This window comes from Cytobacillus sp. T106 (assembly GCF_040492155.1).
Classification (GTDB): Bacteria; Bacillota; Bacilli; order Bacillales; family Cytobacillaceae; genus Bacillus_AB; species Bacillus_AB infantis.
The window spans coordinates 230,687-288,357 of the sequence record NZ_JBEUMK010000003.1 but is presented as its reverse complement, the minus strand read 5'-3'; the positions used below and the strand labels follow the sequence as shown (position 1 = coordinate 288,357).

Genomic DNA, 57,671 nt, shown 5'->3' with positions numbered 1-57,671 from the left:
AGGGATAGATACAGTCATCGGATTTTTAGAACAAACGGTCTTTCCAAAAATAAATTCGGGTGCTTTTTCTCATGTGATGGATTTCAAGAGCCAGCTTCAGGAGCTCGTCCAGCGTGATGGAGCGGGTGCAATTGAGTATAAGATCCTTCAGGAAAAAGGCCCTGCACACAGCAGGGAGTTTGTCTCACGTGTTTCCTTGTCAGGGAATGAGCTCGGGACCGGGACAGGCAGATCGAAAAAAGAAGCAGAACAGCACGCGGCACAGATGGCGCTGGAGATTTTAAAATCCCATTTGCAGAATGACTCAACATCCCAAGAAAATCAACCGAGAAGCTAGGAGGGATATATCAGTGTTTCTGAAACGGCTAGATATTGCAGGCTTTAAATCCTTCGCCGAGAAGTCCTCTGTCGATTTTGTCCCTGGCGTGACAGCTGTTGTCGGCCCGAATGGGAGCGGCAAAAGCAATATTACAGACTCCATCCGCTGGGTGCTTGGCGAGCAGTCCGCGAAGTCCCTGAGGGGATCGAAAATGGAGGATATCATCTTTGCCGGGAGCGACAGCAGGAAATCGCTGAATTTTGCAGAGGTGACCCTGACCCTTGATAACGAAGACCAGTTCCTCCCGCTTGATTATAATGAAGTGAGTGTTACGAGGAGAGTCTACCGCTCAGGGGACAGTGAATTTTATATAAACAGCCAATCATGCCGCCTGAAGGATATCATCGATTTGTTCATGGATTCAGGCCTTGGGCGGGAGGCATTCTCCATTATAAGCCAGGGGAAGGTAGAAGAAATCTTAAACAGCAAGGCTGAGGACCGGAGGAGCATTTTTGAAGAAGCGGCCGGAGTCCTGAAATATAAAACAAGGAAGAAAAAGGCTGAGGCCAAGCTTCTTGAAACCCAGGAAAACCTGAACCGGGTGAATGATATCGTCTATGAGCTCGAAAGCCAGGTTGAGCCGCTGAAGATCCAGTCTTCCATCGCCAAGGACTACCTGCAGCAAAAAGAAGAGCTGGAAAAAATCGAAGTTGCCCTTACAGCCTTTGAGATTGAGGACCTTCACGGAAAATGGGAGGCTCTTTCCGCCGTGCTTGAAAAGCTGAAAAAGGAAGAAGAAGCTTTGGGCGGTGCGATCGGGGAAAAGGAAGCTGAAATCGAAGTGGCAAGGGCAGGCATTGCAGACCTTGATGAGTCCATCAATGATCTGCAGGGTGTGCTGCTTCATGCCAGCGAGGAGCTGGAAAAGCTCGAGGGCAGGAAAGAAGTCCTCAAAGAACGGAAGAAAAATGCTTCCCATAATAAAGAACAGCTGAAGAGAAATATAGAAGAGCTGGGGGAAAAGGAAGCTTCTCTTGAAGAAAGAAAAGCAATGCAGCAGGAGATTGCTGATGTTCTTCAGAGAGAGGCAGCTGAGCTTCAGAAAAAGCTGAGAGAAAAACAGGCTGAGCTGAAGCTTTATAGTGAAAATACAGAAGAAAAAATCGACTCTCTCAAAAGTGATTATATTGAATTGCTGAACAGGCAGGCTGCTTTTAAAAATGAATTTCAATATATCGGCCAGCAGCTGGCCCAGCAGGGAGCAAGATCAACCCGGCTTGAGTCAGACAATGAAAAGTTTCTTTCGGAACGAAAGCAGATAGAAGACCAAAAGAAAGAAATCATTGGCAGGCTTGAACAGATACAGGGCGAGCTTGAGGAACAGGTCCGCCTTTTCAAGAATGAGCAGGCAAAGACCGAATCTTTGAAAACGAACTATCAGAAGCAGGAAACGACTCTTTACCAGGCCTATCAGTATCTTCAGCAGGCCAAGTCCCGCAAAGATATGCTGGAAGAGCTGGAGGAGGACTATTCCGGCTTCTTCCAGGGAGTCAAAGAAGTGCTGAAGGCAAGGGGCGGCGCACTTAAGGGCATTGAAGGCGCAATCGCTGAGCTGATTGCGGTGCCGAAGCAGTATGAGACTGCGATTGAAACCGCTCTTGGCGGTGCGATGCAGCATGTTGTGGTAGCGAACGAAGAGAATGGCCGCAGCGCCATCCAGTTCCTGAAAAAGCATTCATACGGCCGGGCGACCTTCCTGCCGCTGAATGTCATTAAAGGAAAGTCGCTGTCACAGGGCCAGCTGCAATCGCTAAAGCTGCATCCATCTTTTATCGGTGCTGCCGCTGACCTGGTATCTTTTGATTCAAAGTATGAAGAGGTCGTTAAAAACCTTCTCGGCAATGTCATAGTTTCAAAGGATCTAAAGGGAGCCAATGAAATGGCAAAGATCCTTAATTACAGAAGCCGGTTTGTCACAATGGAAGGCGATGTTGTAAACCCGGGCGGCAGCATGACAGGCGGCGCCGTCAAGCAAAAATCCTCTTCTTTGCTCAGCCGGAAGACAGAGCTTGAAGAGCTGAAAGAACGTTTGGCCGAAATGGATTCCAAGACGCAGCTGCTGGAAGAGCAGGTGAGAAGGGTCAAGGGAGACATAAACAAGCAGGAAGAACTGATTGAAAACCTGCGCAGATCCGGTGAAGAACTGAGGCTGAAGGAAAACTCCCTGAAGGGCGATCTCCGGGAAGTGGAGATGGCTGAGAAGAACATAAATGAACGCCTTTCCTTGTATGATATGGATAAGTCGCAATCTGCCGAAGAGTCCCAGAAGCTTTCAGCCAGGAAATCTGCACTTGAGCTTGAGCTTGAGAAGATGCAAAAAAGCATCACTGGCCTGGAGGAAGAAATCGAGGTGCTCACACAGCAGAAAAACACTAGGATGACCTCCAAGGAAACGCTCATGGACATGATCGGCGAGCTTAAGATTACGCTGGCATCCAAGAACGAACAGCTGAACTTCGCTAAAGATACTTTCTCGTCCATTGAGGGAGAGCTGGCGGAAACATCAGAGAAGCTTCAGACCTTCAAGGAAGATTTGTCGCTGCTGTCATCAGAGCTGACCAGCAGCTCTTCAGGAGAAGAAGTGCTCGAGGAAGCCGCAAGGAAGAAGCTGAAAGATAAGCAGGAAGCCATCGACTTGATTTCTTCCAGGAAAGAGGAGCGCCTTAAACTCCAGGAAACACTTGAAGACCTGGAGCTTTCAGCCAAGGAGCTCCGCCGCCTTCATAAGGGCATGACTGAGAGCATGAAGGATGAGGAAGTGCGATTGAACAGGCTGGATGTTGAACTGGATAACCGCCTGGCCCATCTCAGGGAGGAATATCTGCTTACCTTTGAAGCAGCCAGGGAGGAGTATCCGCTCCACATTCCTGCTGAGGAAGCACGCAAAAAGGTTAAGCTCATCAAATTGTCCATTGAGGAGCTAGGGACAGTGAACCTGGGTTCCATTGAGGAATATGAGCGCGTATCAGAGCGCTATGAGTTCCTGCTGGCACAGAAGAATGATCTGCAGGAAGCGAAGGACACTCTCTTCCAGGTAATTGATGAAATGGATGAAGAAATGAAAAAAAGATTCAGGCAGACATTTGAAGGAATCAGATTCCATTTTGAATCTGTCTTCCAGGCGCTGTTTGGCGGAGGCAGGGCAGATCTAAAGCTGACACAGCCTGACGATCTGCTTAATACAGGCGTTGACATCGTTGCCCAGCCGCCAGGCAAGAAGCTGCAGAATCTGGGGCTCTTATCAGGCGGGGAGAGGGCGCTCACGGCAATCGCGCTGCTATTCTCAATCCTGAAGGTGCGCCCCGTACCGTTCTGCATCCTGGATGAAGTGGAGGCTGCGCTCGATGAAGCCAACGTCCAGCGCTTTAGCCAATATCTGAAGAGATACAGTGAGGAAACACAGTTTATCGTCATCACCCACCGCAAAGGGACGATGGAAGAAGCAGACGTCCTGTACGGTGTAACGATGCAGGAATCAGGTGTTTCAAAGCTTGTCTCAGTCAGACTTGAAGAAACCCGGGAGCTTGTTCCGCAATAGACAGGCAAAATATGCCGGAAAAGGGGTGTACGCTCTTTTTCCGGCGATACATACAGATGAATGAGAAGGAAGTGAACAGATGAGTTTCTTTAAAAAACTGAAAGATAAAATTACGAAGCAAACCGATACAGTGACAGAAAAATTCAAGGATGGCCTGACAAAAACGAGGGATAATTTTTCCGGCAAGGTCAATGATCTTGTAGCGAGGTACAGGAAGGTTGATGAGGACTTCTTCGAAGAGCTTGAGGAAATTCTCATTCAGGCTGACGTGGGCTTTGACACGGTCATGGAGCTTGTAGAAGAGCTGAGAATGGAAGTGAAGCGCAAAAACATCCAGGACCCGCAAGGCGTGCAAAGCATCATTTCCGAGAAACTGGTTGAAATATATGAGGGAAGCGGGGAAGCATCTTCCGCTTTGAATATCCAGGAAGGCGACCTGACAGTCATCCTGTTCGTAGGTGTGAATGGGGTCGGCAAGACAACCTCAATCGGCAAGCTGGCGCATAAGTTCAAGTCTGAAGGAAAAAAGGTGCTCATGGCCGCAGGGGATACTTTCCGTGCGGGGGCCATCGAGCAGCTTGAAGTCTGGGGAGACCGGGTCGGCGTCGAAGTCATCAAGCAGGCAGAAGGATCTGATCCGGCAGCTGTTATGTTTGATGCCGTCAGGGCTGCGAAATCAAGGAATGCAGATATCCTTCTTTGTGACACCGCAGGACGCCTGCAGAACAAGGTCAACCTGATGAAGGAGCTTGAAAAAGTCAAGCGGGTGATCGAAAGGGAAATCCCCGGCGCCCCGCATGAAGTATTGCTCGCCCTTGATGCAACAACAGGGCAGAATGCCATGATCCAGGCAAAAACCTTCAAGGAAGCAACAGATGTGAGCGGAATCGTCCTGACAAAGCTTGATGGCACCGCAAAAGGCGGAATCGTCCTGGCCATCCGCAAGGAACTCGACATTCCCGTCAAATTCGTCGGCCTCGGAGAAAAAATGGACGACCTGCAGGAATTCGACGCAGAACGCTATGTCTACGGCCTATTCGCTGACATGGTCGAGAATGCGGAAGAGTAAATGATAAAAGATCAGCAGCTGCAAATGCAGCTGCTTTTCAGTTTGGAGAAAAAGGTAGCATTAAAAGTTTTTTTTGCTGCCCTTTGCCTTTTATTCAGTAAGAACCAACTTGCTGCAAAATTAATTTGAAACCCGTTGATTGGAGTGGAAGGCACGTAGACTCCTGCGGGATTGCAGCGGCAGAGCTGAGACCCCGCAGGAGGTACGACGAGGAGGCTCAGCGCCGCCCCGCGGAAAGCGAAGTGCCTGGAGCGGAAATCAACATACTTCATTTGCGAGCAAAACTCTTTTTAAAATGTTCTGGCAGTCTGCAAAAACGCAGCCTGTTTTTTGTGCTTAAAAATGGTTTTTTTTCTCAATCCCTGTAGGGGAATCCTGATTTATTTCGTCTATTATACATGAGCCGGAAAGGCAAGGCCTGCAATAGATTTATATTTTCTAAGAATTGCAAACTTTTGCCGGCTCCTGTTCGTCTATTGTAGTGGAATAATAATCTGGGGGGAGTTTTTTTGCGTAAACATACAAAAGCAATCATTGCTGTGATTGCTGCATTGCTGCTGTTTCTTATCTTAAACCAGCCTGCTTATGCAGCACCGGCAGACATCAGCATTTCAGTAGAAGCAGGTCTGGACGGAAAAGTTAAAAGGGGAAAAGGCTTTCCCTTGACTATCAAAGCTGAAAATACAGGAGAGGCGTTCAGCGGGGATCTGCTGATTGATTTTCACCCTTCCTATAATTCCGGCGGAGCCATGAGCATCAAGGCAAATCTGCCGGAAAATTCTTCGAAAACCTTTCACATAACAATACCGGGCAATTCGGAGGACCACCCATCATCATATCAGAACCTCCCTGCCATCCACCTTTATAAAGGGAGCTGGAAGGACGGGAATAAAGTCAAGTTCTCCGGCGACACGAAGCTGAAGGCGAAATACATAGAAGGCGGAGAATTGACAATGGGCATTCTGAGCGAGGACTATGACCGGCTCAAGGAGCTGAGGATCCTTCCCTCTGCAGCAGTAGAGACACTTGAGCTGAAAAAAGAACAGCTGCCTGAAGAAGGGCTCGGGCTTGAAATGCTCGACTATCTCCTGCTCGACGAATTTGCTGTTTCCGACCTGACAGAGGCCCAGCAAAATGCCATTAAGGATTGGGTTGGGAATGGTGGAATACTGATTGCCGGTGCAGCTCCTGATGCAGGCCAATCCCTGGGTGTCCTCTATACACTTCTGCCGATGAAGCCGGATATAGAAGGGAAGTCTTCTGCCTCCTTTCTTGCGGATAAAGGAGAAAATGAGCCTCCTTTCAAGGAGCTGCCTATGTTTTACGGCCCTGTCGAAAATCAGGCGGAAATCCTCTCGCTTAGCGGGAATGTCCCTGCAGCAGTGAAAGCTGACTATGGAAGCGGCACAATCCTGCAGACTGCCTTTTCACTCGGCGATGAGCCGCTGTCTTCCTGGACTGGCTACAGCAGGTGGTTTGGCGGGATTCTGCAGTCAGTCCCTGCACCATCTGCCGCAGGAAGCCAGTATGGACCGGATATTTATGATCCGCTGACCTATGAATTTGCTGAAGCGAATGAATATTTCCCTGCTTCCAGCTTTTCAATCGGTCAGCTCTTGCTGCTGCTCATCGGCTATATAATCGTCATTGTCCCGATCCTTTATTTTATTTTGAAGAAGCGGGACAAACGCGAACATGCCTGGTGGATCATCCCTTCTTTGGCTGTGCTGATGTCAGTGGCCATTTTTGGCATCGGGGCAAAAGACAGGCTTGGACAGCCTCAGGTCAATCAAATGGGCGTATATAAAGCAGTGAACAGCCAGCTTATCGGTATTCAGGCGGCAACCCTGCTTTCTAATACAAGCGGTGAATATGCATTTTCTGTTCCCCGCGGGGAATTCAATGCGATTCCCAGCACTTTGAACAGACCGGGGACAGATCATTCCGGCGGCGGTGTCATTGAACAGAGCCGCAAGGAAACGAGGATTGTTTTTAATGCAGTAGAGTATTGGTCATCCAGGACCATATTCGGCAAATCGCAAAAAGAAAAGGAAGGCGGCCTGGAGGCTGATCTGACGCTTAAGGACAAACGGCTGTCGGGCACTGTGACAAATAGCTTCCCATATGATTTTGAAGAGCTGTATATATGGACCGGCTCGAATAAGATCAATGTCGGCAGCCTGAAAAAAGGTGAAACACTGAAAGTCGACGAAAAAGTGAAGAATGACTTTCTCACCGCCCCGTATATGTCGGGCGCCGGCTATGGCTATCCGGGGCCGAACCAGGATCTGGATCTGATGAAGAAAGAAAGGCTTGAATATGCTGCATCTGCCTTCCTTTTCTCAGGGAGCGGGACTGCTGAAGGCCCGATGCTGGCCGGACTTACGAAGGACAGTGTCATTGAGGCGGATCTTCTGTCCAAAAAAGAAAAAGTTTCGGGCCTGAATCTCATCTTTGAACCATTTGAAGCGAAGGTTGATTTTACAGGCGAGTTCTCCCTGTCCAATGAGGTGCTTGATACCGAGCTTGAGGCGGTGCAGGGCATGGTTTACGAAAAGAACGTCAATGGCAGCAAAGATCAAATGATGGCTGATGATGGGGAATATCAGTTCATTGCATCTCTGCCTGCACAAGTGAAAGGAAAATCCCTGGCATTCAGTGAGCTGTCCGTATCGACAAAGGCCAAATTTGCTGAATATGCAGTCCTGAACCATGAATCTGGCGAAATGGAGCCGTTCGAATCAAAGCTCACTATCCAGGAAGATATCGGCCGCTATATTGGCAAAGATGGAAAAGTGGTTGTCCGCATTATCAAGACATCGAAGGACCCTCAAATCACGATGCCGAAAATAACGATTAAAGGGGAGGCATCCTAATGATAGAGATTATTGATTTAACAAAGAGATATGGTAAATTTACAGCCCTGAACAGCTTGAACCTCCAAATAGAAAAAGGTTCGGTCTTCGGGTTTGTCGGCCAGAACGGCGCAGGCAAATCGACCACCTTCTCTATTCTGGCGACACTGTTGGCGCCTACATCTGGAACCGCCTATGTAAATGGCTATAATGTCGCTGACGAGCCGAAGATGGTTCGCCGGCAAATCGGCTATATGCCAGATTTTTTTGGTGTTTATGATCAGCTGAAGGCAGAAGAGTATCTCCATTTTTACGGTGCCAGCTATGGGATCGATTTCAAGGAAAGGGAAAAGCTTATTCCCCAGCTCCTGGACCTGGTCAACCTTGAGCACAAACGCGATTCTTACGTTGACCTGCTCTCAAGGGGAATGAAACAGAGGCTCTGTCTGGCAAGGAGCCTCATCCATGACCCGGAAGTCCTTATCCTCGATGAACCTGCATCAGGGCTCGACCCGCGGGCGCGCGTGGAAATGAGGGAGATATTGAAGGAGCTGAAGAACATGGGCAAGACCATTCTTATTTCTTCACATATCCTCCCGGAGCTTGCAGAAATGTGCGACACAATCGGGATCATCGATCAAGGGATGCTGGTAGCTGAAGGGTCAGTCACAGAAATACAGGCAAAACTGCGCGGAGAGAAACTGATCATGGTCAAAGTCCTTAAGGATGTGCACAAAGCCTTTACATTCTTTGAGGACACTCCCGGTGTGAGCGGGCTAAGACCCGGGGAAGGTGAAAATTTACTCCAGTTTGTCTACAAAGGGGATGATGCCGGCCAGATTGCTCTGCTGAAAAACGCGATAGAAGCCGGTCTTTCAATTGCAAGCTTTGCAGAAGCGGAAACCGACCTTGAAGATGTATTCATGGAAATTACGAAAGGAGTGGAACTTTCATGAAAAATTTTGCCGTAAATCCCGTTCTGAATAAAGAAATAAAACTGCGGTTCCGCTCGTTCAAGAGCTTTCTCGGCGTATTATTTTATCTCCTGGCATTAGGAGTTATTATATTGGGTTTCATTTTTATTAATATGATGTCGAACAGCCAGGGGTATTTCAAGCCTGACCAGAGCAGGGAGATGTTCATTGTCCTGTCCTTTCTGCAGCTTGCCCTGATATTGTTCATTACACCCGGGCTGACAGCAGGGGTCATCAGCAGTGAAAGAGAGAGGCAGACCCTTAATATCATGCTGACGACGACACAGAGCTCCGCGAGCATCATCATCAGCAAGCTCGTATCTGCTATTTCCTTCCTGCTCCTGCTTATCATAGCCAGCCTTCCGCTTTACAGCATCGTATTCCTGTTTGGAGGGGTATCTCCTGGACAGGTGGCCCTGACACTCGGATTCTATATCTTTACGATCATGGTTTACGGCAGCCTTGGGGTATTGTTTTCAACGCTGATCCGGAAAACAGTCGTTTCTATGGTTACAACCTATGGGGCCACACTTTTTCTGGTCGGGGGAACGGCATTTCTGACGATGATTCTGATGCAGTTAGGGAATATGAATCCAAATGTGCAGACAGACAGCCCGTTTGCTTATTTTACCGCCATGCTGAATCCTGCCATGGTCCTTCTCGGCATTTTTACACCTGACTTTCTGAGGGAGCTTGCTAATGAGACAGGAATCGACTTTCCGCTCTGGATCGCCCACCTGATCGCAAGCTCGGTGATTTTTGTGCTGGCGCTGCTGATCAGCATAAGAAAGCTCAGGCCAAATATGAAAAAGGGATAGGAGTTGTCAGCGTATGGCCAAACAAAACAGGGAGCAGTTCTTAAATCTGCTGAAGCCTGTCCGGCGCCAGCTTCTCTTTGCAGCTGCAATGAAGGAGCTTCAGCTTCTCCTTTTTTACGGAGGTGCCTCCATACTTATCGTCCTGCTTTTGGCCCGGACGGTGGTCATCACAAATCTGCCGGTATATCTTTTTGCAGCTGCTTTTGCGTCTCTATCTTTTTCTTTCTGGAGGTTCTGGATCCGGAAGCCGGGCTTTCGGGAGGCAGCTGCCGTTTACAACCGCTTTGTACCTGATGACAGGGTGCTTACGGCATACTCACTATTGAACAGCGAAGGGCTAATGGAGCTGCTGCAGCTTGAAGAGGCCTTAGCTTATATGAAGAGGGACCAGGCATCTGTCCTGAAACGCAAAAAGCAGTTCTTCTACCCTAAATGGTTCCTCGGAGCGCTGGCTGTTCTTCTCGCCGTTTCAGCCGCCGCTTTTCTTCCCAGCACGAAAATGGAAAGAGCAAGCCAGCTTGACAAAGAAAAAGAAATTGTAGAATCCGCTGAAAAACAGCTCAATGAAAAAGCAGAGAAAGAGAAGAATCCGGAAACAAGGAAGCTGATAGAGGAAACGGCAGAAGAAATCAGCAAGCTTGACTCTGCCGCAGAGGCTTTGAAAGAGCTTGAAAAAAAGAATAAGTCGCTGGAGCTGCAGAAAATGAAGGAGCAGGAAAGGCAAAGGAAGCTAGAAGAAACTAAAAGCCGGCTTGATAATGCCGGCTTAAGCTCCCTTGCGGCTGCACTGGATAACAAAGACCTGAACAAAGCGATGGATGAGCTGAAGGAACTGCAGAAAAATCTGGAGGAACTTTCAGATAAGCAAAAAGAAGCTCTCCAGGAGCTGGCTCAAAAGGACGGGCCTTTGACAGATGAAGAGCTCGATAAGCTGGCACAGCAGCTGGAGCAAGCCTTAAACTCCTCCGATGCATTGTCCAGGCTCGCTGCCGCACAGCAGGCTGTCGGCCAGGCAGGGACAAAACTCCACAGCCAAATGTCTGCTAATGGAATGAATCCGGGACAGCTGGCTCTCTCAGGATCCACCGGACAGCCCGCCCCCGGGCAGAGTCCTGGCCAGAGCACAGGCCCGGGCGCCCAGCAGCCTGGCAAAGGAAACGCCGGGAATGGATCCGGAAGCGGCTCAGGCTCAGGCACCGGCTCAGGTTCAGGTTCAGGTTCAGGTTCAGGCTCAGGCTCAGGCTCAGGCGGATCGGGTTCAGGCTCAGGCGGAATGGGATCAGGTGCCGGACTTGGCCAAGGCTCGAGGGAGCTCCTGACTGTGCCGGAAAGGATTACGGGCCAGGTGAATACGGAAACTGATTCAGGCCAATTAGGCGATGGAGGGCCGGCCGGACAAAGCGAGGGAGCCGGGCCCATCCTGCGGGGGAGCGCCAGGCCGTACAGCGAAGTCTATGAATCTTATGAAAGATCTTACCGGGAAAGCTCTGAGCGCTACAAGCTGCCTGATGAACTGGCAGAAATCGTAAAGAACTATTTTACAAATATAGATCCTGATGGAGAGTGAGAAATATGGCGTCAATTGAAGAGAAGGCAAACCAATTTAAAGAAGCAGCTGCTATCCTGGATAAAGTGAAGGAAGAAATCAGGTCATTTATCGTCGGGCAGGAGGACGTGATCGATCAGGTGCTGTGGAGCATCATCGCCGGCGGCCATGTACTGCTTGAAGGCCTCCCCGGCATGGGGAAGACCATGCTGGTCAAGACAATATCGGAAAGCATGGATCTGAAGTTTTCGCGGATCCAGTTCACTCCTGACCTCATGCCATCCGATATAACAGGAACCATGCTTCTGCAGCCTGACGGGAGCGGGAAGCAAGCTTTTGTTTTTCATGAAGGGCCTTTATTTGGAAACATCATTCTCGCAGATGAAATCAACCGTGCGACGCCGAAAACACAAAGTTCGCTGCTAGAAGCGATGGGGGAAAAAACAGTCACAATCATGGGTGAGACAAAAATGATGGACCGCCCATTCTTTGTTCTGGCTACCCAGAACCCGATTGATATGGAAGGGACCTATCCTCTTCCTGAAGCACAGCTGGACAGGTTCATATGCAAAATTCAGGTCTCATACCCGACGAAGGAAGAATTGAAAGAGATCGTATTAAGGACGACAGGGACCCGGACTGCCTCCGTTCAAAAAGCAGCTGCAAAAAAAGATGTATTGGAGATCCAGGCTTTGGCGAAGGAGATTCTGGTCAGTGAAGAAATGATTGATGCAGCTGTATCGATCATTTCAGCCACACATCCAGAGTCGCCGGATGCAACGGGGATGGTCAGGCAGTACATCCAGTTCGGGAGCGGCCCAAGGGGACTGCAGAGCCTGATCATGATGGCGAAAGCAAGGGCAATGTCACAGGGGAGATACCATGTTTCCATGGGAGATTTAAGGAAGGCAGCGCTCCCGGTGCTCCGCCACCGCCTCATCGTAAACTTTGAAGCTGACAGCAGCGGCATTTCGGCAGATGAAATCATCCGGGATCTGGTCGAATCCAGAAATCCTGCCAGGGATGGCCGTCAGCATGCATAAAGGAGGCGGACTTCTTTCAAGGCTGCAGAAAAAGCGCCTGCAGGTCAAAACGAAGAAGCGCGGCGCCCATAAAGGGACAAGGCAGTCCAGCGGCTTTGGTTCTTCTCTTGAATTTTCCGATTTCAGGCTCTATCAGCCGGGAGACGATGTCAGGCAAATCGACTGGAATGTTTTCGGTCGCACCCAAAAGCATTATATAAAGCGGTTCCTCGATGAACAGGAGATTTCAGCTGCTGTTTATCTGGACACATCCTCTTCCATGCAAAGCATTGACCAAAAATGGAAGCTGGCTAAAGAATTGGCCGCCTCACTCTGCTATATCGCCCTTTCAGGTGGAGACAGGCTCTATTTCGCCTCTTTGCCCTCTGGAAGTAAAGCCTCTCTCAGAAGAAAAGGAGCCAATTACAGCAAGCAGGTATATGCAGAAATCCTCCAGCTGGAAGGTGCCGGAATCAATGAGGGTTATTCAGACCATTTAAGCCGTGCCCTGCAAAAAAACCAGCAGCTGTCCATCCTCATTACCGACACTATGGAGCCGCTCAGCGTTCTTGAGTCTGCAATGAAAAGGATAGGGGCCATGAAGCAGGATTTCTGGCTGCTGCAGATTCTGGCTAAGGAGGAAGCCGAGCCGAATTACAGTGGAGATATCAGGCTGATTGACAGCGAATGCAGTACTTCTGTTAATGTCAGTATGAATCCCGTGATTGTTGATGGATATAAGAAGAGGCTGGAAGAGCATGGCAGGCAGCTTGAGGCGGCCTGCAGGAAATATGGGGGGCAGTTTGTACCGATTACAGCTGACACAGACATTCAGACCATTTTATTGCGCATCCTGCCTGGTAAAGGCATGTTGAATTGAGGTGAAACACGATGCTCTTTTTTAGCCCGATCTATTTTTTATTAGGCTTTTTTATCATCGCCTTTATATTATTCTACTTTTTCCGGAAGCAGTTTGATGAGAAAATCATTCCTTCCAATATGCTTTGGGTGGAGGCAGTGAATGAGTGGCAGGCATCGCCCTGGCTGAAGAAGCTTCAGCAGAATCTATTATTCTGGCTGCAGCTTCTCGCCCTGCTGCTGCTGCTGTTCGCGCTGGTCCGGCCTTACTGGTTAGGAGAAGAATTAAAGGGGAGCCGCTTGATATTTGTTGTCGATCCCTCTGCATCCATGCTTGCTGAAAGAGATGGTGAACCGGTCTTTGAGAAGGCAAGGGAGAAGATGCTTTCGCTTGCCGGCAGCATGGCCGGCCAGGAGGTTACTCTGATAAGAGCCGGGGAGAATCCGGAGATCCTCCTGTCGGGGGAAAAGGAGAAAGCTGCTGTTAAAAAGTCAATCAATGCTCTTGAAATTACTTATGAGCATGAAAACATGACTAAAGCGCTGCAGCTGGCCAATTCTTTGGCAGATGCAGAGAATTCAGCTATATACATATTTTCTGATGGATTTGAAAAAGAAGCAGCCGCGGCCCTGGATGAAGGAAATTATACAGAAGTCCATAATTTCGGAAAAGAAGGGCAGAATCTTGCGCTTTTATCTTTTGGTGTTGTCCGGGAAGGCGAGGGGATTGCCGGAGGGGCTTCCGTTGAGAACCAGTCAGCGGAGGAGGCCGCTTTTTCCTTCCGGATACTATATGAGGGCCAGGTGCTCTTTGAACAGGAAGTGGAGATTGAAGGAAACGGGCAAACTGTAGTCCAGATTCCCGGACTCCCCGAGCATCCGTATTATAAGGCAGAAATAAAGGCGGATGATGCTTATCAAGCCGACAATGAGCTGACAGCGATCTATAATGAGCCGAGCCAAAAGGTGATTGCCGTTGGCAGCATCAGTCCATTTGTGCTGAAAGGCTTTGAAACATGGGGTGCTGAACTGGTTCAGGCCGATCCTTCAACAGCTGCAGCCGGGGAAGAAGGCATATACCTTACAGATGCCGGTAGCCTTGAAGCGGCAGAGGGAAGGCCTGTAATCATCTTCAATGCGGAAACGGGAAGGGAAAAGCTGGAAGAACTGCCGGAGGCCGCGGATGATCCGATTCTTGAACATGTGGGGGCCGAGAGTATTTTCATTGATTCCTCGTACGAGCCGCTTAAAGGTGATTGGGAAACCCTCCTGCAGTCAGGCGGGCGCCCTCTGATCCAGAAGGGAACACAGAATGGGACTCCGGCTTTGCTGATCAATTTCGCTTTGGAAGATTCTGATTGGCCATTGCAGCCCGGTTTTCCGGTCTTCTTGTATAATGCCTATCAATGGCTGGCTGCCCAGTCAGATTTTCTTGGCTATTTTTCACCAGGGGAAGAGAAGTGGCTCAATGCAGGGGCTGGCTCTGGTTCACTGGATATTTACAATGATGTAAACGAAAATCTATATTCACTGGATCTGGCAAAGGAAAACTTTGCTGCTCCCTATAAGCCGGGAGTCTACCAGGCTGCCGCAGGGGAAGAACATTATTTTTTCTCTGTCCTGCTTGATGACAGGGAAAAAGCTGCCAGGCATGCCTCTTCCTTTACAATGAATGATAAAAGTGCTTCAAATGGCTATGAGGAAAAAGAGCAGGACGGACTTTGGTTTTGGCTCGCATTATTCGCTTTCATCCTGATAGCAGCAGAATGGGAGGTGTTCAGGCGTGGGAATAGAATTTAAACATCCTTTTATGCTTTTGCTCATCATTCCTTCCCTGCTCCTGGTATTCTTGTACATCAAGACAGCAAAGGGCAGGGGAAATAGGAAGGGAGCAGCTGTGATGAGGGCCATCGTGTTCATTCTGCTTGCCTTTGCGCTGGCTGTCCCTTCAATCAGACTGCCTGCTCCGGGAAAAACGGTGGTTTTCATCGCCGACCGCTCTGCCAGTGTGCAGGGCAGGGAAGGAGAGCTGCTGGATTTCATCGATGCCGGAATTCAGTCCAAAGGAAAGGAAGATTCATATGCCGTGATCTCGGCTGGAGAAACAGCTGCTGCTGAAAGCTCTCTGGCCAGTATGAAGGGGGAGTTCCGGGAGTTCAGTACTGACACCGGGAAGGGTGAAACGAATCTCGAGGCAGGCATTCAGCTGGCTTCGACTCTCATGCCGGAGGAAACCCCTGGGAGGATTGTCCTTTTATCAGACGGAAGGGAAACGGCCGGAAGCAGCCGTGAAGCGGCAAAGCTTTTGAAGAACCGGGGGATAGAGCTTGATTATGTCCTGCTGGACAGCAGCAGGAAAGAGGACATGTCCATTTCCAGCCTGGAAGTCCCTCCGGCCTTATATGAAGGTGAAGAAGCATCCATCACAATGGCGATAGACAGCAATTCTTCAAAAGAAGCTGATTTAAGGCTTTCTGTAAACAGCCGGGAAGTCCTGAAAGAGAGTATCACGGTTAAAGAAGGAAAAAATGTCTATACCTTCAAGCACAAAATCGATGAAACAGGCTTATCCGCAATCAAGGCTGAAATTTCCGCTGAAGGGGATGGATTCATAGAAAACAATAGCCTTCAGTCTGCTGTCAATATTAAAGGGACTCCCAAGGTTTTGATCGTAGAGCAGGAAAAAAGCCAGCTTGAAAACATACTGGACGGGTCAGGACTTCTGGCCGATTCCATCGTACCGGAAAAACTGCCTACCTCACTTTCCGGGTTTCTTCCCTATCAGTCCATCATTTTCAATAATTTACCGGCAACGGTGGTTTCCGAGAATCAGATGATGCTTATCGAAAAGGCTGTAAAGGAATTTGGCTCAGGATTCATTATGGCGGGGGGAGAGAACAGCTTTGGTCTTGGCGGCTATTTCAAAACGCCGATTGAAAAGCTGCTGCCTGTCAACATGGATATTAAAGGGAAGAAGGAAATGCCCTCCCTCGGCCTTATGATTGTAATGGACCGTTCTGGAAGCATGGCAGGGAGCAAGCTGGAACTGGCAAAAGAGGCGGCAGCAAGATCAGTTGAACTCTTGCGAGAGAAAGATACTTTGGGATTCATAGCATTTGATGACCGGCCGTGGGTCATCGTGGAAACCGGACCGCTTGAAGATAAAAAGGACGCGGTGGACAAAATTGGCTCAGTCACTCCCGGGGGAGGCACGGAGATCTTTACTTCCCTCGAAAAAGCATACGAAGAGCTGGAGAACCTTAAGCTCCAGCGGAAGCATATCATCCTCCTGACAGACGGGCAGTCTGCCAGGAGCACTGATTATGAAAGCATGATAGAGACGGGGAAAGAAAACAATATTACTCTATCGACTGTGGCGCTTGGAAGCGATGCCGACCGGAATCTGCTGGAAGAGCTGGCTGGGCTTGGTGCCGGGCGCTTCTACGATGTCACGGATTCATCGGTGATTCCGAGCATTCTATCAAGGGAAACTGTTATGGCGACGAGAACATATATCGAAGACAATCCTTTTTATCCATCTTTGCGGCCGTATCCGGAATGGGGCGATTTTTTTGCAGGCGGCGTTCCGCAGATGAATGCCTATATTGCTTCTGAAGCCAAACAGGGTGCAGAGGTCCCCCTTCTCAGTGAGAAAGAGGATCCGATCCTGGCTCAATGGCAGTATGGCATCGGCCATACGATCGCCTTTACTTCGGATATAAGCGGAAAATGGTCGGGGGACTGGGCCCGCTGGGAAAAATGGCCGCAGTTCATCAATAAACTCGCCAGCATTTCACTTCCAAAATATGAGAGCGAAGCTTACAGCCTTTCAGTCCGAAGAGAAAACGAAGAAACTGCCGTTTTGCTTGAAGGAAACAGCAAGGCCGCCCTCCCTGCAGAAATAGCAGTTATTTCAGATAGCGGGGAAAAAATTGATGCAAGCACTAAACTGGCAGCTCCCGGCAAGTACGAAATTAAAATGCCTTCAGAGCCTGGCATGTTTTATGTCAATATCAGCCAGCAAAGCCTGTCGGGAGAAACAAGGACCTATAAAACCGGCTTTACTCTCCCGTATTCAGAAGAATATTTGATGCAAAAAGAAAATGAAGGACTCCTTAAGGAGATCTCTGCCTTGACGGGAGGAGAGCGGCTCGAAGAAGGCAAGGAGGCATTCCGCCCGCTGAAGGCAGGAAGTTTTGAAAAGGCATCAATCAGTGAATGGCTGCTTCTTGCTGCATTCCTCCTCTTCTTTGCGGAGATAGCGGCCAGGAGGTTCGGGCTCAGGCTGATTCCGGACAGACGAAGGACCAGGAAGGCTGCAGCGGCCGGTGGAAGCCGGCCATTAGAGAAAACAGCCGCCAAAGTGCGGGCGGCCGACCGGCAGAAAGGCGTCCGGGTTCCGGAGTCCCGCGCTCAGGTAGCAGAGCCCGCCGCGCGGCAGGGTGAGGTCCGGAAACCAAAAGGACGCTCCGGAGCAAGCATCAGTCCGGATGAGCGGGAAGAGAGAATGAAACGCCTGCTGGAAGCCAAAAAGAGGAAACGCTGACAAAGGCCGAAGAAGCGGCGCCGGGCCCGGATTTTCTTGACACAGTTTGGGGTTCTGTGTAAACTGTTTTATTGTAAAGGCTTTTCACTTAACAAGGGGGAATGAGCTATGCTGGAGAAGACGACGAGGATGAACTATCTGTATGACTTTTATCAGTCGTTGTTGACGCCGAAGCAGCGGAGCTATATGTCCCTGTATTATCTGGATGATTATTCGCTCGGTGAGATTGCCGAGGAATATGACGTCAGCCGGCAGGCAGTGTACGATAATATCAAGCGTACCGAAGCAATGCTGGAGGAATATGAAGAAAAGCTGCTGTTATTTCATAAATTTCAACAGCGCAGCAAACTTATTCGCGAAATGAGAACTTTTCTTGAAGAAGGCAGTCCTTCCCATCAATTTCTGATGGAAGCAGTGGCTGAGCTAGAGAAATTAGATTAGGAGGCGGCATATATGGCATTTGAAGGATTAGCCGACCGACTGCAAAATACGATACAGAAGATCCGCGGCAAAGGGAAAGTATCCGAGGCGGACGTCAAAGAGATGATGCGCGAAGTGCGCCTGGCCCTTTTGGAAGCAGACGTCAACTTTAAGGTTGTCAAAGAGTTTGTGAAAAAGGTCAGCGAGCGTTCAATCGGCCAGGAAGTGCTGAAGAGCCTGACGCCGGGCCAGCAGGTTATAAAGGTTGTTAAAGAGGAGCTTACCGAACTGATGGGCGGGGAGCAGAGCAAAGTGGCGGTATCCAATCGCCCGCCGACCGTGATCATGATGGTCGGGCTCCAGGGTGCCGGTAAAACGACCACCACAGGGAAGCTTGCGAACCTACTCCGTAAAAAGCATAACCGCAATCCGCTGCTGGTGGCCGCGGACATCTACCGTCCGGCTGCCATCAAACAGCTTGAAACGCTCGGCAAACAGATCAATATGCCTGTATTCTCTCTCGGCGACCAGGTCTCGCCTGTTGAGATAGCCAGGCAGGCCATCGCCAAGGCGAAGGAAGACCACCATGATTATGTGCTGATCGATACGGCAGGGCGCCTTCATGTGGATGAAGCCCTCATGGATGAGCTCAAACAGATCAAGGAGCTTTCCAAGCCGGATGAGATCTTCCTTGTCGTAGATGCAATGACAGGGCAGGATGCAGTGAATGTCGCCCAGAGCTTCAACGAGCAGCTGGGGCTGACAGGCGTTGTACTGACAAAGCTTGACGGCGATACACGGGGGGGAGCTGCGCTTTCCATCCGTTCTGTTACCAGCACGCCGATCAAATTCGTCGGACTCGGGGAAAAGATGGATGCAATTGAAGCCTTCCATCCGGAAAGAATGGCGTCCCGGATACTCGGCATGGGAGATGTCCTCACCCTGATCGAGAAGGCTCAATCCAATGTTGATGAAGAAAAGGCAAAAGAGCTCGAAAAGAAAATGCGGACTGCTTCCTTTACCTTTGATGACTTCCTTGACCAGCTTGGCCAGGTCCGCAATATGGGGCCGCTGGATGAAATTCTGAAAATGATGCCCGGCGCCAACAAAATCAAGGGGCTTAATAATATGCAGATCGATGAAAAGCAGATCGCGCATGTCGAGGCCATCATCAAATCGATGACAAAGGAAGAGAAGACACATCCGGAAATCATCAACGCGAACCGCCGGAAGAGGATTGCGAAGGGCAGCGGCAGGACCGTACCCGAAGTGAACCGTCTTCTCAAGCAGTTCGAGGATATGAAAAAAATGATGAAGCAGATGACAGGAATGCAGCAAAAGGGGAAAAAGAAAGGCTTCAAGCTGCCTTTCAATCCGTTTTGATTTTTGTCCCTCTGCACCTGGAAAGCATGTCCCGGCATGCTCAAAAGCACGGCTGAAAAGCCGCGGGAATCAAGTTTTTATAACATGTAAAGAAAAAACACTTTACAAACCATTTATCTATTGATATTATACTATCTTGTGTGAAACTATTCGGAGGTGCTTATTTAACATGGCAGTAAAAATTCGCTTAAAACGTATGGGAGCTAAAAAATCCCCTTTCTATCGTATTGTAGTAGCAGATTCTCGTTCTCCTCGTGACGGACGTTTCATTGAAACAGTTGGAACTTACAATCCAGTTGCACAGCCTGCTAAGGTTGAAATCAACGAAGAGCTTGCTCTTAAATGGATGAACGATGGCGCTAAGCCTTCTGACACAGTACGCAACCTGTTCTCTAAAGAAGGCATTATGGAGAAATTCCATAACGCTAAGAACGGCAAGTAATTCTGCGCGTGATGAAAGAGCTTATCGAAACGATCGTTAAGCCCCTGGTTGATTTTCCCGATGATGTCCGGGTGGATGTCCGGGAAGATGACCACCGCGTTACCTATCAGCTTTCTGTCAACAAGAGTGACATGGGGAAAGTGATCGGGAAGCAAGGGCGCGTCGCTAAATCGATACGGACTGTTGTGTATGCAGCAGGATCATCACAGCAAAAAAGAATTTTCTTGGAAATAACTGAATGAACCTTCCCGAGGCATGGCCGGAGGAATTAGAAAAGGAGGGGGATCCCCTCCTTTTTTTACCATTCAGAAGCTTTTAGAAGTTGGTTCGGTACCAGGACGCTGAAGGAGGCTTAAGGGTGAAAATACTTCAAACCGCCACAGTTAAACAGATCTTAACCGAAAAAAGCAAAAGGAAGCTTCTTGAAACCTATATGGAAAGAAAAACACAGCTTTTGAAAGAATGTGAACAGCTTCGCTTTGAAGCGAGAAAGATAGAGAAATCGAAAAAGTTCCAGCAGGCAGGCCTGACTGCCAATTTTGAAAAAGAAACAGACAGGCGCAAAGAAAAGATCAAGCTGCTGGAGTTTCAAATAGAACAACTACATATGCTACCATTAGGCAGTGAACTGAAGGAAAAAGAAGTTCAGGCTGTCGTGGAGATCGGCATTGGCGACACCTGGGATGAGGTATCCGCAAACAAAACCATCATCATTGAAGATGGAGTCGTTAAAGAAATTCGCTAGAGGTGATCGGCAAAGATGGAAAAGTGGTTCAATGTAGGGAAGATTGTCAATACACACGGTGTCAGGGGCGAAGTAAGGGTCGTATCCCGCACCGATTTTCCGGAAGAGCGCTATAAGGCAGGCAGCCATTTATTCTTATTCCAGGCGGGTTCGGAGGAACCGGTGAAGCTGACTGTAAAAACACACAGACAGCATAAATCGTTTGATCTGCTTACTTTTGAAGGCCTGGACAGCCTGAATGAGGCGGAAAAGCTTAAAGGCGCAATATTGAAGGTCTCTGAAGATCAGCTGGGGCAGCTGGAGGAAAATGAGTATTATTTCCATGAAATCCTCGGCTGTACCGTGAAAACAATTGATGAAGAAGAAATAGGGGAAATAACGGAAATCCTGACCCCTGGCGCCAACGATGTGTGGGTGGTCAGCAAAAAGGGGCAGAAAGATATACTGATCCCTTATATTGAAGATGTTGTCAAAAAAGTGGATGTGAAAGAAAAAGTCATCATCATTGAACCGATGGAAGGCTTGCTGTCATGATGAAGATCGATGTACTTACTCTGTTTCCCGAGATGTTCGGCGGTGTTTTCGGCCATAGCATCCTGAAGAAGGCAGAAGAAAATAACGCTGTCAGCTACAATGTAGTCAATTTCAGGGACTATGCCGACAATAAGCATAAAACGGTTGATGATTATCCATACGGCGGGGGAGCCGGCATGGTGCTGAAGCCCCAGCCGATATTTGACGCGGTTGCTGACTTAAAGGTGAAGGCAGGCGGCGGAGAGCCGAGAGTCGTCCTCCTATGCCCCCAGGGTGAGCGTTATACCCAGAAAAAGGCGGAGGAGCTTTCTTCCCTCGATCATTTGATTTTTGTGTGCGGCCATTATGAAGGCTACGATGAACGGATAAGGGAGCATCTTGTGACAGATGAGATCTCTATCGGAGACTTCGTGCTTACCGGAGGGGAGCTTGGGGCCATGGTGCTGATTGACAGCATCGTCCGCCTTCTCCCGGGTGTCCTCGGAAATGAGGAGTCCCATATGAAGGATTCGTTCAGCACCGGATTTCTGGAGCATCCGCATTATACAAGGCCCGCGGACTTCAGGGGGATGAAAGTGCCTGATATCCTGACCTCAGGCAACCACCGCCTTGTTGATGAGTGGAGGATGAAAGAGTCTCTGAAAAGGACCTATCTCCGCCGCCCGGATCTCTTTGAAGGGGCAGAGCTGACAAAAGAGCAGGTCCGCCTTCTCGAAGAAATAAAAAAAGAGCATAATAGCTATTGATGACAGGCATTGTTTATGTTATGATAGTTTTTGTGGCTTGGGCTGAGTGATCGGCCGGGTCTTATAACGATGTTCCGCTGCAATAAAGAAAGTCTGTGCAAGAGCATCTGTTGGAAGGAGTTGAAAACGATGCATAAATTAATCGAAGAAATTACAAAAGAACAGCTTCGCGCTGATGTTCCTGCGTTCCGTCCTGGTGATACTGTACGTGTACACGTTAAAGTTATCGAGGGTACACGCGAACGTGTTCAGGTGTATGAAGGTGTTGTAATTAAGCGTCGTGGTGGTGGAATCAGCGAAACTTTTACAGTACGTAAAGTTTCTTACGGTGTAGGCGTTGAGCGTACATTCCCTGTACACACACCAAAAATTGCGAAGCTTGAAGTTATGCGCCGCGGTAAAGTACGCCGTGCGAAACTTTACTACCTGCGTAACCTGCGCGGTAAAAAAGCTCGTATCAAAGAAATCCGATAAAAGTAAAGCGGCGGTGCGCTCTGCACCGCCAATTGCGAAGAAGGAGCTTGTATATCAAGCTCCTTTTTCACATAAAAGCGTTAAGTATGACGTGCTAATCAGCCGGATCCGGCCTTGGCCAAACTCGGCGCCAGCCGGGTTTTTTCATTTGGCTTTTTTCACCCGATCTCCTTTTGCAGCTGCACTTGCCTGGCTTCCGGATTTTTTCAGGGCTCTGGAGGTGCAGGGGCTTAAATGGCAGAAAATAGGCCAATACTAGGAATTATACATCCCATCGTGTTTATTGAAGTGAAATAATGTAAATGTAAAGAATGAATCATGCAGATAATCAGTAGGACGCTGGATATATCTTTTAGCAGAGATTGGTGGGAACTAACATGGGAAAGAGCAAAAGTGAATTCTGGGAATGGACAAAGGCGCTGATCATCGCTGTGCTCCTTGCGGCTGTCATCCGCTATTTCTTATTCGCCCCGATTGTGGTGGATGGACTGTCGATGATGCCGACGCTCCACGATACGGACAGGATGATCGTGAATAAGTTCTCGTATAAGATTGGCGACCCAAAGAGATTCGACATCATCGTCTTTCATGCCCCGGAAAACAAGGACTACATAAAAAGGGTAATCGGCCTGCCGGGTGACAGGATCGAATACAAAGATGATATCTTATATGTAAATGGCGAAGCGGTCGAGGAGCCGTATCTTAATGAATACAAGAAAGAGGTCATCGACGGGCCGCTGACAGAGCCTTTTACACTTGAAGATAAAATCGGGCAGGAGACCGTGCCGGAGGGCCATCTCTTCGTAATGGGCGATAACCGGCGCTACAGCAAGGACAGCCGCCATATCGGCACCATCCCGATGGAAAAGGTGCTTGGGGATACAAATATCATCTATTGGCCCCTTGAGGACTTCCGCATCGTAAAATAGCAATTATTCTAGTCAGAAAGGGTGGCAGCCTTGACAATACAATGGTTTCCAGGGCATATGGCAAAAGCCCGCAGGCAGGTCACAGAAAAGCTGAAGCTTGTTGATATTATTTTTGAACTTGTCGACGCGCGCCTGCCGCAGTCTTCAAGAAATCCAATGATCGACGAGATCATCCAGCATAAACCGAGGCTTGTGCTGCTCAATAAGGCTGATATGGCTGATAAAGAAGCCACAAAGGCCTGGATCCGCTATTTTAGCGATAGAGGGATCAAAGCGCTTGCCATTAATTCACAGGCAGGGTCCGGCATGAAGGATATCTCCTCTGCAGCACAGGAAATATTGAAGGAAAAGTTTGACCGTATGAGAGCCAAAGGTGTAAAGCCAAGGGCGATCAGGGGAATGATCGTAGGAATCCCGAATGTCGGCAAGTCAACGCTCATCAACCGCCTTGCAAAGAAAAATATTGCCAAAACAGGCAATATGCCTGGGGTGACGAAAGCACAGCAGTGGATAAAGGCCGGCAAGGAAATGGAACTCCTGGATACACCGGGGATTTTATGGCCGAAATTTGAAGACCAGGAAGTGGGCCTCAAGCTGGCTCTTTCCGGAGCGATAAAGGATACCATTTTAAATCTTCATGACATCGCCATTTATGCACTGAAGTTTCTTGAAAAACACTATCCTGGAAGGCTGCTGGAAAGATACAGCCTTGAAGAATTCCCTGAGGAAGCAGTAGAAGCCTTCGATAAAATCGGAAGGCTGAGAGGCTGCTTAATGGGCGGGGGCGAAGTCGATTATGATAAAGTCGCAGAGCTGATCATCCGTGAAATCCGGACAGAAAAGCTTGGCCCTTTATCATTTGAACATCCGTCAGATTTTGCAGCAGGCGAACCTGCAGAGTAAATCGGCTTTTTTTGTCCGCAATACCGTTTTAAAATGGTAAAATAAAATAGCAGCAATAAATAAAGGCCTCTGCATGGGGCCTTTATTTTTTGATATATATCCGGAAGGGCCCGGCAGGATGACTGGCCCTTCCTTCTACATAATGGCATAAGGGTGGATGGAATGAAACAGCTTACAATCAGTGAAATCAGCGTGAAGCTGAAGGATCTGAAAGACGACAACGACCCATTTTTTGGGGAGCTCAAATCTGATGGACGGAAAGGGGTGCAGCAGCTGCTTGCGAGATGGGACAGGCAAAGGGCCGAGGAGGCCAGGCTTTACGGCCGGTACCAGGAAATGACTGTATTTGAGCGGAGGCTGAAGAAAAGCGGCTGGACAATGATTGCAGGCACGGATGAAGCCGGCAGGGGGCCGCTGGCCGGCCCTGTCATCGCAGCAGCAGTCATACTGCCGGAGGGATTTTATCTTCCTGGCCTTGATGACTCCAAGAAGCTGTCTGAAGCAAAAAGGGACGAGTTTTACAAAGAAATCATGTCCGGCGCCTCTGCTGTCGGAATCGGCCGCATCAGCGCAGGGGAAATCGACCGGATTAATATCCTTCAAGCTTCAAAGAAAGCAATGCTCCTGGCCTTGGCAGATATGGGCAGTACGCCGGATTACTTACTGACAGATGCGGTTGATCTGGATGTTCCCTATCAGGCAGAGGCAGTCATAAAAGGCGACAGCAAAAGTGTGACGATTGCTGCTGCCTCTGTGATAGCCAAGGTAACGAGGGACCGGTATATGAGGGAACTTGACGAGCAGTATCCTCACTACGGCTTCGGCCGGAATATGGGCTACGGCACCCGGCAGCATCTTGAGGCAATTGAAAAGCACGGGATCATCAATGAACATCGAAAAAGCTTTGCCCCGATCAAGGGCATGTATTAGAGGTGAAGAGGAATGGATCCGCTGAATATTGTCGGTTCAATACTGCAGAACAGAAACAGCGGCGGTCCTAAGCCGCTTGCCTTGAACCCCGGGCAAATCGTAAGCGCAAAGGTCATTAAGCTTCATCCCAATCAGACCGCAGAGGTCATGATTGGAGGGCAGAAGGTGATAGCGCAGCTTGAAACAGCATTGTCGGTAAATGAGCGGTACTGGCTGCAGGTCCTGCCGGGAGATGGGGCTCCGCGGCTGAGGCTTCTTCCTGGTGCTGAAGCACAAAAGGGAATGAACGCAGAAGAAGTATTGCTTAATAAGCTGGCACTTGCAGCCGCCAAGACGAATATTGATATGGTTTCTTTTTTGGTAAAAGAGCAGCTGCCGATTACAAAAGAGGGCTTGTCCGCGATTGCAGAATGGCTCGGCGGCAGCCGGCCTTCACAGAATCAGCTTGAAGCAATCAAGCAGGCCCTGGCAAGGCAGCTGCCGGTTTCAGGCAGGGTTTTGGATTCTTTGATGGCTGCACAGGGAGGAAAGCCCATCCAAGCCCTTCTCACAGAGCTTGTGGACCTGCTGGATCAGCCTGGTGTGGGCACTTCGGGGAAAGCGCTTCTTCATATGGCGGCAGATCTTGGGGCTTCATTAAAGATGAAGCAGGGGGAAGAATCACTCTTGTTCTTAGTGAAAGAATGGCTGGGAAGCCAGGACGGGAAGCGTGCCGAAGGGGCCAGGCACCTGCTGGAAGCAGCCGGCGCCCTGCCAAAAGGGCTGAAGGAGGCCGACCTTCTTCAGCGGATTCTTGTTTCCAGTGGACAGGCTGGGAGGCCTGCAGGATCCCTGGAAGACCTCTTAAAGGCTTTTGCCGGCAGATTGCAGGGGAATATGCATAGATCCTCTAACGAGTCAGGAGAAGGGATGGAGGGGGCAAAAACTGCACAGAACGCCTCTATGTCGAATTCGGATGCAGATATCGATCCTGCAGGCCGCCCAGCTTCGGCTGTCCTGCAGCCGGAACGAACTGCAGAAGCATGGAAGGGCCAGCTTTTTTCAGCGCTTGCCGGCAGAGATATGAAGCCGGCAGAAGCCATTCAGCTTCTGCGGATTTTGCATCCGCAAATGCCTGAGTTTGAAAAGGTGTCCGAAAGCATCAAGCTATTAACTGAAAGCGATCCAGAAGGGCAGGGAGAAAAAAGCATGGACGCCAGGCAGGTACTGCTTGGCGAAATCTCGGCAAAATCAGCCGCGGCTGCCGCAGCCGGAGACGGGCTGCTGCAGTCCAGGTTAACGCACATACTGAAAAGCCTGGGCTATTCCCACGATCATGCAGTGCTCAGCTTCCTCTCGGGCGGGGATGACAGCGGCTTGAAGAATGAATCACTTAAAATGATGCTATTGCAGTTTCTGAAGGAAGGTCCTCCCATTCAGCACAAAGAGGCTGCGGAGCAATTGCTGAATAAATTGACGGGACACCAGCTATTGGCTCAAGAAACAGGACCGCTGCAGCAGTATATATTCCAGCTGCCTGTCCCGCTGTGGAACAGGACAGCGGAAATGACCATGCAATGGAGCGGAAGGAAGCTGGCCGATGGGAGAATCGATCCTGCCTATTGCCGCGTCATTTTCTACCTGGACTTGGACCATTTAAAGGAAACGATAGTCGATGTCCAGGTCCAGAACAGAATCGTGCAGATCAAGGTCTTTAACGGGGACAGCCGCATCAGGGAGTGGGCAGCCCCTTTTACAGACGGATTGAAAAAAGGGCTGGAAGAGCTGGATTACAGGCTTTCTTCCATTGTCTTCGAGAAAGGCAGCGGTGCCCAGCCGCAAACAAAAGGGATGGCGTACCAGCCATTGTCCGATTCAGGGAAATACAGCGGAGTTGATATAAAAATATGAAACAGCAGGACCCGAAGATCAGGAAGGAAGCCGTCGCCCTATCCTATAGGGACGGACAAGAAGCACCTAAGGTTAAGGCCAAAGGAAAGGGACTGACAGCCGAGAATATCCTCGAAAAAGCGAAAGAGCATAATATTCCCATTCAGGAAGACGCGTCACTGGTTGAATTGCTCGGAAAGCTGAACATAGATGAAAATATCCCGGAGGAGCTGTATCAGGCAGTGGCAGAAATTTTCGCCTTTGTTTATAAAGCCGACCGCCGGGCAGGAGAGCACAGCAGGGGACAGGGATTATAGCCTGTCCTTATTCGTATTTGGCAGCAGAGCTCTTTTGAGGAAAGAGCGCTTTCCAAAGTCATATTTTCTCACTTGGAAAGCCGCGGCCAGGACCTGCTCCCGAAGGGTAACTGATCATCCTTTCTTAAATATATTTCTATGCTGAAAAAACAATTTTTGAAAATAAAAAATGAAAACGCTTTACTTTACAGGGTTTTTTATAGATTTAAATTTTAAAATTTTTAAAGAAATATAATATTTTAATCATAATTGTAGACAAGGGTGTGCTCATTTTATAAAATGAAAGCGCAGTCTATTTTTTGAAGAGCTTGATAGGAGGATGGGAAATGAATATTCATGAGTACCAGGGAAAAGAAGTCCTCAGAAAATACGGGGTAACGGTTCCGAATGGAAAGGTCGCTTTTACAGTTGAAGAAGCAGTAGAAGCAGCCAAAGAACTTGGCACAGAGGTAGTTGTAGTTAAAGCGCAGATCCATGCCGGCGGACGCGGAAAAGCGGGCGGCGTCAAGGTTGCGAAAAACCTCGATGAAGTACGTACATATGCATCTGAAATCCTGGGGAAAACACTGGTCACGCACCAGACAGGCCCTGAAGGGAAAGAAGTGAAGCGCCTCCTGATTGAAGAAGGCTGTGATATCCAGAAAGAATATTATGTCGGCCTTGTGCTTGACCGTGCAACTTCCCGTGTCGTGCTGATGGCGTCTGAAGAAGGCGGCACAGAAATCGAAGAAGTTGCTGAAAAAACACCAGAAAAGATTTTCAAGGAAGAAATCGATCCGGTCATCGGCCTGACAGCTTTTCAGGCGCGCCGCATCGCTTTCAATATCAATATCCCGGGCAAGCTTGTCAACCAGGCAGCAAAGTTCATGCTCGCGCTTTATAATGCTTATATTGAGAAGGACTGCTCTATTGCAGAAATCAATCCGCTTGTTGTCACTGGCGACGGCAAGGTAATGGCACTTGATGCAAAGCTTAATTTTGATTCAAATGCCCTGTACCGCCAAAAGGATATTCTTGAGTACCGTGATTTGGAAGAAGAAGATCCAAAAGAAATCGAAGCTTCAAAATATGACCTAAGCTACATTTCCCTTGACGGAAACATCGGATGCATGGTCAACGGTGCCGGCCTGGCAATGGCGACAATGGATATTGTCAAGCATTACGGCGGCGACCCTGCCAACTTCCTTGATGTTGGGGGCGGTGCAACAGCAGAGAAAGTAACGGAAGCATTCAAAATCATCCTTTCTGATCCGAATGTAAAAGGAATCTTTGTCAATATCTTTGGCGGAATCATGAAATGCGACGTCATTGCAGAAGGCGTTGTAGAGGCTGCAAAGCAGGTTGGCCTGAAAGTGCCGCTTGTTGTACGCCTTGAAGGCACAAACGTAGACCTTGGCAAAAAGATTCTCGCAGAATCCGATATTGATATTATCGCAGCGGATTCCATGAGTGACGGGGCAGAAAAAATCGTTTCACTAGTAGGTTAAGAAAGGGGAATTTGACGTGAGTGTATTCATTAATAAAGATACAAAAGTAATAGTTCAAGGGATAACAGGTTCAACTGCCCTTTTCCATACAAAGCAGATGCTGGAATACGGCACACAGATTGTCGGGGGCACAACTCCAGGCAAGGGCGGCATGGAAGTGGAAGGAGTACCTGTATTCAATACAGTTCAGGAAGCTGTCAAAGAAACAGGCGCAACCGCTTCTGTCATTTATGTTCCTGCTGCTTTTGCTGCAGATGCCATCCTTGAGGCGGTAGATGCAGAGCTCGACCTGGCCATCTGTATTACAGAGCATATCCCTGTTCTTGATATGGTTAAAGTGAAACGTTATATGGAAGGCAAGAAGACCCGCCTGGTAGGTCCTAACTGCCCTGGCGTCATCACACCTGATGAGTGCAAAATCGGGATCATGCCAGGATATATCCATACAAAAGGGCATGTCGGCGTAGTGTCCCGCTCCGGTACATTGACGTATGAAGCTGTCCACCAGCTCACACAGGCTGGAATCGGCCAGTCCACTGCAGTTGGAATCGGCGGAGACCCTGTCAACGGAACAAACTTCATCGATGTATTAAAAGCATTCAATGAAGATCCGGAAACCAAAGCGGTCATCATGATCGGTGAAATCGGCGGAACGGCTGAAGAAGAAGCAGCAGAGTGGGTAAAAGCTAACATGACAAAGCCTGTTGTCGGCTTTATCGGCGGCCGCACTGCACCTCCAGGGAAGCGCATGGGCCATGCCGGCGCCATCATCTCAGGAGGTAAAGGCACTGCTGACGAAAAAATCCGTGTGATGAATGAATGCGGAATCCAGGTTGCCGATACTCCATCCGTAATGGGTGAAACTTTGATTAAAGTCCTGAAAGAAAAAGGCCTTTTCGACGAATGCAAAACGCACTAAACCTATAGATCAGACTTTCCGGTCCCCTTGCCTCAAGGGGACTATTTCTCCTTCTTTTAACTCCCTCTCTAAAAAATCCTATCAGGAGGTCCGCAAATGGACGAATTCAAGCTGAAATTTATCTCCCTCCATCACAAAAGCTCCTGGAGCAGCATTTATCATTTCCTAAAGAAAGATCCCCACATGAAAACCTCCCTGTCAGCAGCTTTCTCTGAACCCGATCGTAAACTCTTTTTTCCGACTAACAGCAGCCTGGAGACAACGATAGAGAAAATCAGACAATACGAGAAATACGGCATTCACTGCATTACAATATTTGAACCTGAATATCCACCGCTTCTTAAGGAAATTTATCAGCCTCCCTGGGTGCTATACGCAAAAGGAGACATCAGCTTTTTGCATCTGGATCCCAAGCTTGCGGTTGTAGGCTCCAGGCAGATAACAGGATACGGCAGGAGCGCAATAAAAAAAGTATTTCCGGGCTTGGTGGGAAAGGGAGTGACCATCGTAAGCGGCCTTGCAGCCGGAGTGGATGCCGAGGCGCATGAAACAGCCATTTCGCTCGGCGGCCGGACGATCGGTGTCATTGCTGGAGGCCTTAATCATATTTACCCAAAATCCAATGAACGGCTGGCAAGAAGGATGATGGAAGATCAGCTTGTCATTTCTGAATATCCGCCTGATGCACGGCCTGACAGATGGCAGTTCCCAATGAGGAACAGAATCATCAGCGGGCTTTCCCAGGGGACCTTTATAATAGAAGCAAAAAGCAAGAGCGGATCGCTGATTACGGCAAATTATGCGGTCAATGAAGGCAGGGATGTGTTTGCCCTGCCAGGCAGCATATTCAGCCCGGCTTCCGCAGGCACGAATGAATTGATCCAGCAGGGCGCAAAGCTGATTGCAGATGCCAGTGAGATACTTGAAGAACTTAATTTTTAAGGAAATCCCGTTAGGCAGAACAAAGATTTTCTTAAAAAAGGCATAAAAGTATGCATTTGAATTGTATAATTCATCACAGTGCATTTTTGCTGAAAATAGTCTGAAATTAGAAAATTTATGTCAAAAAGGTTGAAATTATTTAAAATCTGTTATACATTGTGCAACAGACGCAATGTAAAGGCTGCAAAACAGGCTGTAACCGTTTGCTTGTCGAGCCGGCCATGTTTTGCCATCCATACATGATGCTATCAGAGATTTGACAACCCATAGCAGCATGGACAATAATAATGGAATATTTCACCCCCTGCCGGATTGCAGGATGAAAAATATTTAAAAATGGATTCTGCAGCTGCCGTGCTTCTGCAGACTATCAAACAAAAAATAAAATAAAATCAGCGCCGCCCGCCCGCAAATGACAGCAGGCGGCCAATCTTATCCCTCTTAAGGAGGATGTTTAATGGCAGATTATTTAGTGATCGTTGAGTCGCCTGCCAAGGCGAAGACGATTGAAAGATACTTGGGAAAAAAATATAAAGTAAGAGCATCGATGGGGCATATAAGAGATCTCCCTAAAAGCCAGATGGGCGTTGATGTGGAAAACCGCTTTGAACCAAAATACATCACGATACGCGGCAAGGGCCCTGTTTTGAAAGAACTTAAAACAGCTGCAAAGAAAGCCAAGAAAATCTATCTCGCAGCTGACCCCGATCGCGAAGGGGAAGCCATTGCCTGGCATTTGGCGCACAGCCTGGACATGGATGTCCATTCTGACTGCCGTGTGGTTTTCAATGAAATCACAAAGGATGCCATCAAAGAATCATTTAAAACACCGCGGCCGATTAATATGGATCTTGTGGATGCCCAGCAGGCGCGCAGGATCCTGGACAGGCTCGTCGGCTATAATATAAGCCCTTTATTATGGAAGAAAGTAAAAAAAGGATTGAGCGCCGGAAGGGTGCAGTCGGTGGCAGTCCGGCTGATCATCGACCGGGAAAAGGAAATCAAGGAATTTATCCCTGAAGAATACTGGTCAATTGATGGTGAATTCCTGAAAGGAAAGTCCGTGTTCGAAGCGTCCTTCTACAGTGCGCAGGGACAGAAGACGGACTTAAAATCAGAACAGGATGTAAAAGAGATCCTCGGAATGATGAAGGGGAACAAGTTCACTGTTGCTTCCGTCTCAAAGAAGGAACGGAAACGGAATCCAGCTGCTCCCTTCACAACATCTTCCCTTCAGCAGGAGGCAGCCAGGAAATTAAACTTCAGGGCTAAGAAAACAATGATGCTTGCCCAGCAGCTGTATGAGGGAATTGATCTTGGTTCAGAAGGGACGGTCGGTCTCATCACCTATATGAGAACAGACTCGACCCGGATCTCTGAAATCGCACAGACCGAGGCGGCAGGCTATATCACAGAGTCTTATGGCAAGGACTATCTCCCTGGGGAGAAAAAGAAAGAAACCAAGAAATCCAATGCACAGGATGCGCACGAAGCCATCAGGCCGACAAGCACCCTGCGGGAGCCGGCAAGTCTTAAAGAATTTTTATCAAGAGACCAGCTCCGTCTGTATAAACTGATATGGGAACGCTTTGTGGCAAGCCAGATGGCATCCGCAATCATGGATACAATGAGTGTGGATCTGAAGAACGGGGAACTTGTCTTCCGGGCCACCGGCTCAAAAGTGAAGTTCCCCGGCTTTATGAAGGTTTATGTCGAAGGCAGCGATGATCAGGCTGAAGAAAAAGATAATATGCTCCCCGACCTGAAGGAAGGCGATGAGGTCCTGAAAAAGGACATTGAGCCGAAGCAGCATTTCACCCAGCCGCCGCCACGCTATACAGAGGCAAGGCTGGTAAAGACACTGGAAGAGCTCGGGATCGGAAGGCCGTCAACCTTTGCCCCGACACTGGATACAATTCAGAAACGCGGCTATGTAGCGCTTGATAATAAACGCTTCATCCCTACAGAACTTGGAGAAATAGTCCTGGAACTGATTCTCGAATTTTTCCCGGAAATATTGGATGTCGAGTTTACGGCCAAGATGGAGCAGGATCTTGATGATGTAGAAGACGGCAAAGAAAATTGGAAGAATATCATCGAAGAATTCTACAAAGATTTCGAGAAGCATCTGGACAAAGCCGAAAAAGAAATGCAGGAAGTAGAAATAAAGGATGAGCCCGCAGGAGAAGATTGTGAAAAATGCGGACATGAAATGGTTTATAAAATGGGGCGCTACGGCAAGTTTATGGCCTGCTCAAATTTCCCTGAATGCAGGAACACAAAAGCGATTGTGAAAGAAATCGGTGTGAAATGCCCGAACTGCAAAGAGGGGAATATAATAGAAAGAAAAAGTAAAAAACGCCGCATCTTCTACGGCTGCGACCGGTTCCCGGAATGCGAATTCATCTCATGGGATAAACCGCTTGCCAGACAGTGTCCGAAATGCGATAATGTCCTGGTTGAGAAAAAGCTTAAAAAGGGCGTCCAGGTTCAATGCATTGAATGTGACTATAAAGAAGAAAAGCAAGGCTAAGGGTGGGCTTTATGCTCACTCTTTTCTGTTTCGCGGGAAAATATGGCAGTGCAATGCTTGAAACTTTTTTATTTTTCATACGTATTGTACAATGCAGATTGGATATGAATGAATGCCGTCCATTTTGGGAACAAAATTAAAGATTGGACAGGCCCTTTAAAAGAGATAAGAAGTCCGGCTGGATCAATAAACCAGTTTAACTATTCATAAGTATACCTGGAGGTTCGTAAAATGAAAGAAGCAGCAATCAATGTTATCGGGGCGGGGCTTGCCGGAAGTGAAGCAGCCTGGCAGATCGCGAAAAGAGGAATAAAGGTAAATCTGTATGAAATGAGGCCTGTAAAACAGACCCCGGCCCATCATACAGATAAATTTGCCGAGCTGGTCTGCAGCAATTCTCTCCGGGCCAACAACCTGACAAACGCGGTTGGCGTACTGAAAGAGGAAATGAGGATGCTTGACTCTGTTATCATCAATTCGGCTGATGCATGTGCCGTACCGGCAGGAGGAGCACTGGCAGTAGACCGGCATGAATTCGCCGGAAAGGTAACAGAGCAGGTCAGGAACCATCCGAATGTAACCGTGATGAATGAAGAAGTGACTGAAATTCCAGAGGGGATCACTGTCATTGCAACCGGTCCCCTAACGAGTGAGTCACTGTCCAAGCAGCTGAAGGAGCTGACAGGCGAGGATCATTTATATTTTTATGATGCAGCAGCGCCTATCATTGAAAAAGACAGCATCAACATGGAAAAGGCTTACCTTAAATCAAGATATGATAAAGGGGAAGCAGCATATATCAACTGTCCGATGACAGAAGAAGAATTTGAAACATTCTATAACGCCCTGATCAGTGCCGAGACGGTCCCATTGAAAGAATTCGAAAAAGAGATTTTCTTTGAAGGATGCATGCCGATCGAGGTGATGGCAAACAGGGGAAAGAAAACCATGCTGTTTGGGCCGATGAAGCCGGTAGGCCTGGAAGACCCGCGGACAGGCAAGCGCCCGTATGCAGTTGTCCAGCTGAGGCAGGATGATGCGGCAGGAACTCTTTATAATATAGTAGGTTTCCAAACGCATCTGAAATGGGGCCCGCAAAAGGAAGTGCTGAGGCTGATTCCGGGATTGGAAGAAGCAGAAATTGTACGCTATGGCGTCATGCACCGCAATACTTTCATCAACTCGCCGAAAGTGCTCGAGGCAACCTATCAATTCAGAAACCGTGACGGCCTGTTCTTTGCCGGGCAGATGACAGGTGTGGAAGGATATGTGGAATCGGCAGCTAGCGGCCTGATCGCAGGCATCAACGCAGCCAGGCTGGCAGAGGGCAAAGAACTTCTGGAATTCCCTCATGAAACGGCCATCGGCAGCATGGCAAGATATATCACGACAACAAACTCTAAAAACTTCCAGCCGATGAATGCCAATTTCGGACTGTTCCCTGAACTGCCGGTTAAGATCAAAGGCAAACAGGAGCGCAATGAACAGCATGCTAACAGAGCGCTGGAAACAATTCAGAACTTTGTGAAAAATATGTAAATTTTATTGCATGGGCTACTAAATTGTGATACTATTTAGTAGCTCTTGTGAGGTGAATCATTTTGAGCCCAAATGTGAACGATTCGTTACAATCATTTATTGAATATTTACAAATAGAAAGAAATTATTCACAATATACTATTGAACACTACCAGCATGATATTAAAGAGTTTTTCTTGTTCATGTCTGAACAAGCCATTCAATCAGTTAATGATGTTGAATATTTTGATGTCAGGCTTTATTTGACCAGGTTATACGAGCAAAAGCTTTCCAGGAAATCGGCAGCCCGCAAAATATCCAGCCTCAGAAGCTTTTATAAGTTTCTGGCAAGAGAGAAACTGGCAAATGACAACCCTTTTTCTGCCGTTTCGCTCCCGAAACTGGAAAAAAGGCTGCCTGAATTTTTTTATGAAGAAGAACTGAACTGCCTTTTTGAAAGCTGTGAAACAGATAGCCCCCTTGGAAAAAGGAATAAGGCTCTCCTTGAACTTCTGTATGCCACAGGCATGCGGGTCAGTGAATGCAGCCAGATCAGCCTGAAGGACATCGATATGGCTTTATCGACTGTGCTGGTGCATGGGAAAGGGCAGAAGGACAGGTATATCCCTTTCGGAAGCTTCGCACAGGATGCTTTGGAGCTATACATAACTGAAGGCAGAAAAGAACTGTTAACAGGCAGGGAAAGCCATGACAGACTATTTGTCAATTTCCGGGGCGGCCCCCTGACACCGCGGGGCATCCGGGAAATATTAAATAAAATGATCCAGAAATCTTCTTTGGAAGGCACTATTCACCCGCATATGCTTCGGCACTCCTTTGCTACGCATCTTTTATCAAATGGTGCTGATATGAGGACTGTACAGGAGCTCCTGGGGCATGCCTTCCTTTCATCCACCCAGGTATATACACATGTTACAAATGAATATTTGCGCAAGACCTATTTGAACACCCACCCGCGGGCATAAGCTCCAAAAGGAGGAATAATCAATGTCTCAATTTCATGCTACAACTATTTTTGCCGTACAGCATAACGGGAAGTGCGCCATGGCAGGGGATGGCCAGGTCACATTCGGAAATGCTGTCGTCATGAAGCATACAGCAAGAAAAGTCAGGAAATTGTTCAACGGAAAAGTGATTGCAGGCTTCGCAGGATCGGTGGCGGATGCATTCACCCTGTTCGAATTGTTTGAAAGCAGGCTTGAGGAGTATAATGGAAACCTGCAAAGGGCGGCCGTTGAGCTTGCGAAAGAGTGGAGAAGCGATAAGGTCCTGAGAAAGCTCGAAGCCATGCTTATTGTCATGAACGAATCAGATCTTCTTCTCATTTCCGGGACCGGGGAAGTGATTGAACCTGATGACGGGATATTGGCAATCGGTTCAGGCGGCAACTATGCGCTGGCTGCTGGAAGGTCCCTGAAAAAATATGCAGGGGAACACCTGACAGCAAAGGAAATCGCCAGGTCTTCGCTTGAGGTGGCAGCTGAAATCTGTGTATATACGAACGAAAATATAATAGTGGAAGAGCTGTAGAAGGCTGCTCCCCTGCAGCGGATATTCCGTTTGCGGGGCAGGCGCCTGAAATTTGAGGCTGACGCCACAGGCTTGATCGTCTTGGCCGGCTAATACAAAGGAGTGCTGAATATGAGCTTAAGTACAAATTTAACACCCAGACAAATTGTTGAACGGCTTGACCAATATATCATTGGACAGAAAGATGCAAAGAAAGCAGTGGCAGTTGCTTTAAGGAACCGCTACCGCCGCGGCCTGCTCGAGGAAGCTATCCGCGATGAAATCAGCCCGAAGAATATCCTGATGATCGGACCAACCGGTGTAGGGAAGACGGAAATTGCCCGCAGGATGGCTAAGCTTGTCGGCGCTCCATTTGTAAAGGTCGAAGCCACGAAATTTACAGAAGTCGGATATGTTGGCCGTGATGTAGAGTCAATGGTGCGTGATCTGGTGGAGACATCGGTCCGCCTTGTAAAGGAAGAAAAAATGCAAAGCGTGAAAGAAAGGGCAGAAGAGAATGCGAACCGCCGCATTGTAGATATGCTCGTCCCTTCAGGCAAAAAAGCAGCTTCCTACAAAAATCCGCTGGAAATGCTGTTTGGCGGCGGAGGCGGCCAGGATCAGGAAAATGAACCAGCGGAGGATTACAGCCTTACAGAAAAACGGAAGATCGCCAGGGAAAAGCTTGCTATGGGCGAGCTTGAAAATGAATTGATCACCGTCGAGGTCGAAGAGCAGCAGCCGTCCATGTTTGATATGCTTCAAGGCTCCGGAATGGAGCAGATGGGCATGAATATGCAGGATGCGCTAAGCGGACTTATGCCAAAGAAAAGGAAGAAGCGCAAGCTGACTGTCCGGGAAGCGCGCAAAGTCCTTTCGAATGAAGAAGCACAAAAGCTGATCGATATGGATGAAGTGACCCAGGAAGCTGTCTTCAGGGCAGAGCAGAGCGGCATCATTTTCATTGACGAAATTGATAAGATCGCCAGCAAATCAAGCGGAGGATCAAATGCCGATGTATCAAGGGAAGGCGTACAGCGTGATATCCTTCCTATTGTTGAAGGCTCAACGGTCGTTACGAAATACGGCTCTGTCAAAACAGATCATGTCCTTTTCATGGCAGCAGGGGCATTCCATATCGCCAAGCCGTCTGACTTGATACCGGAACTTCAGGGGAGATTCCCGATCAGGGTAGAGCTGACAAAGCTGACAGTCGAAGATTTTTATAAAATTTTGGTTGAACCTGATAATGCACTGACAAAACAATATACTGCATTATTGGAAACAGAAGGTATACAAATTGAATTTTCTGACGATGCTATTCGTAGAATCGCTGAAGTGGCATACGAGGTTAATCAGAATACAGACAATATCGGCGCAAGAAGACTTCATACAATCCTTGAGAAACTGCTTGAGGATCTGTCTTTCGAAGCACCGGAAATTTCAATGGGCAAGGTGACCATCACCCCTCAGTATGTTGAGGAGAAACTTGGTGCCATCTCCCGCAATAAAGACCTGAGCCAGTTTATCTTATAGTTTTAACAAAAAGGTGTTAGGGTACAACAAACACATACGTACCAATGCCACTAAGGGATGAACACAGGTTATATCATTTAATAAGCAGTGTGTCACAGCCAATAGGAGGAAGAACAATGGATTTATTAACGAAAACAAGAAAAATTAATGCAATGCTGCAGAAAGCTGCCGGAAAACCGGTAAACTTCAAAGAAATGGCCGAGACGCTTAGTGAAGTGATCGAAGCGAATATCTTTGTGGTAAGCCGCCGCGGAAAGCTGCTTGGCTTTGCAGTAAACCAGCAGATCGAAAATGAGCGCATGAAAAAAATGCTTGAAGACCGTCAATTCCCTGAAGAATACACCAAGAGCCTGTTCAATATCCAGGAGACGTCTTCAAATCTTGATGTAGAAAGCGATTATACTGCTTTCCCTGTTGAAAACAAGGAGCTGTTTAAGAACGGTCTGACAACGATCGTACCAATCATCGGGGGCGGAGAGCGCCTAGGTACGCTGATCCTCGCAAGGCTTCAGGAGCAGTTCCATGACGATGATCTGATTCTTGGCGAATACGGTGCAACAGTTGTCGGTATGGAAATCCTGCGTGAAAAAGCGGAGGAGATCGAAGAAGAGGCGCGCAGCAAGGCTGTTGTACAAATGGCTATCAGCTCCCTTTCATACAGTGAGCTGGAAGCGATCGAGCATATCTTTGAAGAGCTTAACGGCAAAGAAGGCCTGCTTGTTGCTTCAAAAATTGCCGACAGAGTCGGAATTACGCGTTCTGTGATCGTAAACGCATTGAGAAAGCTGGAAAGCGCAGGAGTCATTGAATCGCGTTCACTCGGCATGAAGGGAACATATATTAAAGTCCTGAACGATAAGTTCCTCGTCGAACTGGAAAAACTGAAAACAAACTGATGAATGGGAATCCGCACCTAGTGCGGATTCTTTTTTTTGAGTCAAGGAGATAAAGAATATTATTTGCATGAGTTTATGGTTTTGTTTAAGGCAGGTGCCAATGTTGCTTTAAACCGGTGCTAGATATACTGTATTGCTTACCTTTATAACCTTTAAATATATTTAGGAAGGAACTAATAAAAAGGAATGTAGCTAATATAAGAACTTTTTCCAACAACTGTAGCTGCAACTGCCCTATGAGAATAAAGCTAAAAGAAGCCCCATCCAAAGGAGGCACCAAAAGTGTTTCGGATAGGGGAAATGATTACACAGGAGTTCAGTGCAGGTAATCTGCGCTCAGTTTTGAACAAAAGCTGTAAGCTTGTTCTTTCGAATTATTTCAAATGTGTCTATTTATTTACAAGAAAATGCAATAAGTAACAAAAAATTAGCAGAAATTCCATTTACAAACCAAAAGTATTGTCGTATATTTTTCTTTGTGTGTTTTTATTGAGTAATAAGGAATAGGAAAATTAACCTAGTTAGATAGCGGAGGAATGATTGTTTGAATAACATAATATATTGGATCGTTAATTTTATTTGCTTTGAATAGGTAATTTTATCAATTTTTATACCTTTTATTAAAATAGGACAAATGTAGTGTTATTTTTTCTTTAAGTACATAGACATATTATTTCAAATTCATTACAATAGTGATTAGATTATAAAAAACGTCCATATTCATCAAAATTCAACAATTTTTAACAAAAGAACCATATGTATGGCAGGGAGTGGAAAAATTGAGTTTGTTTTCAGGAACGATCGGTACATTAGAAAGTGCTGTAAATTATTCTGCTGTTAAGCAAAAAGCTATCTCGCAAAATATTGCGAATGTCGATACTCCAAACTACAAATCGAAAAATGTGAGTTTTAAAGCAGTTCTAGATAACGAGATAGGGAATTTTTCCACTAAGAAAACTGATTACAGGCACTTTGATTTAAACGGAGAAGGTCAAAATGGCATCCATATCAGACAAGCAGCAACATCTTATAATCATAATGGTAATAATGTAGATCTTGATAAAGAAATGACAGAACTTGCAGAAAACCAAATCTATTACAATGCACTGGTTGAAAGGCTGAATGGTAAATTTTCAAGCCTGCAAAATGTTATTAGAGGGGGCAAATAAAAATGGGGATGTTCCATAGCATGAATGTAACTGCCTCTGCACTTACGGCACAGAGACTAAGAATGGATGTTATTGCATCCAATATGGCAAATGCTGATTCTACCCGGGGGAAAATAGTAGATGGGCAGTGGCAGCCCTATCGCCGGAAGGAAGTCGTCATGCAGCAGCAGGGCCAGACATTCTCCTCAATGTTTCAAACGGCAGTTAATAATAGTTCAGGCGGCAATACAGGGAACGGAGTTAAGGTATCTAGAATTATAGAGGATGAAACTCCGTTTAAAATGGTCTTTGACCCGGAACATCCAGATGCAAATGAAGAGGGTTATGTACAGTTGCCAAATGTTGATCCCTTAAAAGAAATGGTGGACCTGGTTAGTTCTACAAGATCTTATGAAGCAAACATCACAGTACTTAATGCTTCAAAATCCATGCTGATGAAGGCTTTGGAAATTGGTAAATAAGGGGCGGAGTAAATGAACGGAATTAGTTTCCAGCCAGTAAGCAAAATTTTTCAGCAGGGCAGCATTAAAGAAACTGCTATGAAAACCCCAGCAGAATCACAAAAAAGTTTTGCGGATTTCTTAAAAGCTTCCATAAATGAAGTAAATGGTGCTCAGCAAGAGTCAGACCTGATGACACAAAAACTGGCAAACGGTGAGAAGATTGAGCTGCATGACGTAATGATTGCTTCGCAAAAGGCAAGCATTACTATGCAGGCTGCAATGGAAGTAAGAAATAAAGTGATTGAAGCATATCAAGAAACCATGAGAATGCAAGTATAAGAGAGTTAACAATAAGAGATTAAAAAGCTACTAAGAATGGAAGTTAGCGGATTAATCCTGCCGAAATAAACAGACTAACCGGGGGATTGTAATGAAAGAGTCGGTTCAAAAATACTTAAATCCTATAAAAGAATACTGGCAGAGCCGGTCAAAAAAACAGAAAACTCTTTTGCTGGGGTCTATCTTATTGTTATTTGGTCTTATTGCAGCAGGAGTCTTATTAGCATCCAGAACAACGATGGTTCCGCTATACAGCAATTTATCACCTTCTGAAACAGGGGCGATTAAAGAGAATCTTGATGGAAGAGGCATCACCTCCGAAATCTCGGATGGAGGTACAACAATCAATGTTCCTGAAGAAATGGTCGATACACTGAAAGTAGAACTTGCAGCTGAAGGGATACCTAAATCAGGGAGTATTGATTATTCATTCTTCAGCCAGAATGCTGGAATTGGGATGACAGAAAATGAATTCAATGTTTTAAAGCTGGATGCCATGCAATCAGAGCTCTCGAACCTTATAAAAGGCATAGATGGCATAAATGATGCAAAAGTAATGGTTAACCTTCCTGAAAAAGGCATTTTTATTGCAGATCAAACTGAAGCAGCTTCAGCATCAATAGTGCTGAACACTAAACCAGGATACCAGTTTGAGGAATCACAAATAAAAGCCTTATATCATCTTGTATCTAAAAGTGTTCCTAATCTTCCTACTGAGAATATCGTCATAACTAATCAGTTCTTTGAATATTTCGATTTGAAAGATGGCGGGAATGATACTTCAGGATCGGCTTTTGCTGCTCAGCATGAAATTAAAAAGCAAATAGAACGAGATGTACAGCGGCAAGTACAAAGTATGCTCGGGACATTGATGGGCCAAGAAAAAGTTGCTGTTTCTGTTACCGCCGATATTGACTTTACCCAGGAAAACCGGGAAGAAAACCTCGTTCAGCCTGTGGATGAAGAAAATATGGAAGGAATTGCAGTGAGCGCTAAAAAAATCACGGAAACTTTCACTGGAAATGGTGCCGCCGCAGCTGGAGTTGCCGGAGCAGGGGAAAATGAAGTAGCAAATTACCCTGAAGGCGCCGAAGGTTCCAATGGTGATTATGAAAGAATAGAAGAAACAATCAATAATGAAGTAAATAAAATCCGAAAAGAAATATCTGAAAGTCCATACAAAGTGCGTGATCTTGGAATCCAGGTTATGGTTGAGCCGCCAGAAGCAGACGATCCAACTTCTCTGCCGCAGGATCGTGTTGACGATATCACTCAGATGCTTGGTTCAATAGTCAGGACTACGATAAATAAAGACACAATGGAAAACGAATTGACCGATGAAGAATTACAGAACAAGATATTGGTTTCTGTCCAGCCATTCAATGGAAAAGTAGATTTTGCGGAAGCTCCTGAAGCATCCATCCCTTGGTGGGTATATGCAATAGGTGCGGCACTTTTGATTATCATCATCGTTCTGGTCATCTTATTTATCCGTTCAAGGAAGAAATCTGATGCTATTGAAGATGTAGAGGAAGTATTCGACCCTATTAAGGTACCTGACGTTAATGAGGAACATGAAACTGAAGGCAGCATGCGCCGCAAGCAGCTCGAAAAAATGGCAAGAGAAAAACCGGAAGACTTTGCCAAACTTTTAAGATCATGGATAGCTGAAGATTAGGAGGAAAAGAAGTGGCAAAAAACCAAAAAGAATTAACTGGTAAACAAAAAGCTGCAATACTTCTAATTTCGCTTGGTCCGGATGTTGCTGCTTCCGTTTACAAACACCTTAGTGAGGAAGAAGTAGAAAAGCTGACGCTTGAGATTTCAGGGGTGAGGACAGTAGAATCTCAGTCCAAAGAGAGTATATTGGAAGAGTTTCACAATATAGCCCTTGCCCAGGATTATATCTCCCAAGGGGGGATTGGCTATGCTAAAACAGTACTTGAAAAAGCTCTCGGACAGGAGCAGGCCTCTTTAATTATAAACCGGCTTACTTCTTCCCTTCAGGTGCGGCCGTTTGATTTTGCACGAAAGGCAGATCCTGCCCAGATTTTAAACTTTATTCAGAATGAACACCCGCAGACCATCTCACTTATCCTTTCTTATCTGGACTCTGCCCAGGCAGGACAGATATTATCAGAGCTGCCTCAGGAAATGCAGGCGGATATAGCGAGAAGGATCGCTGTGATGGACAGCACCTCACCGGAAATTATCAATGAAGTTGAGCAAATTCTGGAGAGGAAGCTCTCAGCTACTGTCACGCAGGATTATACTCAGACGGGCGGAATAGAAGCTGTTGTAGATGTGCTGAATGGTGTTGACAGAGCTACGGAAAGAACGATTCTGGATGCGCTTGAAATTCAGGATCCTGAACTGGCAGAAGAAATTAAGAAAAGAATGTTTGTTTTCGAAGATATTGTCACACTGGACAGCCGTGCCATTCAAAGAGTTATTCGTGATTGTGAAAGTGAAGATCTGATGCTTGCTTTGAAAGTTTCCAGTGATGACGTTAAAGATATCGTCTTCAAAAATATGTCTACACGTATGGTAGAAACGTTTAAGGAAGAAATGGAATTCATGGGACCTGTCAGGCTTCGGGATGTTGAGGAAGCTCAATCAAGAATAGTGGCTATCATCCGCCGCCTGGAAGAGACCGGAGAAATTGTGGTTGCCCGCGGCGGAGGGGATGACATCATTGTCTAGGCTCATAAAATCATTCAGGGCTGAACAGGAAGTATCGGATCAAAAGGTAATTTCCATTAAGAGTATAACGGGAATTTCAGCCAATAAAAATGAAGCAGAACCACCTGCGGAAAACAGTAAGGACTATTTAAAAATAATAATTGATGCCCAGGCAGAGGCTGAAAATATTGTAGAAAAAGCAAAAAGACAGTCTGAAGAAATTTTATCTGCTGTATATGATGAAAAAGCAGCCTTTGAAAATGAAAAGCAGCAGGCTTTTATGAAAGCCTCTGAAGAAGGATTCAACTATGGAAGAGAAGAAGGGCACAAAGCAGGATTTAACGAGTATACAGACAAGATCCTGGATGCAGAGAAAATAATCGATGCAGCAAAAACGGATTATTTATCATATATAGAGTCGGCAGAAGAAGTAATTCTCAGGCTTGCATTAAAGGCAGCTGAAAAGGTAGTAGGGAAATCACTTGAAGAAAATCAAGATTTATTTATCTCCTTTATAAAAAACTCTTTGTATGAAGCAAGAGAAGCCGAACGCGTTAATTTGCTGGTGCATCCGGATCAGTATCAGATGCTACTCGAAAGCAAACAGGAACTCGAAGCTGTCTTTCCGCGGGAAACCTCGCTGCACATTTATCCCAATTCTGAAGTGAAGGCAGACGGCTGTATTTTAGAAACGCCTTCTGGAAGGATTGACGCAGGCGTAGCGAGCCAGCTGGAAGAGCTTAAAATAAAATTGGTTGAGATGCTGGAGCGTGAATAGATGAAGGCAGCAGATCTCATAGATCGCATAGATGAAATCAGTACGTTTAAGAGATATGGAAAAGTCAAAAGGGTTATAGGTTTAATGATTGAATCGCAAGGCCCTGAAAGCTCGATTGGGGATGTTTGCTATATACATGCCAGCAGCCATGGAAACAAAATAATAAAAGCGGAAGTGGTCGGGTTTAAAGAAGAAAACATAATCCTTATGCCCTTTACGTCCATAACGGAAATTTCACCAGGAAGCCTGGTGGAGGCTACACTCAAGCCATTGGAAGTTAAAGTGGGAACCGGTCTGGTTGGAAGTGTGATAGACGCATTGGGGCTTCCGCTGGATGGGACTCCGCTGCCAAAGGGACTTTCTAAAGTACAAACAGAGCAGGAACCTCCCAATCCGCTTGAGAGACCGCCAATTACAGAACCCATAGAGGTTGGTGTGAGGTTGATTGACAGTCTGCTGACCGTTGGGAAAGGCCAGAGGGTCGGTATCTTTGCTGGAAGCGGCGTTGGGAAAAGTACTTTATTGGGAATGGCAGCGAGAAACACAACTGCTGACCTGAATGTTATTGCTCTGATTGGCGAGCGGGGCCGTGAAGTAAGGGAATTTATAGAAAAGGATTTGGGCCCTGAGGGTTTAAAGAAATCGATAGTGGTCGTAGCAACATCCGACCAGCCCGCATTAATGAGAATTAAAGGAGCATATACTGCCACTGCAATTGCAGAGTACTTCAGAGATAAAGGCCTGAATGTAATGCTGATGATGGATTCGGTTACAAGGGTTGCGATGGCCCAGAGAGAAGTCGGCCTTGCGATTGGAGAGCCGCCAACAACGAAAGGATACACTCCATCGGTATTTTCAATCCTGCCTAAGCTTCTGGAGAGGACGGGCACAAATAAAAAAGGATCCATTACTGCCTTATATACAGTACTGGTTGATGGCGATGATATGAATGAACCTATTGCCGATACTGTGCGGGGCATCCTCGACGGCCACTTTGTACTGGATCGGAACCTTGCCAACAAAGGACAGTATCCAGCAGTCAATATTCTTAAAAGTGTAAGCCGCGTTATGAATGGGATTGTATCACACCAGCATACACAGTCTGCCGAACAATTAAGGGCCAAATTAAGCACATATATCAACTCCGAGGATTTGATCAACATTGGTGCTTACAAAAAGGGTACATCAAGAGAAATAGACGAAGCTATCAATTTATACCCGCGAATTCTCTCTTTCTTTAAGCAAGGTACGCACGAACCAGTTTCCATGGAGCAAAGCATCCGGCAACTGCATCAATTAATGGGCAATGGTGATGGATATGACTTATAATTTCCGGTTTGATAAAATTCTCACCGTAAAAAATAGAGAAAAAGAAGAAGCATTGGATGTTTATAACCAGTCTGTTAAACGGTTTGAAGAAGCGGCAGAAGCTTTATTCGAACTGCTAAAGAAAAAAGAGGATCTAGAAGGCTACCAGAATGAAAGACTGTTGACTGGCCTCCCTGTACAGGAAATAAGGCACCATCAATTTTTTATCAATAACCTGGAAAAGACTATTGATCACTATCAAAAAATGGTTATAAACACGAGGACGCATATGGTATATCACCAGGAAAGACTGGTAGAGAAAAATATAGAAGTCAAGAAATATGAAAAAATAAAAGAAAAAGATTTATATTCCTTTATTGAAGATATGAAGCTTACAGAAAGCAGGTTAATGGATGATATCTCAATTCAATCATATATGAATCGAGAGAGGTAGTGGCTGACATGGCAAAAACTTTGGAAGATAAAGAGGAGAAAAAGGGAAGCAAATTCCAAACGTTTATAATTATTATTTTTATACCGATTCTCTTTGCAGTTGCATTAACATTAATCATTTTAACTGTTTCAGGCATTAACGTATTTGATTCGGCTAAAGAAATAAGCGGGAAAATACCATTTGTTTCTTCATACTTTAAAGCGGAAGAAACTGCTACTCCGGAGGAAACCGAAGCAAAAATAGTCGATCTTCAGGCTGGCATACAAGATAGAGAGGCAAAATTGGAGCAGCTTGAAAAGCAAATGCAGTCAAAAGAAGATGAAATTAGTCAGTCGGCGGCAGAGAAAGAGCAGCTTCAGCAGCAGATTGACGAGCTCCTGGCCATTCAGGAGGAAAATAAAAAAGCTTTTAAAGAGATCATTGCAACCTATGAGCAGATGTCAGCTAAAAAAGCAGCCCCTATCATCGAAAATTTAAATGATTCAGAAGCATTGAAAATTATGTCCAGTATGAAACCAGATACACTCGCTTCCATAATGGAAAATTTAGAACCGGAGAATGCTGCCAGATATACTGAACTTTTAACCAATGAAACTGAAGGAGCGGCCTCAGGCGGACAGAATTAAAGGAGGTGAAAATGTGCAGATTGAACGATTAGGGGCTCTTGCTGCTTTATTGGGAGAGGCAAAGGGAGCGGCTGGTGCAAATAACCTGTTTAAGGGAATAATGGAAGCAAGCATGAACGGGGCAGTGCCTGGAGAAAGCATAAAAACCAATGATCCTGCAAGATTATTTCTGTCCCAGGCTGAAACGGAATCACTCAGCCGATTGCTCTCAACTGAAGACGTAATCGAACTGGAAGATGGAGTTTCCATTCTTGACAGAATTATGGATGGGGATGAAGAAGATTTTGCATTAATCCTGGATATCCTGAACCTTGATGAAAACCAGCTAAAAGATCTGGTTGGCAAACTTCAATCGCTGCTGGCAGAAATGAATGAAGACTTTCAGTCTATTGTAAAAAAAACTCAGGCAGATATAGCTGAAAAAGGACTTAAGCAAACAGAAGCGGTAGAAGCTGAAGAATCTTCTGTAAATGATCCTGGCGAAAACGTAATTTCAAGCCTGCTCAGTTCATTGAGTTTGCTGCTTCAGAACAATCCTGAGAAAATTTTCAACAAACTTGAGGCGGGTGATCTTTCAAATGCCATGAAATTTCTAAAGGCATATGATTTGGTAGCACAAGCTAAAGGGGATTTTCCTCTTGAATCAAAGCTGAACAGTATGCTAAAAGAAATGGTGCCAGTCGCCCAGCAGCTGATTGTTCCAGCAAACAATCAGGGAAAAAATACTTATGTGCAAAACCTTTTTACCCAGGTTTCTAGAGAATTAAACGCTAATCTGAAAATAAATTCCACAGAATCCTCTGGATCCGGCCAATCAAATGTTCAAGTGAAAGAAGTAAATGCAGGATTGCCTTTCTTTCAGCTGAACCAGATGACAAAACCTGAACAGCTCTCATTGATGCTGGAAAAGCAAGGAAAGCAGGTTTCTGCTGACGATTTGATCCAGCAATTTGAAAGCATAATATCAAAAAGCCAGTTTACCAGATCAGGAGGAATTCAAAAGCTATTCCTGAAATTGTATCCTGAACACCTGGGATCTATCCGGATTGAGCTGATACAAAAGGACTCTACAGTGATGGCAAAGATACTTACGTCTACAGGAAGTGCTAAAGACCTGCTTGAATCGCAAACTGCTTCTTTAAAGCATGCTCTAAGTTCACAGAATATACAGGTGGACAAAATTGATATAGCCCTGCAGACAGGCAACGGTGAAAGAGCTTATAACCGTGAGGGCAGCGGCAGCCAGCAAAACAGGCAGCACCAAAAGGAATCAGAAGCAAAAGAACAAAACGAGAATTTTAATGATGCTTTAGAGGAAGTGTTATTAAATACTGAGGTATAGGTGATAAAATGGCAAATACAATCGATCCTTCTCTGATGCTGGCAAACTACCAAAAACCGGAGAGGCAGACAGGAAATGATATTTTAGGCAAGGATGACTTTTTAAAAATCCTAATGGTTCAGCTTCAGAATCAGGATCCGACAAATCCGCTTCAGGACAAAGATTTTATTGCTCAAATGGCTACTTTCTCTTCATTGGAGCAAATGACCAATATGAGCAAATCAATGGATAAATTTGTTCAGATGCAAGAACAGAATACCATAGTCTCGTACAGCCAATTTGTAGGCAAGGAAGTTACATGGCACAAGCTGGATGAAACACAGGATCCAACTTCTGAAGATGCCGTACAGACAGGCACTGGTGTGATAGACTCTGTTAAGTTTGTAAATAACAGCGTTGTGTTTGTAATGGAAGACGGCAGCACACTGGAGCCGGCTAATATTTCCGAGGTGAACTCCTCCTCAAGGACGAATAGTATGCTTGAATCCAGCATGCTGATCGGTAAAACAGTCAATTATCTGGACGATGAAGGCAATGAAGCTGCAGCTGTCGTAAAAGCTGTTTCATTTAAAGATGGAAAGACAATGTTCCATCTTGACAACGATGCTTCCATTGCAGCAAAACAAATTTCCAGAATCGAGTAAACAAGGGAAGTGAGTGGATGGTTAAGCCGATCTTCCGGCCGCTTCAATCACATCTTTCCACAATAAATGAGATAGCCGGAAAAAAAAGCGCCGTTCCATTCAATAAGAACAGCTTTTCGCAGCATCTCCATAACGCGTTAGGTTCCGGGAAACAGCTGTCGATCAGTAAACATGCCCAAGAACGGATAACCCAAAGAGGCATTGTCATTGATAAAGGCGTGTGGCAGAAGATTGAAGGCAAGGTGCAGGAAGCAAAAAGCAAGGGCGTAAGTGAATCCCTGGTTTTGTTAAAGGATGCGGCCCTGATTGTAAGCGCGAAGAATAATACAGTTATCACTGCTATGAAAAGAAAAGAAGCTGCTGATCAGATTTTTACGAATATAAATGGAACCATTATTATTGACTAATAATTTTCAGCTGGACCTTAAATGGAGGCTGAGGCTGCGGAATGATCGAAGCAGCCAATAAGAAGGGAGCAATCAACTATGTTGCGTTCAATGTATTCAGGTATAAGCGGTATGAAGAATTTTCAAACCAAGCTGGATGTTATAGGAAACAATATTGCCAATGTAAATACTTACGGGTTTAAAAAAGGAAGGGTCATCTTCAAGGATATGATGAGCCAGACTATTTCCGGTGCCAGCGGCCCGACTGCTGCAAGAGGCGGTGTAAATGCTAAACAGGTAGGACTAGGCGCTCAAATGGCAGCCATAGATACCATGCATGAAGGCGGAAGCCTCCAGACTACCAACAGGGTGCTTGACTTGGCGATTTCAGGAGACGGATTTTTCCAGGTAGGGAATGCTGATGCAACTGCCGGTTTTAATAATATTAGTTTTACAAGGGCTGGAAATTTTTATATGGACGAAAATGGTAGCCTGGTTAACAGCGACGGGCTTTATGCGGTCGGATTTTCTGCTGCAGCAGGCCAGACTGATCCCACTCAATTAACATTTCCAGAACCAGATGAAATGAACGGTACAATAGACAACACTACTCAACCTCCACAATACACAGGTGGCAGTGTTACTCCACAATACGGCCCCATCACAATCCCGACTGATGCAAAAAGCATGAGCATCGGTAAAGATGGTTCTGTGTCATTTGTTGACAAAGATGGAGAACTGAAATGGGCAGGACAGCTTGTGCTCGCTAAGTTCCCTAATGCAGGCGGCCTGGAGAAAATCGGAAACAATATGTTCCGTCAGACAAACAACTCTGGTACTCCTTTACTGAACTTTGCAGGCACAGACGGAATCGGCACAACAGAATCAGGTTTCCTTGAAATGTCCAATGTGGACCTCTCTGAAGAATTCACTGAAATGATCGTAGCGCAAAGAGGATTCCAGGCCAACACGAAGATTATTACAACATCCGATGAAATACTCCAGGAGCTTGTAAATTTAAAACGTTAAGCTAAAGGGGGATAAGGGTTAAAGATCAATTTTCTTTAACCCTCTAAATTTGATTAAATTAACTAGATTAAACGGAAAGCCATTTACCATCAATGCATTATTTATTGAAGTTATTGAATCCTTTCCAGATACAACCATTACCCTTACAAATGGAAGGAAATATGTTGTCAAGGAAACGGAAGCTGAGGTAGGCGGGCTGTCAAAAGCCTTCTATCAATCTGTAAGTCTTTTGGGCAGGGATTGCGAGGAAGAAGATGAAAAATAATAAACTGGTAATGATTATGCTGATCATATTAATTGCGATAACCTTGGTAGGGGCAGTAGCCCTGGTTGTCGTTATGAAGTTTACAGGTGAGGAAACGGAGAAGGAGCCCTCTATTGAAGAAGTTCTTGAAGCTTCTGTCGATATACCGCAAATAACTACAAATTTGGCAAGCGATGATTTGATTCGCATTTCTTTCAAGGTACAGACTGATAACAAGAAAGCTAAAGAAGAGCTCGAAAAACGAGATTTTCAGGTGAAGAATATCATTATCGAAGAGCTGTCAGAAAAAAATGCAGATGAACTCCAGGGCAAGGTAGGGAAGCAGAGTCTGCAGGACGATTTAAAAACAAAAATCAATTCATTAATGCAGGAAGGCAAAGTAGAGAAGGTATATATAACTGAGTCTCTCCTCCAATAACAATTAAAGCTTGAACTAATGAGTAGGAGGTGAGGTTTTTGGCAGGAGAGGTATTATCCCAAAATGAGATCGATGCATTGCTCTCTGCAATAAATACTGGCGAGATGGATGCAGATGAACTCAAAAAAGAGCAATTTGAGAAAAAAGTGAAAGTTTATGATTTTAAGAGGGCATTGAGATTCTCCAAAGATCAGATCCGAAGCCTGACAAGGATCCATGAAAATTTTTCAAGGCTTTTAACGACCTTTTTCTCTGCTCAACTGAGGACACATGTACAAATATCGGTCGCTTCGGCAGATCAAATTCCATATGAAGAATTTATCAGATCGATACCAAAAATGACGATTCTTAATGTATTGGAAGTTCCTCCTCTTGATGGAAGAATGATCATTGAAGTGAATCCTAATATAGCTTATGCTGTCATGGACCGATTGATGGGCGGCAAGGGATCCAGCCTTAATAAGGTGGATACGCTCACTGAAATTGAAACTAAAATTATGTCCAATACTTTCGAGAGAGCCTTTGAGAGCCTCAGGGAGGCATGGCTCAACATAACGGAAATAGATCCCATTTTAGCAGAGTTTGAGGTTAACCCTCAATTCCTTCAGATGGTTTCTCCAAATGAAACAGTAGTCGTCATTTCCTTGAATACTACAATAGGCGAAACGAGCGGGATGATCAATATTTGTATACCGCATGTAGTGCTGGAACCGATTATTCCTAAGCTCTCTGTCCATTATTGGATGCAGACAGAGAAGAAAGAAAGAGAGCCGGAAGAACTGAACCGTCTGGAGAAGAACCTGGAAAAAGCTGAGCTGCCGCTATCTGTTGAACTGGGCATTTCAGAAATAACTGTTCAGGATTTCCTGATGCTGGATGGCGGAGATGTTATTGAGCTCAACCAGGCAATTGATGCACCATTGCGGATTAAAATCGGAGATATTCCTAAATTTTATGGCCAGCCTGGTAAAGTAAATAAGAAATTAGCCATTCAGATACTCGATACATTTAAGGGGGGAGACAGCAATGATGAGTGATGACATGCTTTCACAAGATGAAATAGATGCCCTGTTAAAAGGGACTGACGATGATAGTTCCGATACAGTTTTTAATGTTGAGGACTATTTGACTGGCATGGAGCAGGACGCACTGGGGGAAATAGGGAATATTTCATTTGGCAGTTCAGCCACTGCGCTTTCCACACTTCTGAGCCAAAAGGTGGATATTACTACACCAGCGGTCACTGTGCTGGATGTAACATCACTTAAGGATGAATTTCCGCATCCTTATGTTGCCATACAGGTCAGCTACACGGAAGGCTTTTCAGGCAGCAATCTTCTGGTTATTAAACAGGAAGACGCGGCTATAATAGCAGACTTGATGCTTGGAGGCAGCGGTAAAGATCCAGCAGACCTATTAGGGGAAATCCAGCTTAGTGCAGTACAGGAAGCGATGAATCAAATGATGGGTTCAGCTGCAACCTCAATGTCTACGATTTTCAGCAAGAAAGTAGATATTTCACCTCCTTCAATAGATATCCTGAATGTTGAGGCGGGTGAAGGAACCGATAGAATCCCGGATGATGATATGATTGTAAAAATCTCTTTCCGGCTTCGTATCGGGGATTTAATAGATTCGAATATCATGCAGGTGCTTCCGCTCAACTTTGCGAAAAGCCTGGTGCATGAGCTTATGAATCCAGAGAGTATGCAAAAAGATGAGACTGTGGAGCTTAAAAAGGAAGAGGCACCGGCAGCAGGCAGCATTTCAGGCATGCAGAATAACGGGCAAAGCACATCCCCAATACAGGGACATCAAATGCCGGAGAACCGGGATGTATACAGGCAGCCTGAGCAGCCGACCCAAGTTCAGCAGCCGGGCAGCCCTCAGCACTTTGGTGCAGCATACCCGGGGACCCAGCAGCCGCAGGTTCAGCCTGCAGCTTTCTCAAATTTTGAAACTCACCAGCTGCAGGAAACTGAGGCCAAGAACCTTGATATGCTTCTGGATATCCCGCTCCAAGTCACAGTAGAACTTGGAAGAACCAAACGTTCTGTAAAAGATATTCTTCAGCTTTCAGCAGGATCGATTGTTGAACTGGATAAGCTGGCAGGAGAGCCTGTTGATATCCTGGTCAACAGCAGATTGATTGCAAAAGGTGAGGTTGTAGTTATAGAAGAGAACTTTGGCGTAAGAGTTACAGACATTATTAGCCAAAGTGATAGAATAAAAAAATTAAGATAATAGCTGGAGGTTGTGTAAAATGGCGAATAAAATCCTTATCGTAGATGATGCAGCATTCATGAGAATGATGATAAAAGATATCCTTACCAAAAATGGTTTTGAAGTTGTGGGAGAAGCTGCTGATGGTGCCCAGGCAGTTGAAAAATATAAAGAAAGCCAGCCAGACCTGGTGACGATGGATATTACAATGCCAGAAATGGATGGCATCACTGCACTGAAGGAAATCAAAAAAATCAATCCCGGCGCTAAAGTCATCATGTGTTCCGCAATGGGTCAGCAGGCGATGGTAATTGATGCGATTCAGGCAGGAGCTAAAGACTTCATTGTAAAGCCATTTCAGGCGGACAGAGTCTTGGAAGCTATCAACAAAACGCTGGGATAAAGAAATAGAGGGTGCTTTTTTAGTGTCAAATAAATATAAACTAATCCTAATGCTATTAATGGCTGTATTCGTTCTGCAAGGCTTTCATTCCAAAGCCTTTGCAGAGCAGCTGAATAAAAGTGTAAACGAGTGTATTTCTAATCCTGAAAGCTGCTCTCAGCCGGAATCTTCCCGGGAAAAGACTCCTGGAGCAGAAGCAGGAAAGGTCGGCATCGGAGTATGGGATACCGTTAAAATGCTCACAGCGACAGCATTTGTAATCGCATTGCTCTATTTAATGCTTAAATTCATCAACTCTAAATCCAGGAGCCTGAAATCCTCTCAAATAGTTGAAAATCTTGGCGGTACTTCCCTCGGTTCAAACAAAAGCATTCAAGTGGTCAAAGTTGGAAAGCAGCTTTTGATTGTGGGAGTAGGAGAAGATATAAGGCTTCTGAAAGAAATCCAGGAAAAAGATGAGTATGAGGAAATTCTTACTGAATATAACAGAAAAACAGAACAACTGATCCAGCCAAGCGATATTGTGACAAGAGTTATCAAAAGAACAAAAGCTAAAAAGGAAATAAATGTGCAAAAAAGCTTTAAATCGGAACTCAAAAGCCAGCTGGAAGATATGAAGAAGGAAAGAAATAGTTTATATAATGAACTTCAGAAGGGCCAGAATAAAAATGAATGAAGTAATGGAGATTTTTAATACAAGTTCACCTGAAAATGTGTCAACTTCAGTTAAGTTACTGCTGCTTTTGACTGTCCTTTCACTGGCGCCAAGCATTCTAATTTTGATGACTTGTTTTACAAGAATTATCATTGTTCTTTCTTTTGTCAGAACTGCGCTTGCAACCCAGCAAATGCCTCCCAATCAGGTCCTGGTAGGCTTATCACTATTCCTGACATTCTTTATTATGGCACCAATATTTCAGCAAGTGAACGAACAGGCGTTAACTCCATTATTTAATGAGGAAATCACCCTGGAGGAGGCTTATGACAAAGCTTCCGTACCATTCAAGGAATTCATGAGCGTTCATACAAGGCAGAAAGACCTTGCATTATTTTTAGAATACTCCAACGCAGAAACGCCGGAATCCATCGAGGATATACCGCTTACAACTTTGGTTCCGGCATTTGCCATCAGTGAAATCAAAACTGCTTTTCAAATCGGTTTTATGATTTTTATACCCTTTTTAGTAATTGATATGGTGGTTGCCAGTGTATTAATGTCCATGGGTATGATGATGCTTCCGCCGGTAATGATATCATTGCCATTTAAGATATTGTTGTTTGTACTTGTTGACGGATGGTACTTAGTTGTCAAATCTCTACTACAAAGTTTTTAAGCAGGTGTAATAATGACTCCCGAAACAGTTATATCAATAGCAGAGCGCGGCATCATGAGTGTACTCTTGGTATCAGGCCCATTGCTGATTTTAGCTTTGGCTGTCGGATTAATTGTCAGTATCTTTCAAGCTACAACCCAAATCCAGGAACAAACGCTTGCTTTTGTTCCAAAGATTGTTGCGGTCCTATTGGGAATCGTCTTTTTTGGCCCCTGGATGCTCAGTCATATACTTTCTTATACTAATGAAATTTTCTCGAATTTAACGAGATTTGTAGGCTGATTGTATGCAAGAAATACTTCAAGGGTTCCCAGTATTTCTCCTGGTTTTTATCAGAGTGACCTCATTTTTCCTGCTGCTGCCGCTTTTTTCTTATCGATCGATACCGAATTCCCATAAAATTGGACTCGGCTTCTTTCTTGCCTGGACCATATTTTATACGATAGATGCTCCCCTGATAGAAATAAATGAGGTGTTTTTTTTATTAGCTATAAAAGAAGCGCTCGTTGGTTTAGCTGTTGGCTTTTGTGCATATCTGATGCTTTCAGCAATCCAGATTGCAGGCGGTTTCATCGATTTTCAAATGGGTTTTGCCATTGCCAATGTTGTTGATCCTCAAACCGGAGCCCAAAGCCCGCTGACTGGCCAATATTTATATACAGTTTCGCTGTTCTTCCTGCTTATGGTTAATGGCCATCATCTTTTGCTGGACGGAGTCTTTTACAGCTATCGGGTCATTCCTCTTGATAGCGGATGGATCCCTTTTGGGAGCAGCGGCATGGCTAAATATCTAATTCGTTCCTTTAATTCCATGTTTATCATTGCATTTCAATTATCAGCCCCTGTTGTGGGAAGTCTTTTCCTTGTCGATATCGCATTAGGCATTGTGGCAAGGACTGTACCCCAGCTTAACGTTTTCGTGGTGGGCCTTCCGTTGAAAATCGGTGTAGGATTTGTAGTGCTGATATCTGTTATGAGCATTTTGATGCTTGTCGTTTCCCAGCTCTTCGGTACAATGGCTGTAACAATGAGAGGGCTTATGGACATAATTGGAGGACCATGATGACTGCAAATATAAAGTTGGATCTGCAATTCTTTGCAGGTGAAAAAACGGAAAAGGCTACACCTAAGAAGCGGCAGGATTCCAGGAAAAAAGGGCAGGTCGCGAAGAGCCAGGATGTCAATACCGCAATCGTGCTTCTGGCAGTGTTTCTCATATTAACCTTAACCGGCGGATATTTGAAGAATATTATTATGTTCCTGCTCACTCATTCCTTTCAGGAATTTATGCACATGGAATTGACTCAAAGCAATGTACAGACTATCTATTTAACGATTTTGAAAGAGCTCTTCTTATTTCTGGCTCCTATTATGATCGCAGCGGTCATTGCCGGGGTAGCTGCAAATTACATGCAGGTAGGCTTTTTATTTTCCACAGAATCGATTCAGTTTAAGCTGGAAAAAATCGATCCTATCAAAGGGTTTAAAAGGATATTTTCGGTTCGGGCCATTGTTGAGCTGCTCAAATCTATTTTAAAAATATCATTCGTAGGAGCTATAACATTTGCAGTTATATGGTTCAGGAAAGAAGAGATTCTTCTGCTTTCCCAGAAACCGGTTGGAGCTACCTTGGAAACGGTGGCTAGCTTAACTGTCCAAATGGGCTTAACCGCTTCTGCCGCACTTTTATTCTTATCCATACTGGATTATCTTTATCAAAAGTACGATTTTGAAAAAAACATCAGGATGTCAAAACAGGATATAAAAGATGAGTATAAAAATGTTGAGGGCGATCCTCTGATAAAATCGAAAATTAAGCAAAGGCAGAGAGAGATGGCTATGAGGAGAATGATGCAGGAAGTCCCTCAAGCTGACGTAGTCATTACAAATCCGACTCACTTTGCCGTGGCTTTAAAATATGATGATACCAAAAATGATGCCCCGTATGTTGTGGCTAAAGGTACAGACCATGTTGCTCAAAAAATTAAATTAATTGCAAAAGAAAATGATGTGGCGACGATTGAGAACAGGCCATTGGCCAGGGCTCTTTACAGCCAGGCAGACATAGGCAGTGCGATCCCTGAGGAGTTTTTTAAAGCGGTCGCTGAAATTCTGGCTTATGTATACAGACTCAAGAATAAAATATAGGCCGGATTAATGATTAATGTTTAGGTTAAGGGGAGAGCGTAATGTCAGGAAGAGATTTATCAGTAGTCTTTAGTGTTATTTTGATAGTTGCCATGCTTATTATCCCTTTTCCATCCTGGCTATTGAGCATATTGATTATCATGAATATTTCATTAGCGCTGCTAGTACTTTTAATATCGATGAACATGAGTGAACCGCTTCAATTTTCCATCTTTCCCTCCCTCCTGCTCCTTTTGACCCTGTTTAGATTAGGATTGAATGTATCGACCACTCGTTCCATTCTATCAAAGGGAGAAGCTGGAGGTGTTGTCGATACTTTCGGGACGTTTGTTGTTGGCGGCAATATCATTGTGGGGATGGTTGTATTCTTAATTTTGATTATTATTCAATTCATTGTCATTACTAAAGGTTCAGAAAGGGTTTCTGAAGTAGCTGCCAGGTTTACTCTTGATGCTATGCCGGGGAAGCAGATGAGTATTGATGCTGACCTGAATGCAGGGATGATTTCAGAGCATGAGGCGAGAGAACGCAGGGAAAAGGTAAGCAGGGAAGCTGACTTCTATGGTTCCATGGATGGTGCGAGTAAATTTGTTAAAGGGGATGCCATTGCCGGTATTATTATTGTCCTTATCAATTTAATTTTCGGTATAGTGATAGGCATGATGCAGCAAGGGCTGAGCATAGCTGATGCGGCAAGCAGGTATTCTCTTCTTACAGTTGGCGACGGGATCGTAAGCCAGATTCCAGCACTATTAATTTCTACAGCTACAGGTATCGTAGTAACCCGTGCTGCCTCAGACGGTAATCTTGGCAGCGATATTACCAGGCAAATGCTTGCATATCCTAAAATGCTTTATGTTACAGGGGGGACGATCTTTCTTTTAGGACTGTTTACACCCATAAGCAATCTATTAACCTTCCCTATTGCAGGTCTATTCATTTTTGGCGGCTATATGTTTTCCCGAATGCCTGATGATGATAAAGAACAGCTGTTAGATTTGGAAGAGGGAGAGGAAACAGCA

The 57,671-nt window shown here is 45.9% G+C and carries 57 protein-coding genes (2 of these 57 running past the window's edge); all 57 read left to right on the top strand.

Annotated elements, in window-relative coordinates; translation table 11 throughout:
* Positions 1-337, top strand: partial view of a ribonuclease III gene (gene rnc / locus ABU165_RS09055; protein ID WP_009795945.1) — the 3' end only. 443 nt of this gene lie to the left of the window's left edge; only the last 337 of its 780 coding nucleotides appear in the window; its start codon lies off the left edge, out of view; the stop codon is at positions 335-337.
* Positions 338-350: 13 nt separating this feature from the next.
* A complete protein-coding gene (gene smc / locus ABU165_RS09050; protein ID WP_318060112.1) occupies positions 351-3,917 on the top strand; it encodes a chromosome segregation protein SMC in 3,567 nt (1,188 codons plus the stop codon).
* 79 nt (positions 3,918-3,996) lie between these two features.
* Complete coding sequence (gene ftsY / locus ABU165_RS09045) at positions 3,997-4,986, top strand: signal recognition particle-docking protein FtsY (RefSeq protein WP_009795943.1); 990 nt, start codon at positions 3,997-3,999, stop codon at positions 4,984-4,986.
* Between the two features lie 509 nt (positions 4,987-5,495).
* Positions 5,496-7,862 (top strand): hypothetical protein, encoded by a 2,367-nt coding sequence (locus ABU165_RS09040; RefSeq protein WP_318060111.1) that lies wholly within the window; start codon positions 5,496-5,498, stop codon positions 7,860-7,862.
* Positions 7,862-8,797, top strand: a complete 936-nt coding sequence (locus tag ABU165_RS09035; RefSeq protein ID WP_318060110.1) for an ABC transporter ATP-binding protein — start codon at positions 7,862-7,864, stop codon at positions 8,795-8,797. Before ABU165_RS09040 ends, ABU165_RS09035 begins: the two co-directional genes overlap by 1 nt.
* Positions 8,794-9,633 (top strand): ABC transporter permease, encoded by an 840-nt coding sequence (locus tag ABU165_RS09030; RefSeq protein WP_318060109.1) that lies wholly within the window; start codon positions 8,794-8,796, stop codon positions 9,631-9,633. The genes ABU165_RS09035 and ABU165_RS09030 overlap by 4 nt, the downstream gene beginning before the upstream one ends.
* Before the next feature lie 13 nt (positions 9,634-9,646).
* The gene (locus tag ABU165_RS09025) at positions 9,647-11,200 is read left to right on the top strand and encodes a hypothetical protein (RefSeq protein ID WP_318060108.1); all 1,554 of its coding nucleotides are present in this window, start codon (positions 9,647-9,649) and stop codon (positions 11,198-11,200) included.
* A gap of 5 nt (positions 11,201-11,205) precedes the next feature.
* Entirely contained in the window at positions 11,206-12,222 is a 1,017-nt protein-coding gene (locus tag ABU165_RS09020; protein WP_009795937.1) for an AAA family ATPase, read from the top strand.
* Positions 12,215-13,081: a DUF58 domain-containing protein gene (locus ABU165_RS09015; RefSeq protein WP_022543709.1), complete on the top strand. Its 867-nt coding sequence runs from the start codon at positions 12,215-12,217 to the stop codon at positions 13,079-13,081. The genes ABU165_RS09020 and ABU165_RS09015 overlap by 8 nt, the downstream gene beginning before the upstream one ends.
* An 11-nt stretch (positions 13,082-13,092) precedes the next feature.
* Positions 13,093-14,859: a vWA domain-containing protein gene (locus tag ABU165_RS09010; protein WP_318060107.1), complete on the top strand. Its 1,767-nt coding sequence runs from the start codon at positions 13,093-13,095 to the stop codon at positions 14,857-14,859.
* Positions 14,843-17,605, top strand: coding sequence for a VWA domain-containing protein (locus ABU165_RS09005; RefSeq protein ID WP_318060106.1), 2,763 nt, complete (start codon positions 14,843-14,845; stop codon positions 17,603-17,605). The genes ABU165_RS09010 and ABU165_RS09005 overlap by 17 nt, the downstream gene beginning before the upstream one ends.
* A gap of 108 nt (positions 17,606-17,713) precedes the next feature.
* Positions 17,714-18,046, top strand: a complete 333-nt coding sequence (locus ABU165_RS09000; protein ID WP_009795933.1) for a putative DNA-binding protein — start codon at positions 17,714-17,716, stop codon at positions 18,044-18,046.
* 12 nt (positions 18,047-18,058) lie between these two features.
* A complete protein-coding gene (gene ffh, locus ABU165_RS08995; RefSeq protein WP_009795932.1) occupies positions 18,059-19,408 on the top strand; it encodes a signal recognition particle protein in 1,350 nt (449 codons plus the stop codon).
* A 169-nt stretch (positions 19,409-19,577) separates the two neighbouring features.
* Entirely contained in the window at positions 19,578-19,850 is a 273-nt protein-coding gene (gene rpsP, locus ABU165_RS08990) for a 30S ribosomal protein S16 (RefSeq protein WP_009795931.1), read from the top strand.
* 11 nt (positions 19,851-19,861) lie between these two features.
* Positions 19,862-20,092 carry a KH domain-containing protein gene (locus tag ABU165_RS08985; RefSeq protein ID WP_009795930.1) on the top strand — a complete coding sequence of 77 codons (231 nt, stop codon included), beginning with the start codon at positions 19,862-19,864 and terminating at the stop codon, positions 20,090-20,092.
* Positions 20,093-20,208: 116 nt separating this feature from the next.
* Positions 20,209-20,595 carry a YlqD family protein gene (locus ABU165_RS08980; protein WP_009795929.1) on the top strand — a complete coding sequence of 129 codons (387 nt, stop codon included), beginning with the start codon at positions 20,209-20,211 and terminating at the stop codon, positions 20,593-20,595.
* A 15-nt stretch (positions 20,596-20,610) separates the two neighbouring features.
* The gene (rimM, locus tag ABU165_RS08975; protein ID WP_248137940.1) at positions 20,611-21,129 is read left to right on the top strand and encodes a ribosome maturation factor RimM; all 519 of its coding nucleotides are present in this window, start codon (positions 20,611-20,613) and stop codon (positions 21,127-21,129) included.
* Positions 21,126-21,875 (top strand): tRNA (guanosine(37)-N1)-methyltransferase TrmD, encoded by a 750-nt coding sequence (trmD, locus tag ABU165_RS08970; protein ID WP_094767475.1) that lies wholly within the window; start codon positions 21,126-21,128, stop codon positions 21,873-21,875. The genes rimM and trmD overlap by 4 nt, the downstream gene beginning before the upstream one ends.
* 129 nt (positions 21,876-22,004) lie before the next feature.
* Positions 22,005-22,349, top strand: a complete 345-nt coding sequence (gene rplS, locus ABU165_RS08965) for a 50S ribosomal protein L19 (RefSeq protein ID WP_009795926.1) — start codon at positions 22,005-22,007, stop codon at positions 22,347-22,349.
* A gap of 377 nt (positions 22,350-22,726) precedes the next feature.
* The gene (lepB, locus tag ABU165_RS08960) at positions 22,727-23,278 is read left to right on the top strand and encodes a signal peptidase I (protein WP_318060105.1); all 552 of its coding nucleotides are present in this window, start codon (positions 22,727-22,729) and stop codon (positions 23,276-23,278) included.
* A 30-nt stretch (positions 23,279-23,308) separates the two neighbouring features.
* Complete coding sequence (gene ylqF / locus ABU165_RS08955) at positions 23,309-24,181, top strand: ribosome biogenesis GTPase YlqF (protein ID WP_035403507.1); 873 nt, start codon at positions 23,309-23,311, stop codon at positions 24,179-24,181.
* Between the two features lie 162 nt (positions 24,182-24,343).
* On the top strand, positions 24,344-25,111 hold the full coding sequence (locus ABU165_RS08950) for a ribonuclease HII (RefSeq protein ID WP_101547482.1): 768 nt from the start codon (positions 24,344-24,346) through the stop codon (positions 25,109-25,111).
* Between the two features lie 12 nt (positions 25,112-25,123).
* On the top strand, positions 25,124-27,001 hold the full coding sequence (locus ABU165_RS08945; protein WP_311224519.1) for a hypothetical protein: 1,878 nt from the start codon (positions 25,124-25,126) through the stop codon (positions 26,999-27,001).
* Positions 26,998-27,297 (top strand): EscU/YscU/HrcU family type III secretion system export apparatus switch protein, encoded by a 300-nt coding sequence (locus tag ABU165_RS08940; RefSeq protein ID WP_009795919.1) that lies wholly within the window; start codon positions 26,998-27,000, stop codon positions 27,295-27,297. The genes ABU165_RS08945 and ABU165_RS08940 overlap by 4 nt, the downstream gene beginning before the upstream one ends.
* Before the next feature lie 326 nt (positions 27,298-27,623).
* Positions 27,624-28,784, top strand: a complete 1,161-nt coding sequence (gene sucC / locus ABU165_RS08935) for an ADP-forming succinate--CoA ligase subunit beta (protein ID WP_009795918.1) — start codon at positions 27,624-27,626, stop codon at positions 28,782-28,784.
* A gap of 16 nt (positions 28,785-28,800) precedes the next feature.
* On the top strand, positions 28,801-29,703 hold the full coding sequence (sucD, locus tag ABU165_RS08930; protein WP_009795917.1) for a succinate--CoA ligase subunit alpha: 903 nt from the start codon (positions 28,801-28,803) through the stop codon (positions 29,701-29,703).
* Between the two features lie 96 nt (positions 29,704-29,799).
* Positions 29,800-30,645 (top strand): DNA-processing protein DprA, encoded by an 846-nt coding sequence (gene dprA / locus ABU165_RS08925; protein ID WP_318060104.1) that lies wholly within the window; start codon positions 29,800-29,802, stop codon positions 30,643-30,645.
* 457 nt (positions 30,646-31,102) lie between these two features.
* A complete protein-coding gene (topA, locus tag ABU165_RS08920; RefSeq protein ID WP_318060103.1) occupies positions 31,103-33,178 on the top strand; it encodes a type I DNA topoisomerase in 2,076 nt (691 codons plus the stop codon).
* 231 nt (positions 33,179-33,409) lie between these two features.
* On the top strand, positions 33,410-34,717 hold the full coding sequence (gene trmFO, locus ABU165_RS08915) for an FADH(2)-oxidizing methylenetetrahydrofolate--tRNA-(uracil(54)-C(5))-methyltransferase TrmFO (protein WP_009795913.1): 1,308 nt from the start codon (positions 33,410-33,412) through the stop codon (positions 34,715-34,717).
* Positions 34,718-34,779: 62 nt separating this feature from the next.
* Positions 34,780-35,682 carry a tyrosine recombinase XerC gene (xerC, locus tag ABU165_RS08910; protein ID WP_035403504.1) on the top strand — a complete coding sequence of 301 codons (903 nt, stop codon included), beginning with the start codon at positions 34,780-34,782 and terminating at the stop codon, positions 35,680-35,682.
* Between the two features lie 22 nt (positions 35,683-35,704).
* Positions 35,705-36,247 (top strand): ATP-dependent protease subunit HslV, encoded by a 543-nt coding sequence (gene hslV / locus ABU165_RS08905; protein WP_009795911.1) that lies wholly within the window; start codon positions 35,705-35,707, stop codon positions 36,245-36,247.
* Positions 36,248-36,358: 111 nt separating this feature from the next.
* A complete protein-coding gene (hslU, locus tag ABU165_RS08900) occupies positions 36,359-37,762 on the top strand; it encodes an ATP-dependent protease ATPase subunit HslU (RefSeq protein ID WP_224950217.1) in 1,404 nt (467 codons plus the stop codon).
* A gap of 116 nt (positions 37,763-37,878) precedes the next feature.
* Positions 37,879-38,658, top strand: a complete 780-nt coding sequence (gene codY, locus ABU165_RS08895; protein WP_094767468.1) for a GTP-sensing pleiotropic transcriptional regulator CodY — start codon at positions 37,879-37,881, stop codon at positions 38,656-38,658.
* A gap of 779 nt (positions 38,659-39,437) precedes the next feature.
* A complete protein-coding gene (gene flgB / locus ABU165_RS08890) occupies positions 39,438-39,827 on the top strand; it encodes a flagellar basal body rod protein FlgB (RefSeq protein WP_248137946.1) in 390 nt (129 codons plus the stop codon).
* A 2-nt stretch (positions 39,828-39,829) separates the two neighbouring features.
* Positions 39,830-40,288: a flagellar basal body rod protein FlgC gene (flgC, locus tag ABU165_RS08885; protein ID WP_094767466.1), complete on the top strand. Its 459-nt coding sequence runs from the start codon at positions 39,830-39,832 to the stop codon at positions 40,286-40,288.
* A gap of 12 nt (positions 40,289-40,300) precedes the next feature.
* Complete coding sequence (gene fliE, locus ABU165_RS08880; RefSeq protein ID WP_094767465.1) at positions 40,301-40,609, top strand: flagellar hook-basal body complex protein FliE; 309 nt, start codon at positions 40,301-40,303, stop codon at positions 40,607-40,609.
* A 91-nt stretch (positions 40,610-40,700) separates the two neighbouring features.
* Positions 40,701-42,287 (top strand): flagellar basal-body MS-ring/collar protein FliF, encoded by a 1,587-nt coding sequence (gene fliF, locus ABU165_RS08875; RefSeq protein ID WP_094767464.1) that lies wholly within the window; start codon positions 40,701-40,703, stop codon positions 42,285-42,287.
* Between the two features lie 11 nt (positions 42,288-42,298).
* Positions 42,299-43,312: a flagellar motor switch protein FliG gene (gene fliG / locus ABU165_RS08870; protein ID WP_094767463.1), complete on the top strand. Its 1,014-nt coding sequence runs from the start codon at positions 42,299-42,301 to the stop codon at positions 43,310-43,312.
* Complete coding sequence (fliH, locus tag ABU165_RS08865) at positions 43,305-44,069, top strand: flagellar assembly protein FliH (protein WP_318060102.1); 765 nt, start codon at positions 43,305-43,307, stop codon at positions 44,067-44,069. Before fliG ends, fliH begins: the two co-directional genes overlap by 8 nt.
* Positions 44,070-45,398, top strand: coding sequence for a flagellar protein export ATPase FliI (gene fliI / locus ABU165_RS08860; RefSeq protein WP_318060101.1), 1,329 nt, complete (start codon positions 44,070-44,072; stop codon positions 45,396-45,398). It abuts the gene before it with no gap.
* Positions 45,388-45,831 (top strand): flagellar export protein FliJ, encoded by a 444-nt coding sequence (gene fliJ, locus ABU165_RS08855; RefSeq protein ID WP_094767460.1) that lies wholly within the window; start codon positions 45,388-45,390, stop codon positions 45,829-45,831. Before fliI ends, fliJ begins: the two co-directional genes overlap by 11 nt.
* 20 nt (positions 45,832-45,851) lie before the next feature.
* Complete coding sequence (locus ABU165_RS08850; RefSeq protein WP_318060100.1) at positions 45,852-46,457, top strand: MotE family protein; 606 nt, start codon at positions 45,852-45,854, stop codon at positions 46,455-46,457.
* 13 nt (positions 46,458-46,470) lie between these two features.
* On the top strand, positions 46,471-47,799 hold the full coding sequence (locus ABU165_RS08845; RefSeq protein ID WP_318060099.1) for a flagellar hook-length control protein FliK: 1,329 nt from the start codon (positions 46,471-46,473) through the stop codon (positions 47,797-47,799).
* An 8-nt stretch (positions 47,800-47,807) separates the two neighbouring features.
* Entirely contained in the window at positions 47,808-48,443 is a 636-nt protein-coding gene (gene flgD / locus ABU165_RS08840) for a flagellar hook assembly protein FlgD (RefSeq protein ID WP_318060098.1), read from the top strand.
* A gap of 17 nt (positions 48,444-48,460) precedes the next feature.
* Positions 48,461-48,850, top strand: a complete 390-nt coding sequence (locus ABU165_RS08835; RefSeq protein ID WP_318060097.1) for a TIGR02530 family flagellar biosynthesis protein — start codon at positions 48,461-48,463, stop codon at positions 48,848-48,850.
* A gap of 78 nt (positions 48,851-48,928) precedes the next feature.
* Positions 48,929-49,858: a flagellar basal body rod protein FlgG gene (gene flgG / locus ABU165_RS08830; RefSeq protein ID WP_094767455.1), complete on the top strand. Its 930-nt coding sequence runs from the start codon at positions 48,929-48,931 to the stop codon at positions 49,856-49,858.
* Positions 49,859-49,907: 49 nt separating this feature from the next.
* Positions 49,908-50,123 (top strand): flagellar FlbD family protein, encoded by a 216-nt coding sequence (locus ABU165_RS08825; protein WP_318060096.1) that lies wholly within the window; start codon positions 49,908-49,910, stop codon positions 50,121-50,123.
* Positions 50,113-50,541, top strand: coding sequence for a flagellar basal body-associated protein FliL (gene fliL, locus ABU165_RS08820; protein ID WP_318060095.1), 429 nt, complete (start codon positions 50,113-50,115; stop codon positions 50,539-50,541). Before ABU165_RS08825 ends, fliL begins: the two co-directional genes overlap by 11 nt.
* 38 nt (positions 50,542-50,579) lie before the next feature.
* The gene (gene fliM / locus ABU165_RS08815) at positions 50,580-51,578 is read left to right on the top strand and encodes a flagellar motor switch protein FliM (RefSeq protein ID WP_094767452.1); all 999 of its coding nucleotides are present in this window, start codon (positions 50,580-50,582) and stop codon (positions 51,576-51,578) included.
* Positions 51,568-52,785 (top strand): flagellar motor switch phosphatase FliY, encoded by a 1,218-nt coding sequence (gene fliY / locus ABU165_RS08810; protein ID WP_094767451.1) that lies wholly within the window; start codon positions 51,568-51,570, stop codon positions 52,783-52,785. Before fliM ends, fliY begins: the two co-directional genes overlap by 11 nt.
* 19 nt (positions 52,786-52,804) lie before the next feature.
* The gene (locus ABU165_RS08805) at positions 52,805-53,167 is read left to right on the top strand and encodes a chemotaxis protein CheY (protein WP_094767450.1); all 363 of its coding nucleotides are present in this window, start codon (positions 52,805-52,807) and stop codon (positions 53,165-53,167) included.
* 22 nt (positions 53,168-53,189) lie between these two features.
* Positions 53,190-53,843 (top strand): flagellar biosynthetic protein FliO, encoded by a 654-nt coding sequence (locus ABU165_RS08800; RefSeq protein ID WP_318060094.1) that lies wholly within the window; start codon positions 53,190-53,192, stop codon positions 53,841-53,843.
* The gene (gene fliP, locus ABU165_RS08795) at positions 53,836-54,501 is read left to right on the top strand and encodes a flagellar type III secretion system pore protein FliP (RefSeq protein WP_094767449.1); all 666 of its coding nucleotides are present in this window, start codon (positions 53,836-53,838) and stop codon (positions 54,499-54,501) included. Before ABU165_RS08800 ends, fliP begins: the two co-directional genes overlap by 8 nt.
* 12 nt (positions 54,502-54,513) lie before the next feature.
* Complete coding sequence (fliQ, locus tag ABU165_RS08790) at positions 54,514-54,783, top strand: flagellar biosynthesis protein FliQ (RefSeq protein WP_094767448.1); 270 nt, start codon at positions 54,514-54,516, stop codon at positions 54,781-54,783.
* A gap of 4 nt (positions 54,784-54,787) precedes the next feature.
* Complete coding sequence (gene fliR / locus ABU165_RS08785) at positions 54,788-55,564, top strand: flagellar biosynthetic protein FliR (RefSeq protein ID WP_318060093.1); 777 nt, start codon at positions 54,788-54,790, stop codon at positions 55,562-55,564.
* On the top strand, positions 55,564-56,649 hold the full coding sequence (flhB, locus tag ABU165_RS08780) for a flagellar biosynthesis protein FlhB (protein ID WP_094767446.1): 1,086 nt from the start codon (positions 55,564-55,566) through the stop codon (positions 56,647-56,649). Before fliR ends, flhB begins: the two co-directional genes overlap by 1 nt.
* 41 nt (positions 56,650-56,690) lie before the next feature.
* Positions 56,691-57,671: the 5' portion of a flagellar biosynthesis protein FlhA gene (flhA, locus tag ABU165_RS08775; RefSeq protein ID WP_248137954.1), read on the top strand. Its footprint extends 1,056 nt past the window's final position; the window shows 981 of its 2,037 coding nt (coding positions 1-981); it begins with the start codon at positions 56,691-56,693; its stop codon lies beyond the right edge, outside the window.

What these genes read in the sequence shown, in the direction of transcription:
- ftsY (WP_009795943.1), top strand. Translation starts at nt 3,997, where the DNA reads ATGAGTTTCTTTAAAAAACTGAAAGATAAAATTACGAAGCAAACCGAT.
- ABU165_RS09035 (WP_318060110.1), top strand. Translation starts at nt 7,862, where the DNA reads ATGATAGAGATTATTGATTTAACAAAGAGATATGGTAAATTTACAGCC.
- ABU165_RS09030 (WP_318060109.1), top strand. Translation starts at nt 8,794, where the DNA reads ATGAAAAATTTTGCCGTAAATCCCGTTCTGAATAAAGAAATAAAACTG.
- ABU165_RS09025 (WP_318060108.1), top strand. Translation starts at nt 9,647, where the DNA reads ATGGCCAAACAAAACAGGGAGCAGTTCTTAAATCTGCTGAAGCCTGTC.
- ABU165_RS09020 (WP_009795937.1), top strand. Translation starts at nt 11,206, where the DNA reads ATGGCGTCAATTGAAGAGAAGGCAAACCAATTTAAAGAAGCAGCTGCT.
- ABU165_RS09015 (WP_022543709.1), top strand. Translation starts at nt 12,215, where the DNA reads ATGCATAAAGGAGGCGGACTTCTTTCAAGGCTGCAGAAAAAGCGCCTG.
- ABU165_RS09010 (WP_318060107.1), top strand. Translation starts at nt 13,093, where the DNA reads ATGCTCTTTTTTAGCCCGATCTATTTTTTATTAGGCTTTTTTATCATC.
- ABU165_RS09000 (WP_009795933.1), top strand. Translation starts at nt 17,714, where the DNA reads ATGCTGGAGAAGACGACGAGGATGAACTATCTGTATGACTTTTATCAG.
- ffh (WP_009795932.1), top strand. Translation starts at nt 18,059, where the DNA reads ATGGCATTTGAAGGATTAGCCGACCGACTGCAAAATACGATACAGAAG.
- rpsP (WP_009795931.1), top strand. Translation starts at nt 19,578, where the DNA reads ATGGCAGTAAAAATTCGCTTAAAACGTATGGGAGCTAAAAAATCCCCT.
- ABU165_RS08985 (WP_009795930.1), top strand. Translation starts at nt 19,862, where the DNA reads ATGAAAGAGCTTATCGAAACGATCGTTAAGCCCCTGGTTGATTTTCCC.
- rimM (WP_248137940.1), top strand. Translation starts at nt 20,611, where the DNA reads ATGGAAAAGTGGTTCAATGTAGGGAAGATTGTCAATACACACGGTGTC.
- trmD (WP_094767475.1), top strand. Translation starts at nt 21,126, where the DNA reads ATGATGAAGATCGATGTACTTACTCTGTTTCCCGAGATGTTCGGCGGT.
- rplS (WP_009795926.1), top strand. Translation starts at nt 22,005, where the DNA reads ATGCATAAATTAATCGAAGAAATTACAAAAGAACAGCTTCGCGCTGAT.
- lepB (WP_318060105.1), top strand. Translation starts at nt 22,727, where the DNA reads ATGGGAAAGAGCAAAAGTGAATTCTGGGAATGGACAAAGGCGCTGATC.
- ABU165_RS08950 (WP_101547482.1), top strand. Translation starts at nt 24,344, where the DNA reads ATGAAACAGCTTACAATCAGTGAAATCAGCGTGAAGCTGAAGGATCTG.
- ABU165_RS08945 (WP_311224519.1), top strand. Translation starts at nt 25,124, where the DNA reads ATGGATCCGCTGAATATTGTCGGTTCAATACTGCAGAACAGAAACAGC.
- ABU165_RS08940 (WP_009795919.1), top strand. Translation starts at nt 26,998, where the DNA reads ATGAAACAGCAGGACCCGAAGATCAGGAAGGAAGCCGTCGCCCTATCC.
- sucC (WP_009795918.1), top strand. Translation starts at nt 27,624, where the DNA reads ATGAATATTCATGAGTACCAGGGAAAAGAAGTCCTCAGAAAATACGGG.
- dprA (WP_318060104.1), top strand. Translation starts at nt 29,800, where the DNA reads ATGGACGAATTCAAGCTGAAATTTATCTCCCTCCATCACAAAAGCTCC.
- topA (WP_318060103.1), top strand. Translation starts at nt 31,103, where the DNA reads ATGGCAGATTATTTAGTGATCGTTGAGTCGCCTGCCAAGGCGAAGACG.
- trmFO (WP_009795913.1), top strand. Translation starts at nt 33,410, where the DNA reads ATGAAAGAAGCAGCAATCAATGTTATCGGGGCGGGGCTTGCCGGAAGT.
- hslV (WP_009795911.1), top strand. Translation starts at nt 35,705, where the DNA reads ATGTCTCAATTTCATGCTACAACTATTTTTGCCGTACAGCATAACGGG.
- hslU (WP_224950217.1), top strand. Translation starts at nt 36,359, where the DNA reads ATGAGCTTAAGTACAAATTTAACACCCAGACAAATTGTTGAACGGCTT.
- codY (WP_094767468.1), top strand. Translation starts at nt 37,879, where the DNA reads ATGGATTTATTAACGAAAACAAGAAAAATTAATGCAATGCTGCAGAAA.
- flgC (WP_094767466.1), top strand. Translation starts at nt 39,830, where the DNA reads ATGGGGATGTTCCATAGCATGAATGTAACTGCCTCTGCACTTACGGCA.
- fliE (WP_094767465.1), top strand. Translation starts at nt 40,301, where the DNA reads ATGAACGGAATTAGTTTCCAGCCAGTAAGCAAAATTTTTCAGCAGGGC.
- fliF (WP_094767464.1), top strand. Translation starts at nt 40,701, where the DNA reads ATGAAAGAGTCGGTTCAAAAATACTTAAATCCTATAAAAGAATACTGG.
- fliI (WP_318060101.1), top strand. Translation starts at nt 44,070, where the DNA reads ATGAAGGCAGCAGATCTCATAGATCGCATAGATGAAATCAGTACGTTT.
- fliJ (WP_094767460.1), top strand. Translation starts at nt 45,388, where the DNA reads ATGACTTATAATTTCCGGTTTGATAAAATTCTCACCGTAAAAAATAGA.
- flgD (WP_318060098.1), top strand. Translation starts at nt 47,808, where the DNA reads ATGGCAAATACAATCGATCCTTCTCTGATGCTGGCAAACTACCAAAAA.
- ABU165_RS08835 (WP_318060097.1), top strand. Translation starts at nt 48,461, where the DNA reads ATGGTTAAGCCGATCTTCCGGCCGCTTCAATCACATCTTTCCACAATA.
- flgG (WP_094767455.1), top strand. Translation starts at nt 48,929, where the DNA reads ATGTTGCGTTCAATGTATTCAGGTATAAGCGGTATGAAGAATTTTCAA.
- fliL (WP_318060095.1), top strand. Translation starts at nt 50,113, where the DNA reads ATGAAAAATAATAAACTGGTAATGATTATGCTGATCATATTAATTGCG.
- fliY (WP_094767451.1), top strand. Translation starts at nt 51,568, where the DNA reads ATGATGAGTGATGACATGCTTTCACAAGATGAAATAGATGCCCTGTTA.
- ABU165_RS08805 (WP_094767450.1), top strand. Translation starts at nt 52,805, where the DNA reads ATGGCGAATAAAATCCTTATCGTAGATGATGCAGCATTCATGAGAATG.
- fliP (WP_094767449.1), top strand. Translation starts at nt 53,836, where the DNA reads ATGAATGAAGTAATGGAGATTTTTAATACAAGTTCACCTGAAAATGTG.
- fliQ (WP_094767448.1), top strand. Translation starts at nt 54,514, where the DNA reads ATGACTCCCGAAACAGTTATATCAATAGCAGAGCGCGGCATCATGAGT.
- fliR (WP_318060093.1), top strand. Translation starts at nt 54,788, where the DNA reads ATGCAAGAAATACTTCAAGGGTTCCCAGTATTTCTCCTGGTTTTTATC.
- flhB (WP_094767446.1), top strand. Translation starts at nt 55,564, where the DNA reads ATGACTGCAAATATAAAGTTGGATCTGCAATTCTTTGCAGGTGAAAAA.